The sequence below is a fragment of the Streptomyces marispadix genome (assembly GCF_022524345.1).
In the GTDB taxonomy this organism is placed as follows: Bacteria; Actinomycetota; Actinomycetes; order Streptomycetales; family Streptomycetaceae; genus Streptomyces; species Streptomyces marispadix.
Window position 1 is genome coordinate 229125 of the sequence record NZ_JAKWJU010000002.1, and the last position, 57671, is coordinate 286795.

Below are 57671 nucleotides of genomic sequence, written 5' to 3' on the forward strand. Positions count from 1 at the left end.
TGTGGGCCCTGCGCCATGGGATGGCCCTTGCACGTGAACGCACCGGCGCCGAATTCCTGTTGCTCACCGACGCCGACATCGCGCACTCGCCCGGCTCGCTGCGGGACCTGGTCGCCGCCGCGTCCGGAGCCCGTCTGGACCTTCTGTCGCAGATGGCCAGGCTGCGTGCGGACAGCGCCTGGGAGCGGCTCATCGTCCCCGCGTTCGTCTACTTCTTCGCCCAGCTCTACCCCTTCGGCAGGGTCAACCGGCACTCCTCCCGTACCGCTGCCGCCGCCGGCGGCTGTGTGCTGCTGCGTACCGAGGCGGCGCTGCGTGCCCGCATCCCGGAGAGCATCAGTCGCGCCGTCATCGACGACGTGACGCTCGCCCGCGCGGTCAAGCGCGCGGGCGGACGGATCTGGCTGGGCCTCGCGGACGGGGTGGAGAGCGTGCGGCCCTACGAACGGCTGACGCAGCTCTGGCGGATGGTGGCCCGCAGCGCCTACGCGCAGCTCGGGAACAATCCGCTGGTGCTGCTGGGCACCGTGGCCGGTCTGACCCTGGTGTATCTGGTGCCGCCGCTGACGGCGCTGGCCGGGTCGCCGGTGGGCGCGGCGGCGTGGGCGGTGATGGCACTGACGTATGTGCCGATGCTGCGCTACTACCGTCAGCCGCCGTGGCGGGCGCTCGCGCTGCCCGTCACGGCCGCCCTGTATCTGCTGATGACGCTGCACTCCGCGGTGCGCCACCACCGCGGACGGGGTGCGGCCTGGAAGGGCCGCACCTACGCCTGAGCGCACCCGCACGCGGGCGGACCCGCGCCGGTGCACAGCAGGTCGCGCCGACGGTCTTCAACTCGAAGTGCCTTGAACTGGCCTTGAACTGGCCGTGCCTTGCACCGACCGTGCCCTCGACTGACCGTGACGGGGCGGCAGTTCACTTCCGGCCCGGTGTCCACTTCATCCCCCAGCCGTATGCGCCGTCCACCGTGCGCTGCGGGCTGCTGCCGCGCTGGGTGACCAGATAGCGGGCCTCGCGGCGCACCGTGAGTTCGCCGCCTTCGTTGGTGATGAGCGCGAGCGCGCAGACGTCGGAGGCGACGGTGCACTCGTCGAGCGAGAACTCCACGGGTGCGCCGTGCTGCGGCTGAAGGGTGACGGTGCCGTCGACTCCCTCGAAACTGCGCGCTCCCTGGTAGATCGTGACGAAGACGAGAATCCGCCGCAGTTCGGCGGCGTGGTCGAGATTGACGGTCAGGTTCTCGCCGGAGGCGGCGGCGCCGGTGCGGTCGTCGCCGTCGAGGTGTATGTACGGCGGCTGGTGCAGCGATCCGAAGGCGTTGCCGAGGGCCTGTACGACGCCCTTGCGTCCGTCGGCGAGTTCGAAGAGGGCGCACAGGTCCAGGTCGAGGCCTGACCCGCCGAGGGTCTTGGCGAGCCTGCTGCTCCAGCCGCCGCGTGAAGGCTGCTGATTCATGCGCCAGTTGAGGTTGACCCGCAGCACTCCCCGGGTGCCGCCCTGCTTGGTGAGGGAGACGGCCGGTGCCTGCTTGGTCAGCGTGACCTTGGTCAGTCGTACGGGCGGGGGCGATGCTGCGGGTGCCGTCGGCGCGGACGGCGCGGGGGCGGCGGCCGGCTGGGCCGGCGCGGCAGCCGGAGGTGCGGCGGCCTGACCCGTCGGCGGCGCCGGGGTCCGACCGGTCGACGGCGCGGCGCCGCCCGCCGGTTCGTCGACGCTGATCCCGAAGTCCGTCGCCAGACCGGCCAGTCCGCTCCCGTAGCCCTGGCCGACCGCGCGGAACTTCCAGCCGCCCTGCCTGCGGTACAGCTCACCGAGCACGAACGCGGTCTCCACCGTCGCGTCCGCGCTGTCGAAGCGTGCGATCTCCGTACCGTCCGAGGCGTCCACGAGCCGTACGTACAGGCCCTCGACCTGGCCGAAGGTGCCGCCGTCGGCGGACGCGACGAGGACGATCCGGTCGACGGCCGCCTCGGTGCGGGCGAGGTCGGCGCTCAACTCGTCGACGGCGACGGCCCCTTCGGAGCGCCGGCCTTGATGCGTGACGGCCCCGGAGGGGTGCCGCGGCTGGTTGTAGAAGACGAAGTCGTCGTCGGAGCGCACCTTTCCGGACGCCTGAAGCAGCAGCGCGGACGCGTCCACCTCCACCGGGCCCGCTCCGGACCTCCGGCCGATCTCGATACGGACCGCGGCTGCCCCGACCGCCACGTTGGCGCCCTTGCGCATCGTCATCGCGCTCCACTCCCCCTCGTCGTTCTCGTAGTCCGGTCCCGCGGCAAGCCCGCGGCCCGGTCTCGCAGTAAGGTCCCGCAGTCCCGCCGCATCGCCGTCCGTGCTCCGGTCCGGGCAGTCAGGCGCCGCCACGAGCCGGGCGCCGCCTGCGAAGTGCCTGTGTCTGACGCGTCCCGTTACAACATCTCGACACGACCGCGCGACCGATTTTCCCTGGTTCGCTGTGATTGGTGATGGGGAGTCACGGCAAGCACGAGAAACCGCTCCTTGACCGGGGTCCCCAACGGCCACAATTTGGGCTTACCTTATGGGCATGACCTCCCCCCGCTACTCCCCTGGCGGCTACTACGCTGGCCCTTCCTACCCCGACACACCGATCTACGACATGCTCGTCAACGAGCGTGGCACACCGCAGATCGCTCCCATCCGGGTCCCGTCGGCGTATGAACCCCTGCCTTCGCTCGCCGCACTGCCACCCGCTCTTCCGGCGCTGCCCGCAGGACCGAGCCACCAGCAGCCCGCTCCTCCGCAGGGCTACCCGGGCACGATGGGCAATCAGCCCCCGCCGCCCGGCATGGCGCAGCCCGCGCCCCTCCAGTCGGCTCCGCTTCAGCAGACGCCGCCGCCGCACATTCCTCAGCAGGGGCCGCCGCAGCGGGGGTTCCCCGATCCGCGTCAGCAGCCACAGCCCCAACAGCCCCAGCAGCAGCCGCAGATGAGGCCGGTGGCTCCGCCGCGTCCCGCGGCGCCCCGACCGGCCGCACCGCGTCCGGCGGCGCCCCGGCAGATGCCGAACCAGTACGACGACCCGTACGGCGGCCACCAGTACCCGGGCCGGGGCTACTGACCTCGGGCCGTCCCGCCGCCCGGTCCGGTGGCAGGATGGCGGTATGACGTCCGCGACGCTGGCCTCGCTCCATCTCTATCCGGTGAAGTCGCTGGCGGGGATCGCCTGTGGGGAGTTGACGGTCGAGCCGTGGGGCCCGGCCGCGGACAGACGCTGGATGCTGACGACCCCCGACGGCGACCAGCTCACTCAGCGCGAGCATCCACGCCTCGCGCTGGCGCGTGCGGAGCCGCTGCCCGAGGGCTGCCTGGACGGAGGCGCGGGGAGCCGGGGAGTGCGGGTGACGGCTCCGGGGAGGGAGCCGCTGGAGGTCCCGGTACCGCCGAAGAGCATGGCCACGGTGCCGGTGCGGCTGTTCGGGAAGAAGCTCGAAGTGGCCCCGGCGGACGCGGAGTCGAGCGAGTGGTTCTCGGCGTATCTCGGCACGCGGGTGCGCCTCGTGCATCTGGACGCGCCTGAGCGTCGGCGGCGTATCGACCCCGGCTTCGCCTTCGACGGGGAGACGGTCTCACTCGCGGACGGTTTTCCCCTGCTGGCCACGGCGGTCTCCTCACTGGACGCGCTCAACTCGCTCATCGCGCAAGGCGATCACGCCGGCGAGGGCCCGCTTCCGATGGACCGCTTCAGGCCGAACCTGGTGGTCGCGGGAAGCGACCCGTGGGCCGAGGACGGATGGCGGCGGCTCCGCATCGGCGACGTGGTCTTCCGTGTGGCGAAGCCGTGCGGCCGGTGCGTGGTGACCACCACCGACCAGGCGAGCGGCCTGCGCGGTAAGGAGCCGTTGCGCACCCTGGCCCGCCACCGTCGCTTCGGTGACCGGCTCGTCTTCGGTCAGAACCTGGTCCCGGAGCAAACGGGCAGGGTGCGCAACGGCGACTCGGTGGAGGTGCTCGCCTAGGCGACGCCCGGGTGCGGGCCCCTGGGGCGTCCAGGAGGTGCCTCGGCGAGCGCCCCCCTACGGCGGCCGGTCAGCCGCCGTCGTCCATCAGCCGTGAACGGATCAGGAAACGGACGCCTTCCGGGGCCTCAAGCGAGAATCCGCTGCCGCGTCCCGGCACCACGTCCACCGTGAGATGGGTGTGGCTCCAGTACGCGAACTGGCTGGCCGACATCCAGAACGGCACCGGCTCGTCCACGCCGTCCACCTCCAGCCGTCCGAGCAGTACGTCGGAGTCGCCGGTGCGCAGCTCCCCGAGCTGATAGCACATCGGTGAACTGCCGTCGCAGCAGCCGCCGGACTGGTGGAACATCAGCGGGCCGTGCTGCTCCGTCAGCCGCCGGACCACCGCCTCGGCCTCGGCGGTGAGTGCGACGCGCTCCGGCGCGTCCGTGGCCTCGGAAGGCTTCGAGGTCTGCTGTGGTGCCGCGTCCATCAGAACAGTCCGAGCTTCTTCGGCGAGTAGCTCACCAGCAGGTTCTTGGTCTGCTGGTAGTGGTCGAGCATCATCCGGTGGTTCTCCCGTCCGATGCCGGACTGCTTGTACCCGCCGAAGGCCGCGTGCGCCGGGTAGGCGTGGTAGCAGTTCGTCCACACCCGGCCCGCCTGAATGGTGCGTCCCGCGCGGTAGGCGGTGTTGCCGTCCCGGGTCCATACGCCCGCGCCGAGGCCGTAGAGGGTGTCGTTGGCCGTGGACATGGCGTCGTCGAAGTCGGTGAAGCCGGTGACCGCGACGACCGGGCCGAAGATCTCCTCCTGGAAGACGCGCATGCTGTTGTCGCCTTCGAGGACGGTGGGCCGCACATAGAAGCCGCCCTCCAGCTCCCCGCCCAGCTCGGCGCGCGTGCCGCCGGTCAGTGCCCTGGCGCCTTCCTGCTTGCCGATGTCGAGGTAGGAGAGGATCTTCTCCAACTGGTCGTTGGACGCCTGAGCGCCCACCATGGTGTCGGTGTCCAGCGGGTGCCCCTGGACGATCTTCTCGGTACGGGCGACGCCCGCGTCCAGGAAGTCCCGGTAGTGGCCGCGCTGGATGAGGGCGCGCGACGGGCACGTGCAGACCTCGCCCTGGTTGAGGGCGAACATCGTGAAGCCTTCCATCGCCTTGTCGTAGAAGTCGTCGTCGGCGGTGGAGACGTCGTCGAAGAAGATGTTGGGGCTCTTGCCGCCGAGTTCGAGGGTGACGGGCTTCAGGTTGTCGGAGGCGTACTGCATGATCAGGCGGCCCGTGGTGGTCTCGCCGGTGAACGCCACCTTGGCCACGCGGGCGCTGGAGGCCAGCGGCCTGCCCGCCTCCGCCCCGAAGCCGTTGACGATGTTGACGACGCCGGGCGGCAGCAGGTCGGCGACCAGGCTCATCCAGAAGTGGATGGAGGCGGGGGTCTGTTCGGCCGGTTTGAGGACCACCGCGTTGCCTGCCGCGAGCGCGGGCGCCAGCTTCCAGGCGGCCATCAGGATCGGGAAGTTCCACGGGATGATCTGCGCGACGACGCCGAGCGGTTCGTGGAAGTGGTAGGCGACGGTGTCCTCGTCGATCTCCGACAGCGACCCCTCCTGCGCGCGTATGGCGCCGGCGAAGTAGCGGAAGTGGTCGACGGCGAGGGGAATGTCGGCGGCCAGCGCCTCCCGGATCGGCTTGCCGTTCTCCCAGCTCTCGGCGACCGCGAGTTCTTCGAGATGGTCCTCCATGCGCTGCGCGATCGCGTTGAGCACGGCGGCACGTTCGGCGGCGGGCCTGCGTGCCCACGCGGGGGCGGCGGCGTGTGCCGCGTCGAGGGCGCGCTCGACGTCGTCGGCCGTGCCGCGGGCGATCTCGGTGAAGGACTGCCCGGTGACCGGGGTGGGGTTCTCGAAGTAGCCGCCCTTCGCGGGGGCGGCGTAGGCGCCGCCGATCCAGTGGTCGTAGCGCGACTGGTAGTTCATGACGGCCCCGTCGGACCCGGGCGCGGCGTAGCGGCTCATCTCTGCCTCCCCCTTTGTACGGGTGACCCGCCTCGCTGACGGCGGGCTCGTTCTGCGGCAGAGACTAGGGACGGGAACGTTGCCGATACGTTGCGTGCCGCTTCCTGTCCGCTGCGTATTCCCGGGGCTCACGCCGGGCGGTCCCTGCGTATCGCCAGGGTCCGTCCCTTCACGGGAGCGGCTCGCAGCGCCGGCGGTGTCAGTGCTCCGCGGGCGTCTCCAGGCCGTAGGCGCGCCGCAGTTCGCGCACCCGCCCGGCGAGGGCGGTCGCACCCGCGGTGCCGCCGGGACGGCGCGAGAGCAGCACCTCCCAGACCTCCAGGTCGTCCTCGCCCCAGGGCGTGCGCACCCACTCCTCCAGCAGCGCCGGTTCGCGGGAGGCCAGCAGGGCGCGGCGCAGCCGGTCCTCCAGCAGCCTGCGCATCCGTACGACGCCGGGCGCCTCGGAAAGGGGCAGCAGCGGACCGCGGTACGCCGCCAGCGCTCCGGGGAGGTCGCCCGCGGCCAGCGCCTCGCCGACGGCGTCGTGGTCGGTGTGCGGGACGGTGCGCAGCCGGTACGGGCGCGATTCGAGCAGGGGGCCCAACAGGCCGCGCAGCCGGGAGAGTTCGGCGCGCAGCGTGACGGGCGTGACCGACCGCTCGCCGTACAGCTCCAGGGCGAGCCGTTCGCCGGTGAGGCCCTCGGGGTGCGCGGCGAGCAGCACCGCGATCTCGCTGTGGCGGCGGCCGAGCCGCAGGGGGGCGCCGCCTCCGGTGTCGAGCAGCGCCTCGTCGCAGCCGAGGGCGTTGAGTACGGGTGTGCCCGCGGATGTGCCGTCGGCGGCGTGCAGTTCGGCGAGGTACGCCTCCGCGGCGCGTGCCGTCGCCTGTACGAGGGCCAGGCTCTGCGGGGCCGCGAGATGGTCGCCGCCGGTGATGTCGACGGCGCCGATGAGGCGGTGGGTGCGCGGGTCGTGCACGGGTGCGGCGGCGCACGTCCATGCCTGCACGGGGCGGCAGTAGTGCTCGGCGGTGAAGATCTGCACCGCGTGGTCGACGGCGAGTGCGGTGCCCGGGGCGTTGGTGCCGATGTAGCGCTCGGACCAGCGGGCCCCGGGGACGAAGTTCATCCGCTCTGCGTGGCGCTGGACTTGGGAGTGGCCCTCGACCCACAGCATGCGGCCGTTCTCGTCGCACACCGACAGCAGATGGGCTCCGTCGTCGGCGATCGTGCCGAGCAACTCCCGGAAGAGCGGCATGACGCGGGCCAGGGGGTGCGAGGAACGGTAGGCGTCGAGATCGGCGTCGGCGAGGTCGATCCCGGCCACGCTCTCCGGCTCGACGGAGGCACCGGCGCAGCGCTGCCAGGACTCGGCCACCACGTCCCGAACGTGCGAGCCGATGGCGCCCCGGGTCACGAACTGCTCGTGCGCACGGCGTACCTGGCCGGTCCGTTCGGCCGCGTCGGCCCCTGTCTCCAGCGCCAGCCATGGATTAAGCACACCGTCATCGTGCCGCGCGTCACAGCGCCAGGCAACGCCGTGGACCGGACCGGGACAATCCGCCACACAATCCGCCACCTTCGGGAACACTTCCCGGGCTTCCCCGGAATTTCCGGAGTCCGTGCACAAGGCGGGAACAGTCCGCGCACGGGGCGGGGCCGGGGGGCCCTTCGGCGGCGGGACCATGGGCGCTACGGGTTCCGTGGTCAGGTCCCGTAGACGGGGCCCGTAGGCGACAGGCGTGGACGGGGCGGGATCGGGCGGTGTCAGCGGGCGCGCTCCCTGGTACCCGGCCGCCATGGAACTCCCGGCCACGCTCTCCGACGCGGAGACCGCACAGCTCGACGCCCACTGGCGTGCGCTGAACTACCTCTCCGCCTGCCAGCTCTATCTGCGGGACAACCCGCTGCTACGCGAGCCGCTGCGCGCGGAGCACATCAAACCGAGGCTGCTGGGGCACTGGGGGTCGGCCCCGGGGCTCGGACTGATCTACACCCATCTCAACAGGGCCGTACGCCGGCACGATCTGGAGGCCATGTGCGTATGGGGCCCGGGCCACGGCGCGCCCGCGGTGCTCGCGGGCGCGTGGCTGGAGGGCACGTACGGGGAGCTGGAGCCCGGCCGCAGCCGTGACGCGGAGGGCATGCTCGGGCTGTTCCGCGACTTCTCCCAGCCGGGCGGGCTGCCCAGCCATACGGCACCCGATGTGCCGGGCTCCATCCAGGAGGGCGGCGAGCTGGGCTATTCGCTGGCGCACGCCTACGGGGCTGCCTTCGACAATCCGCGCCTGCTGGTGTGCGCCGTCGTCGGCGACGGCGAGGCCGAGACGGGGCCGCTGGCGGCGGCCTGGCACTCCGGCAAGTTCCTCGACCCGGCGCACGACGGCGCGGTGCTGCCCGTGCTCCATCTCAACGGCTACAAGATCGCCAACCCGACGCTGCTCGCCCGGGTTCCGGAGGACGAACTGGACGCCCTGCTGCGGGGATACGGCTACGACCCGCTGCACGTCACCGCACGCCCGGACACCCCGCACGAGGAGACCCACCGTGCGCTGGCCGCGGCGTTCGACGTGGCGGTGGAGCGCATCCGGCGTGCGCAGCGGGAGGCGCGGGCCCGTACCACGGAGCCCGGCCCCTCAGGGGCCCGGCCCGGAGCGGCCCCGGAGACGGACCCGGAAGCGGACCCGTACGCGGAGCCGGGACCGGCCCATCGCCCGCGCTGGCCGCTGCTCGTGCTGCGTACTCCCAAGGGCTGGACGGGCCCCGCCCAGGTGGACGGCGTGCCCGTCGAGAACACCTGGCGCTCCCACCAGGTCCCGCTCTCCGGCGTACGCGAAGACCCGGAACATCTGCGGCAGTTGGAGGAGTGGCTGCGCTCGTACCGCCCGGACGAACTCTTCGACGCCGAAGGCAGGCCCACCGGGCAGGCGCTGGCGTGCGTCCCCGAGGGCGGACGCAGGCTCGGCGCGGTGCCGCACGCCAACGGCGGCCGTCTGCTGCGCGAACTGCCGCTCCCCGAGCTGGAACCGCACGCCGTGAAGACCGACGGACACGGCCAGACCATGCACGAACCCACTCGGGTTCTCGGGGAGATGCTGACCGAGCTGTTCCGGGCGACCCGACGGCGGCGCGACTTCCGCCTCTTCGGGCCGGACGAGACGGCGTCCAACCATCTCGACGGCACGTTCGACGCCACGCCGCGCGGCTGGCAGGCCCACATCCTGGACACCGACGAGCATCTCGGCCGCCACGGCCGGGTCCTGGAAGTGCTCTCGGAGCACATGTGCCAGGGCTGGCTGGAGGGCTACGTCCTCACGGGACGGCACGGGCTCTTCGCCTCGTACGAGGCGTTCGCGCACATCGTGGCCAGCATGGCCGGACAGCATGTGAAGTGGCTCCAGAGTTCCCGCGAGGTGGCGTGGCGCAGGCCGCTGGCCTCCCTCAACTACCTGCTCACATCGCACGCCTGGCGGCAGGACCACAACGGTTTCTCCCACCAGGACCCGGGCTTCATCGACCACATCATGAACAAGAGCCCGCAGGTCGTACGGGTCTATCTGCCGCCGGACGCCAACACGCTGCTGTGCGTGGCGGATCACGCGCTGCGCACCAGGGACACCGTCAACGTGGTCGTGGCGGGCAAGCAGCCCTGCTTCGACTGGCTCTCGCTCGACGAGGCGCGCGGCCACTGCGCTCGCGGCCTGGGCGTCTGGGAGTGGGCGGGCACCGAGGAGCGCGGCGGCGAACCGGACGTGGTGCTCGCGTGCGCGGGCGACGTGCCCACGCAGGAGACGCTGGCGGCGGCGGCGCTGCTGCGTGAGCATCTGCCGGGGCTGGCGGTCCGTGTGGTCAACGTGGTCGACATCGCACGGCTCATGCCGCGCTCGGAGCATCCGCACGGGCTGCCGGACGCGGAGTTCGACGCGGTCTTCACCCGCGACAAGCCGGTGATCTTCGCCTACCACGGCTATCCCTGGCTGGTTCACCGGCTGACGTACCGGCGGGCGGTGCACGGCTCGCTCCATGTGCGCGGCTACAAGGAGATGGGCTCGACGACGACGCCGTTCGACATGGTGGTGCGCAACGACATGGACCGCTACCGGCTCGTCATGGACGTCATCGACCGCACCCCCGGGCTGTCGGTACGGGCCACGGGTGTGCGTCAGGCGATGGAGGACGTCCGCACGCGGCACCACTCTTGGGTACGCGAGCACGGCACCGACCTGCCGGAGGTCGCCGAGTGGAGCTGGTCGGCCACTTCGCGTTGAGATCCGTCCATGTCCCGATCCGGTCGAAGTGGCACCGGGTGCAGCCCATTTTCGGCACCCCGCCCCGTGTGATCCATGTGCTGGGAGTAAGGTCTGAGTTCCACGAGGGGGTGGGTCACGGGGTCCGGAATCTTGACCATGTTCCGGTGATTTGAGTCTCTTTGGGCCGCTTCCGCGCATGTATCTCCTGCCATGAGGTACTCACGCACGTGGAGAAGGGGGTGAGAAGTTATGCGCGCGATCGTCGGTCTGTGGCGCTGGCGCGGCAATCCGCTGTGCCGCCGCAGCGACCGCCGTGAAGCATGGCTGGCACTAGGTGCCATGATCCTTGTGGTGGTCTTGGCACCGCTCGCCGGGTGGCTCGGAGCCTCCGCGGCACATCAGGCGCTCATGAAGAACGTCGAGGAGCAGAAGCGGGTCCGTCACCAGGTCTGGGCGGTGGCGGAGTCGGTGCAGGACCGGGCTCCGCTGGACAGCGACCCCGAGTCGGCCGCGCAGCAGCCCGACCGCCGTCATGTGGTCGCCCACTGGGCCGGGCCCGACGGCAGCAGCCACAAGAACACCGTGACCACGCGGCACGGAGTCCAGCCCGGAGAGCGCTTCCGTATCTGGACCGACGACGACGGCATGGTCATGCCCCGTCCGATGAGCCCGCAGACCGCGTCCTCGTACGCCGCTCTCGCCGGACTGGCCATCGGGGCGGGCGCCGCAGGCGCCATGGAGGCCGGACGGCGCCTGACGATGCGGCAGTTGCTGCGCCGCCGGTACGCGGTGTGGGACGCGGAGTGGGCCCGCATCGGCCCCGACTGGGGACGTACCGGCTCCAACAACTGAACGGCGGGGCACGGCACTTGGGCCTTCCCCAACGGGCGGTGACGCGGTCTCCGCCGTGCCCGGAGGCGACCGCTGCCTACCCGTTCTCTGACAGCCGCCGTGCCCGCTTGTGCCCACCTTCGGCAGGCGGTTCCGCACACCTGTGCCAACTCCCGCCCGCTGGACGCGCGTAGCAGCGTACGGAGCGTGTCCGTAGTGCGCCCGAAGTGCGGACACGTGGCCGGACCGATCCCGGCGCACGCTACGGTGGTGCGACTCGGCGCATGTATCAACGCGCCACAGGAACTTCGAGGTTGGGGCACGTCTGTCCATGGCACAGGGCTCGGTGCAGGTGACGCAGGCCGGTACGTCGCGCTGGCGGCGCCGCACAGGAGATTACGGCTCGCTCTCGGCCGCCCTGGAGGCCGCCACCGACGGCGACGTGATCACCGTCTCGCCCGGCACGTACCGCGAGAACCTCGTGCTGGAGCGCACCGTCACCCTGCGCGGCCCCGAGCGTGCCGCCGCGGGCTCCGTACGCATCGCCCCCACCGAGGGCGTGGCCCTCACCGTGCGGTCCTCCGCCGTCGTACAGCATCTCCAGATCGAGGCACAGGACGCGGCGTCGCCCGCCGTGCTCGTCGAGGACGGCGCGGCGGAACTCAACGGGCTGCGGGTGATGGCCCGTTCGGCCTCGGGCATCGAGGTGCGCGGCGGCGCACGGCCCACGGTCCGCCGCTGCACCGTCGACAATCCGGCCGGCACGGGCGTCACCGTCACCGGGGGCGCGGGCGGCGTCTACGAGGAGTGCGAGGTCGTCTCGGCGGGCCAGTCGGGCGTATCGGTGCGCGACGGCGCCCATCCGCGGCTGGAGCGCTGCACCGTGCACCACGCCACCGGCGCCGGTCTCTCCCTGCACGGCGAGGGCAGCGCTGCGGAGGCGGTCGGCTGCGAGGTGTACGAGATCAAGGGCAGCGGCGTGCAGGTCGTCTCGCGTGCCACGGGCCATCTCACCGACTGCCGTGTGCACCGCACCTCCGCCGACGGTGTCACCCTGGACACCGACGCCGTGCTCACGCTCGCCGACTGCGACATCCACGACGTACCCGAGAACGCCCTCGATCTGCGCTCCCGTTCGGTGCTGACGCTGACCCGGTCCACGGTGCGGCGCTTCGGCCGCAACGGACTGTCGGTGTGGGACCCGGGCACCCGCGTCGACGCCAACTCCTGCGAGATCCACGAGAGTACGGGCGACTATCCGGCGGTGTGGATCAGCGACGGGGCGAGCGCCGTGCTCGACTCGTGCCGCGTGCACACGGTGCCGGACGCCCTGTTCATCCTCGACCGCGGTTCGCGTGCCGACGTCATCGACAGCGATCTCTCCCAGGTCCGCGGTACGGCCGTGTCGGTCAGCGACGGTGCCACGGTGGCGCTGGACGACTGCCGCATCAGGGACGCCGCGACGGGCGCCTGGTTCCGTGACCACGGCAGCGGGGGCACCCTCGCCAACTGCACGGTCGACGGCGCCGCGACGGGCTTCATCGTCACCAAGGGAGCCGACCCGGAGATCGACAGGTGCACCGTCACCTCCCCCAGCGAGGCCGGTTTCTACGTCTCGGCGGAGGGCCGCGGCACCTTCCACGGCTGCCGGGTGAGCGGGTCCCAGGGCTATGGATTCCATGTGATCGACGGCTGCCGTACGACGCTGCGGCGCTGCCGTACCGAGCGATGCACCCGCGGCGGCTTCGAGTTCGCCGAGAAGGGCCCGGTGGTCGAGGACTGCCGCAGCGACGACACCGCCACCGTCGCGGCGCCGGGCGACTCGGCGGTCACGAAGGACGCGGCGGCCGACTCGCAGGCGGGGCAGGGCACTTCGGACGGCAAGGGCACGCCCGGCGCGCTGCTGCCCGCGAAGGCGCCCGCCGCGCAGAAGACCGCCAAGGCCAAGCAGACCCCGGCGGACGGCGACGGCGGCGCCCAGCCCCCGGCCGAACCGGCACGTCCCGCCAAGGAGGTCCTCGGCGAACTCGACGCGCTGGTCGGCCTGGAGAGCGTGAAGCGCGAGGTGCGGGCGCTCACCGACATGATCGAGGTGGGGCGCCGCAGGCAGCAGGCGGGGCTCAAGGCGGCGTCGGTGCGGCGGCATCTCGTCTTCACCGGCTCGCCGGGCACGGGCAAGACCACCGTGGCGCGACTGTACGGCGAGATCCTCCATTCCCTGGGGGTCCTGGAACGCGGCCACCTGGTGGAGGTCTCCCGCGTCGACCTCGTGGGCGAGCACATCGGCTCGACGGCGATCCGTACGCAGGAGGCCTTCGACCGGGCGCGCGGCGGTGTGCTCTTCATCGACGAGGCGTACGCCCTCTCCCCCGAGGACGGCGGGCGCGACTTCGGACGTGAGGCCATCGACACGCTGGTGAAGCTCATGGAGGACCACCGCGAGGAGGTCGTGGTGATCGCCGCCGGCTACACCACGGAGATGCAGCGCTTCCTCGCCGTCAACCCCGGTGTGGCGTCCCGCTTTTCACGCACCATCACCTTCGGCGACTACTCGCCGCGCGAACTGCTGCGGATCGTGGAGCAGCAGGCCGAGGAGCACGAGTACCAGCTCGGCGAGGAGGCGACGGAGGCGCTGCTGAAGCACTTCACCGAGCTGCCCAAGGGGCCCTCGTTCGGCAACGGCCGTACTGCGCGGCAGACGTTCGAGTCCATGGTCGAGCGGCACGCGGGCCGGGTGGCGCAGCTTCCCGAGCCGAGCACCGAGGACCTCACCCTCCTCTACGCGGACGACCTGCCGGGGCCCGTCTAGCCCGGACCGGTCTCGGGCCGTCCAGTCCAGACCGGTCTCGGGCCCTCCAGCCCGGACCGGGTGCGTCAAGCCAAGACCGATCTCGGGTCCGTCAGGTCTCCGCGCCCTCGTCGGCGGCGTCCGAAGTCCTCGCGGAGTCCCCGGAGTCGGCGGTGTTCGCGGCACCTTCTTCGCCGCCCGCACTCTCGCCCGCCGCCTGCGGAGGGACGACCGGCCGCGGGCCGGGCCGCAGCTCCAAGTCGGCGTCCGCGGACGCGGATGCGCCCGGTGAGTCGTCCCGTGCGGTGCCCTCCTCCGGTGGCGTGCCGTCCCCAGTGCCGCCCGTCCCCGGCTCCCGCCGCGGCGGCGCAGCCTGATCAGCAGCCGGTCCCGCTCCTCGTCGAAGACGGGGTCGGCCTGGTACTCGCCGTGCCCCAGAATCGGCGCGGGCAGGGGGTGTCGGAGGGTGCGGCCGTATTCGAGGGGGTCGATCAGCGGTCCCCGGTCGACGTCGGTGCCGCAGTCGATGCGCACCGGCCCGCCGATGGGATCGGTCAGACGCCACAGATTGCGCCAGCAGTCCACCTGACGGTGGAGGTCGTGGAGCTGGCGAGGGCCGAAGTAGGCGGGGAACCAGCGCCCGTAGAGGCGTTCCAGCGGAGAGCCGTACGTCAGCAGCGCGACCTGTCCGCGGGTGCGGCGGTCGAGGTGCCATACGGCCGCGGCGGCCAGCACACTGCCCTGGGAGTGCCCGGAGATCACCAGGCGCCCATGGGTCTGCTCGGTCCAAGTGGCCATCCGCCAGGCCAGATCGGGCACCGCGCGTTCCGCGTAGCAGGGCGGGGAGAAGGGGTGTGCGGCGCGGGGCCAGAAGGTGCCGACGTCCCAGAGAATCCCTATGGTGCGCCGAGCCGACGGGTCGCGGTAGGCACGTCGTCCCCATGTGATGAACAGGACGAACGCGAGGCCCACCAGCCAGGAGCCCAGCACCTGGACGGTGTCCGCGAAACCGTCGACCACGGCGGGCTGTCCGTCGGCGGCACGCCCCGGCACCTCGCCCGTGAGCCATGTGCCCACCAGCACGGCTCCGCCGAGGAGGAGCGTTATCGCGGCGACGGCGCCCACCAGCCACGGCGCGGCGTCGGTGAGGGCGGCACGCCCTATGACGCCGGCGATGCGGCGCGAGCGCGACGGATCGGGAAGGGCCCCGGGGTAGCCGCGTTCCACGTCGTCCGTCAACGACCGGCTGCGGCGGGAGACTTGGAGCAGGAACCAGGCCGTCAGCGCCAGCAGCGTCCCCAGCAGTACGGGTACGGCCGAGGACTGCCAGGTCAGCAGCGTCGGCGGGCCCTTGATCAGCCCGTTGCCCATGCCGGGTGTGCCGGGACCGTCGAGCCAGTCGCCGACGCGCTGCGTCACACCGCCGGACATCACGCCGCCCAGCGCGCACGCCAGCATCGCCACCGACGCCGAGCCCAGGCCCTTGAGCGCCGTACGGGCCGCGGGCCGCCGTCGGTGGAGGACGGTGCCCACCATGCCCATCGCCGCCACCAGCACGCCCTGCCCGACGGCGAGCACACCGAACGTCTCGTCACCTGGCAGCTCGCCGCCGTGGGAGACCCAGCCGGGGCGCGACCAGGCGGCGTGCACGACGGCCAGCAGCAGCACGCCGACGGAGACGCCTGGCAGCGCGCGCACCGTGAACTCGTCGACCACGTCGTCCGGTTCGCGCTCCTTGCGGCCCCGGCGGCACACCACGTAGAGCACCCACACCGCACACGCCACGAGCGCGATCTCGGTCGCCCAGCCCACGGCGTCGAGCACCGCGCTGCCGCCGGGCTTGCGGTCGTAGCGGGTGGTGGCGGCGGCCACGGCGGCCGCGACGGTGAGAAACCCGGCGGCGGTGTGGGCGGCACGCAGCCGTGCCACGAGCCGCTTGCCGTACCAGAAGCCCGGCAGGCACAGCGCCGGGCGATTGCGCGCCTCGCGGTCGTACTCGTCGACGGGGCGCCGCAGCGGCGGCTGTGACTCATACGCCGCCCATGTGCGGTGTGAGAGCCACCACAGCAGCAGCGTCAGCGCGGCGGGCACCACCGCGGCGAGCGCCAGCCTCCGGCCGGGCTGGCTCCACCAGCCGCCCCCGCCGGAGGGGCCCTGGGCCATGAACGACAGCCACGAGTGCTCGGCGGCGCAGCCCGCCGATCCGGCGCACTGCCAGGCCACGAGGTCCAGGGCGACCTCGCATGCGGCGGCGACCAGCAGCACCGTGAGGCTGAGCGCGACGAGACGCACCAGCACGCCGTGCAGGCGGGCCGACATCAGCCGGGGCCCGTGGTCGGCGGGACGCATCCAGTGCGCGAGGTTGGCGACCATGAACGGCAGCAGGATCAGCCACAGCGCGCGGGCGCCGTTGCCGGAGGTCAGGTTGGACCAGGAGTACGCCTCGGCGACCGGCTTGTCGGTGTAGTCCTGCGGCCGTGCCTCGGCGTCGACGTCCTCGGTGCGCCGGTAGACGGCGGCGGTGTCGTCGCCGGTGACGCGTTCGATGCGCGGATCGCCCAGCATCTCCTGCGGTGTCGTGCCGCCGACGCCGTGCACGAGGAGTTCGAGATTGAGACCTGGCGGGGGCTCAACTCCCGACTCGCCCGGGGTCGTTCGGGCGACCTCCAGCGCCTCGGCCCCGTCCGTTCCCTGCTGCCCCGCGCCGTACTCGGCCTTCTGCAATTCTCCGCTCCCCCGAAGTGTTGCGTGCTTCTGCCGCCGTTGCCGCCGTCCATCCAGCATCCTGCCCGCGGGCGGCGGGCACAGCCCGTCCACACACAAGCCACGCGAAATCGTGACGTGCGCTGCCACCCTTTACGGATGGGAGGATGAACCGACAATGAGGCGGCGACGCGCTTGCGCGGCCGGCGCAGGCCGAAGCAGTACGGGCCGAGGACGTACGGGCCGAAGCGCGCACGGCGCGGTCATACGCACGGGACGAAAGGACGGCGGCCACGGTGAACATGCCGGGCGACAACCAGAATCTGCTCGCGGAGCAGCGCCGGGCGCTCATCCTGGAGGAGCTGCGCGAACGCGGCGGTGTCCGCGTCAACGAACTGACGCGCAAGCTCCTCGTCTCCGATATGACGGTGCGCCGCGATCTCGACGTGCTGTCCCGCCGGGGCGCCCTGGAGAAGGTCCACGGCGGTGCGGTGCCCCTCGCGGACGCCAGCACTCACGAACCGGGTTTCGAGGCGAAGTCGTCGCTGGAGCGGTCCGCGAAGGAGGAGATCGCCCGTGCCGCGGCCGCGATGGCGAAGCCGGGCAGCGCCATCGCGCTGTCGGGCGGTACGACGACCTACGCGCTGGCCCAGCATCTCACCGAGGTGCCGGACCTCACGGTGGTCACCAACTCGGTGCGGGTCGCCGACGTCTTCCACGCCGCGAGCCGCCGCGCGGGCAACGGCACGCACGCCGGGACGGCGACCGTCGTCCTCACCGGCGGCGTCCGCACACCGTCGGACTCGCTGGTCGGCCCCGTCGCCGACGCGGCGATCCGCACGCTCCACTTCGACGTGCTCTTCCTCGGCGTACACGGCATATCGACGGAGGCGGGGCTCTCGACGCCCAACCTGGCGGAAGCGGAGACGAACCGGCACTTCGTCGGCTCCGCGCGGCGCGTGGTCGTCGTCGCGGACCACACCAAGTGGGGGACGGTCGGGCTCAGTTCGTTCGCGTCGCTGGAGGACGTCGGCACGCTCGTCACCGACGGCGGACTCCCGCAGGGCGCCCGCGAGCGGATCCGCGAGCACATCAGGGAGCTGGTGGTCGCGGGCGGGCCGGAGGAGGCGGCCCCCGACGGAAGGGCCGCGGACGGCGCCTAGGCCGCCGGGGCGGAGGCCGGGGCCGGACGGGAGCCCGGTCGGCCCGGTCAGCCCGTCCAGTCGCCCGTCGCGAGGAACGTGCTCAGGGTCAGGCTGTACGGCTCGATGTCCAGGCCCTGCGCGGCGAGCCAGTCGTCGGAGTAGTACTTGTCCAGATAGCGCTCGCCCGGGTCGCACAGCAGCGTGACCACGCTGCCCGTACGCCCCTGTGCGTACATCTCGGAGACGATCTTCATCGCGCTCCACAGCCCGGTCCCGGTGGAGCCGCCCGCGCGCCGCCCGGTGGCACGCTCCAGCGCCCGCACCGCGGCGACCGCGGCGGCGTCGGGGACCTTCATCATCCGGTCCACGGCCGACGGCAGGAAGCTGGGCTCCATGCGGGGGCGGCCGATGCCCTCGATGCGTGAACTGCCGTCGCTGGAGGCGTCGTTGTCGCCGCTGAGCCAGCCGTCGAAGAAACAGGAGTTCTCGGGGTCGGGCACGCATACGCGGGTGTCGTACTGCATGTAGTGCACGTAGCGGGCGATGGTCGCGGAGGTGCCGCCGGTGCCCGCGGTGGCCACGATCCACGCCGGTTCCGGGAAGCGTTCGAGCCTCATCTGCTCGTAGACGGACTCGGCGATGTTGTTGTTGCCGCGCCAGTCGGTCGCGCGCTCTGCGTAGGTGAACTGGTCCATGTAGTGGCCCCCGGACTCGGCCGCGAGTGCGGCCGAGACCTCGTACACCGTGCGCGGATCGTCGACGAGATGGCACCGGCCGCCGTGGAACTCGATGAGCCTGGTCTTCTCCCGGCTCGTCGTGCGCGGCATCACCGCGATGAAGGGCACCCCGATCAGCTTTGCGAAGTACGCCTCGCTCACGGCGGTGGAACCGGAGGACGCCTCGATGACGGGCTTGCCGGGGCGGACCCAGCCGTTGCACAGACCGTAGAGGAACAGCGAGCGGGCGAGGCGGTGCTTGAGGCTGCCCGTGGGGTGCGTGGACTCGTCCTTGAGATACAGGTCGACGCCCCACTGCTCGGGCAGCGGAAACGACAGCAGATGGGTGTCGGCGCTCCGGTTGCTATCGGCCTGCACCTTGCGTACGGCTTCCTTCAGCCACGCCCGGTATTCCGGATCGCTGCGGTCGACGTCGAGGGTGGCCGTGCCGTGCGGCGGGGCGGCAAGGGGGGTGCCGGCGACGGCGCCGCCCGGGGGCTCCTGGGCCGGTTGTCCGGTTGTGCTCACACGACCGATCATAAAAGGGCCCTCTGGTGGAGCCCGCGGGTTGCGGGCACACTTCCAAGAGGGTATGGGGCGGCCGGCCCGGGGGCACCCGGGGCCGCGAGGACTGGTGGGAGGCAATCGTGGCGGAGCCGGAGTACGACGCGGGCGGGGTCCGAATACGGCGGATGCTCCGTTCACTCACACGTGCGGGTCATGTCCTTGTGCGGGACGGGCAGTTGGTGCTGATGACCAGCTACGGCAGCGAGATCGACAGCGCTCCGGTCGACAAGGTCCGCATCAGCGGCTACGGCATGCCGGACAGCGCGCTGGCGACCCTCGGCGGTACGCGCTATGTGCTCCAGTTCGGCCTGGGCCGCCGTGCGGGCCTGCTGAACGCGGTACGCACGGCGCGTGCCAAGGCCGCCGCCGAGCGGGGAGTGCTCGGCACCTGAGGGCCGGTGGCCGGGCGACGGCCGGTCGCGCGTACCTGCTCGCGTTGCGGGACATCAGGCACCGTTTCATCCTGAGCGTGTGTCTTTCCTCACATATGTCTCGCAGGTTGCGCAGGTACCGGTCCGCTCCCTGATCGCACGAGCCGGGGAGCCGCTGCCATGACCGCCCGTACCACGGGGAGGTCGCGCACCCACTGCGCGGTCGAGTTCCAGGCGCTGCCCTCACGGATCGGGCAGGTGCGCCGGATCGTCGCCGCGCAGCTGCGCTACTGGCGGCTGGAGCCGCTCATCGACGCGGCCGCGCTCGGTGTGACCGAGCTGCTCACCAACGTCCACAGGCACACCGGCTCCGACAAGCACTGCACCGTGGAGATCGTCTTCCGCAGGGACCATCTGACGGTGTCCGTACGGGATCACGACCCGCGTCTGCCACGGGTGCGCTCCGCCGAGCCGTCCGCGACCAACGGGCGCGGGCTCGCGCTCATCGCAGCCGTCAGCGCGAGCTGGGGCATGCGGGCGCAGAACGACGGCTCCGGGAAGGTCGTCTGGTTCACGCTGCCCGTCGCGCTGGGCACGCCCCCGCCGCGTGCGGGGGGAGGTGCGTCGGCGGCGTCCGGCGAGGCCGGGGTGCCCGCGCTCGCGGGCGCGGCCGGTACGGCGACGAGCGCGGGCACGGGCACGAGCGCGGGCACGGGTACGGGCTCTGGTCCCGGGTCTGGTCCCGGGGCTGGTCCCGGCGGCGGCGCGATGGACTTCACGGCCGAAGGGGTGCCCGGCACGGTGTCCCAGGGCCAGGTCGTCACAGGGCCGGGTGTGGCCGGGCCAGGCATGACCGGACCCGGCATCACGGGTCTGGCGTAACGGGTCTGGCATCACGGGTCTGGCGTAGCGGGTCTGGCGTAACGGGGCCGCGCTCTCGCCGATGCCGGGTCCATGCCGCCGAGCCCACTCGGCCGCAGCGAACTCGCCCCGTCCGCCTGCGAGTTGGAGAGCGGACGGCCCAGGACGTGCGAGGACGGCGCACGGGCGGCTGCCGTACCCGCCCACGCACGGCAGCCCGCTCACACGCCGTCCCCACCGCCTCGCACGGACCGCGCTCACTCGGAGGCCACGGCACGCAGCACATTCAGCCGTGCCGCCCGCCGCGCGGGCCGCAGCCCCGCGACCAGTCCGGCCGCGACACCCACGAGGGCCACCAACGCCAGCCGCCCCGGCGGCAGTTCGAACGCGGCCGTCCCGGCGCTGTCGGCGGCACGCACCAGCGCCCAGCCGAGGAAGCCGCCCAGCAGCAGTCCGCCGAGGGTGCCGAACGCCGCCGTCAGCAGCGACTCCCAGCGCACCATGGCCCGCAGTTGCGCCCGTGTCTGCCCGACGGCACGCAACAGGCCCAGTTCACGGGTGCGTTCGTGCAGCGCCAGGGTGAGGGTGTTGGCGATGCCCAGCAGCGCGATGAGGACCGCCAGGGCGAGAAGGGCGTAGACGAGCGTGAGCATCATGTCGATGCCGGCCGCCGAACTCTCCGCGTACTCCTCGCGTGTCTGCACCGAGGGCCCGCCGTAGGGACGTACCGCCTCGCTCACCGCCGCCTTGCCGTCCTCCGGAGCGACCCCGTCGGCGAAGACGACCGCCAGCAGCGTGTCGGAGTCCTGTGTGCGGTGCGGCTGCCAGGCGTGGCGCCCGATGACGTAGTCGCCCGCCAGTTCGTTGCGGTCGAAGACGGCTCTCACGGTGAAGCGTTCGCGGTCGCCGTCGGTGAAGGCCAGCTCCACGGCCGAGCCGGTGTGCCAGCCGTGCTTGTCCGCCTCGTCGGCGGAGACGGCGAGGCCGTCCGTGCCGAGGGAGCCGAACGAGCCGTGTACGCCGGTCAGTTGGAGGACGTCGCGGAGACGGGCCGGGTCGGCGACGGTCAGCTCCTTGCCGCCGCCCTCGACGCGTGCGACGCCCTTGCCGAGGCCCAGAGCGGTGGACACCTCGGGCAGTGCCTCGACGCGTGAGGCGAGCTTGGGGCTGAGCCCGCTGCCTCCGGCGCCGAACGCGGGTGCGCTGACGGCGACGTCGCCCGCGAAGGAGCGGGAGACGGCAGCGTCCATCGTCGCCTTCGTGGACGAGGCGAAGACGGTGAACAGCGACACCACCGCCACCCCCGTCATCAGCGCGGTCGCCGTGGCGGCGGTGCGCTTCGGGCTGCGCAGCGCGTTGCGCTGGGCGAGCGCCCCCGTGACGCCCCGCAGCCGGGCCACGGGCCTTCCCAGCACCCGTACGGCGGCCGAGGCCGCGGCCGGACCCAGCACCAGGAACGCGGCGAACACCGCGACCGCTCCCGCACCCGCCAGCCACACCGAACGCGGGTCGCCCGCCGCGCCCAGCACCGTCGTCCCAGCGCCCGCCGCCGCGAGCAGCGCACCGGCGAGGGTACGGACGCGGGGCACACGCGTCCTCTCCGCGGACGTCTCACGCAGCGCCGCCAGTGGTGCGGTGCGTGACGCCCGTACGGCGGGCAGCAGCGCCGAGCTCACGCACACCAGCACGCCGACGGCCGGAGGCAGCGCCATGGAGAGCGCGCTGACGACCAGTGAGCCTTCGGGGAACGGGAAGCCGACAGCGGGGAAGAGCGCCTGCAACCCGGCCGCGATGCCGATTCCCCCGGCGAGCCCGGCCGCCGACGCGACCAGCCCCACGACGACGGCCTCGGTGAGGGTGGCGCCGAGCACCTGGCGGCGTGAGGCGCCGAGTGCCCGCAACAGGGCGTTCTCCCGGGTGCGTTGGGCGATGACGATGGCGAAGGTGTTGTGGATCGAGAAGACCGCGACGAGCAGTGCGATGCCGGAGAAGACCAGCAGCAGCGACGTGAAGAGCGTGAGGAACTGACCGGAGATCATCTCCTGGTCCTCCTCGGCGACCCGCTGCCCCGTGACGGCCTCTGCCGACTTCGGCAGGACGGGCTTCAGCGCGTTGACCAGCTCCTGCTGACCGGTTCCCTCCGAGGCCCGCACCTGGATCGACGCGGCGCGGTCCTTCCCCGGCATCAGATACCGCTCGGCGTCGCCGAGGGTCAGGCCCGCGAAGGTGACCTGGCCCATGCCGTCCTGGCCTCCGAAGGACGCCAGTCCGACGATCTTCACCCGTACCGGGTCGGGCGTGCGCAGCGTGGTGGTGTCGCCGATGTGCAGTCCGCCTCGCCGGGCGGCGCCCTTGTTCAGTACGGCCTCGCCGGAACGGGCCGGTGCCCGCCCCTGGGCCAGGGTGTACGGATTCAGCTCGGGGTCGTCGATCCAGTTCCCGGCGAGGGTGGGCGGGCCCTGGCCGCCGACGGGCTTGCCGTCGGCGCCGATGATCTGGCCCATGCCCTCGACCGACGGCTCGGCGGCCGCGACGCCCGGCACCTCGCGGATGCGCCCCAGCACGCCGGTGTCGATCGGCTGCCGGGTGCCCTGGGCGTTGCCCGCCGTGGTGATGACGCTGTCGCTGCGTACGACGGCGTCGGTGCCTGCCGCCGCGTTGCCGAACATGGTGTCGAAGCTGGCGCGCAGGGTGTCGCCCATGACGAGCGTCCCTGCGACGAAGGAGACGCCTAGCAGCACGGCGGCGAAGGTGCCGGTGAAGCGCCGCTTGTGGGTGCGCAGCGAGGCCAGGCTGAGGCGCAGCGCGGCGAGCGCTCCCGCGCGGCGGGTGCGCGCACGCCCGTACGGGCCCGGGGACGCCGGGTGCCCGTGGCCTTCCGGGGCGGGGCCGCCGGGCGCACGGCTGCCCTGTCCCGGGCCGTGGTCGGTGACGGTGGTCATGCCGTCACCCCCGCCGTGTCGAAGTCCTTGAGCCTGTCGAGGACCCGCTGCGCGGTGGGCGCGTCCATGCGGTCCACGAGCCGCCCGTCGGCGAGGAAGACCACCTCGTCGGCGTGTGCGGCGGCCACGGGGTCGTGGGTGACCATGACGACCGTGCGGCTGGTCTGCCGTACCGCGTCGCCGAGCAGCCGCAGCACCTCCTCGCCGGAGCGGGAGTCGAGATTGCCGGTGGGCTCGTCGGCGAAGACCACGTCGGGCCTGCCCGCGAACGCCCTTGCTACGGCGACTCGTTGCTGCTGGCCTCCGGAGAGTTCGCCCGGCCTGTGGTGCAGCCTGTCGCGCAGCCCTACGACGTCGATGAGCGCGTCGGTCCACTCCGTGTCCGTACGGCGTCCCGCGAGGTCGCGGGGCAGGCTGATGTTCTCCGCGACGGTAAGCGTCGGCACCAGGTTGAAGGACTGGAAGACGAAGCCGACGCGTTCGCGGCGCAGCAGCGTCAGCCGCCTGTCGCTGAGGGCACCGAGTTCGGTGCCGCCGATGTGGGCGGTCCCCGAGGTGAGGGTGTCCAGCCCCGCGGCACAGTGCATCAGCGTCGACTTGCCGGACCCTGAGGGCCCCATGATGGCGGTGAACCGGCCGGCGGTGAAGCCGAGGGAGACGCCGTCCAGCGCCCGCACCGCGGCCTCACCGCTGCCGTAGATCTTCACCGCGTCGGTGACGTGTGCGGCGAGATCGCTCATGCCGGGCCGTCCTTCGGCCTGGCGCCCTCCTCCAGTACGGACAGCCGCCGCCAGTACTCGTCCTCGTCGATCTCGCCCTTGGCGAAGCGCCGTGCGAGCAGGTCGACGGGTGAGTCCTCGCCGCGGGGGCCTCCGGCCGGTACGGGGCCGTGTCCGCGACCGGGACCGTACCCAGGTCCGCTCCAGGGGCCGCTCCATGGGCCGCGTCCGCGCCAGACGGTGCGCCGCAGCAGGACGACCACCCCGGCGATCACCGCCGCCCAGACCAGCGGGAAGAACAGGATCCACGGGCCGGGGCCCGCTCCGTGCCACTGTGCGAGGTCGAACATCACTCTCAACTCCTCGGTCGCGAAGGGCTTCTGCCTCTTCCTTCGCTACCGAGAGTCGCCCGGTGAGGGGGCAGCCGTCGTCGTACGGCCAGCGGCTCCTCGCCTGCTCCCCGTGGAGTACCGGGAGGCGCGAGCGCTGCTGCGGGAGGGGACGCCGCCGGGCGTGCCCGCCTCCCTTGGTGCGGATAGCCGGTGGCGGCGCCGGGAACGCCGACGGCCGGTGTCAGAAGGTGACGGCGATCCCGATGTGGGGGCGCCGGCCGAGCCTCAGCAGGGCCCCGCCGGTGTCGGTGACGCGGAACTGCCAGCCGTACTTGCGGCCCATCGCCTTGCGTAACCGGTCCAGCCCGCCCGGCTCCGTCATCAGCCGTGCGCTGCCCTCGGCGCTCTCCGCGTCCTGTGCCGTACGGCCGCGGGCGTCGCACGGGGTGACCGTGACGCGGGCTCCGTTGCGCACCCGCTTGACCTTGCCGCTGTCGGCGCGGGTCCATACGAGGAGTTCACCGGCGTCCTCGACCGCCCAGACGGGGGTGGCGACGGCGGTCCCGTCGCGCTTGAACGTCGTGAGGCTGACGTAGCGGCTTGCGGCGATCTGCGGTGGCGTCACGCCACGAGGCTACGCCCGGGGCCCGGCCGCCAGTGCGGCGGACGGGGAAGGCGATCGCGGGTCGCCCAGGCGCCGCGTCAACTCCCGGTCCTAAGCGGCGAGTTCGCGCCGCATGCAGACCCTGGGCCAGCGGTCCAGGCCCACATGGGCCTCCTCGGCGCGGATGCGGCGCAGCCCCGGCGTCAGCTCGTCCCCGGCGAGCACGCGGAAGCCGCAGCGCTTGTAGTAGGGCGCGTTCCACGGCACCCGCTCGAAGGTGCACAGCGTCAGGGCGGGGACGCCGGCGGCCGCCGCCCGCGCGGCGACGTGGTCGATCAGGGCGCGGCCGATGCCCTTGCGGGAGCTGCCGGGATCGACGGACACCTGCTCGATGTGGACGTTGCCGTCGAGGGGTTCGGCCAGTACGTACGCCACCGGGCGCTCGGCGGCCGTCTCGTACGGGCCGTGCTCCTCGGCGACCCACAGCCCGCCGTTGTGAACGTAGCGCCGCAGCACGGGAATCGGCGGCGGCGAGTCGTCCGCGACCCGGTCCATGCCGAGTTCGCGGAAGAGGCCGCCCGCCGCTCGCTCGATCTCCTGGACCCGCCGCAGATCCCTCTCGGCCCCTGCCCTGATGTGCACCGTCGTCATCTCGTCGTTCATCCCGTCAGCGTCCCGTCAGCGTCCCGAGCGGGTCGTCCAGTACGGGCTGCCAGGCGAGTTCGGCGGCGCCGACGAGACTGTTGTGCGCGAGCGAACTGGGCAGGACCGGCACGCTGCCGCTCCTCCCCCACAGGCTGCGGTCGGCGATCACCGCGCGCAGCCGTTCGCCGTCGGTCTCCAGCAGCGCGCGGTGCAGACCGCCGAGGATGACCCGGTCGGGGTTGAGGATGTTGACGAGCCCGGCGATGCCCAGTCCGAGCCGGTCGATCAGGGTCTCCACCGCCGTGCGCACGGCCGGATCGGTGTCGTACTCCTCGCGGATCAGCTCCTGGGCGCGCTTGAGGAGCGAGATCTCCGGCCCGGGTTCGCGACCGGCGGCCTCCAGGAAGGCGAGCGGGTCGGTCTCCACGTCCAGGCAGCCCCGGCTGCCGCAGTGGCAGGGCCGCCCGCCGGGATCGACGGTGAGGTGTCCCACCTCCAGCGCGAGGCCGGAACTCCCGGTGTGCAGGCGCCCGTCGAGTACGAGCGCGCCGCCGACGCCGCGGTGCCCGGTCCCCACGACGAGCAGATGGCGGGCGCCGCGGCCCGCGCCGTGGCGGTGCTCGGCGAGGGCGGCGAGGTTGATGTCGTTGGCGGCGTAGCCGGTCGCCGTCGCCTCCCCGGAGGGTCCGCTGACGCGGGCCTCGGCCAGCGCGCGGGTGAAGATCTCCCGTACGGGGGCGCCCACTTCCCACGCCAGATGCAGGGGGTTGATCGCGGTGCCCTCGGGTTCGGCGACGGCCGAGGGCACGGCGAGACCCGCGCCCACACAGCGGCGTCCGGTGGTCTTCAGCAGCTCCGCGCCGGAGGCGACGACCTCGCGGAGGATCTCCGCCGGATCGGCCGCGGCCGTGCCGGAGCCCGGTGCGGTGGCGACGATGTGACCGCCGAGACCGACCAGTGCGGCGCGGTAGCCGTCGGCGTGGACCTGTGCGGCGAGCACGACGGGGCCTTCGGCTTTCACGGAGAGCCGGTGCGAGGGCCGGCCCTGGGTTCCGGAGGCGGCGCCGGGCCGGGAGTCGACCGTGATCAGGCCGAGCGACTCCAGCTCGGCGGCGACGGCGCCCGCGGTCGCCCTCGTCACGCCGAGTTCGGCGGTGAGCGCGGCCCGGGTGGGCGCCCTGCCGGTGTGTACGAGTTCCAGCGCCGGGCCGAGAGCGCCGCGGCCTCGCTCCAATTTGCTTGTACGCGTCGGGGTCACCCCTCTATTCTCGCTTTGTGTCGACACTGAACAAAATACGGTCGGCGCTCGCCGGGGCAAAGGGGCTCCGCAGTCGCGGAGACGACGCCTCCCCGCCGCCCGGCCTGCGCCGTCTCCGTATCGCGACGACGGTCTTCTTCGCGCTCGACGGCTTCCTCTTCGCCGGCTGGGTGGTACGCATCCCGGCGGTCAAGGAGCAGACGGGGGCCTCCCCCAGCGCACTCGGGCTGGCGCTGCTCGGGGTGTCCGCGGGCGGCGTCGTCACGATGATGCTCACCGGGCGGCTCTGCCGCCGGTACGGCAACCACTCCGTGACCGTCGTCGCGGCAGCGCTGCTCTCGCTCGGTGTCGCGCTGCCGCCGCTGACGCACTCCGCCGTGTCCCTCGGTCTCGTACTGCTGGTGTTCGGAGCAGCCTACGGCGGTCTGAACGTGGCGATGAACGCCGCGGCCGTCGATCTGATCGCCGCCCTGGGGCGGCCCGTGATGCCGGGATTCCACGCCGCGTTCAGCCTGGGCGGCATGGCGGGGGCGGGCCTGGGCGGTCTGGTCGCGGGGCAGTTGAGCGCGACGCGGCATCTGCTGCTGCTGACCGCGGCCGGGCTGATCCTCACGGCGCTCGCCGGGCGCGTCCTGCTCTCGCACCCTGTCCCGGCTCCCGCACGGTTCGCAGAAGGGGCGCGGCCCGTATCCCCGTCCGCGCCTTCGGGAGACTCACCGGCCGCCGAGCAGGCCCCGCAGGCTCCGAAGTCCGCGCGCCGCGCCCGTCGCCTCGTCCTCGTGCTGGGCCTGGTCGCGCTGTGCACCGCATACGGCGAGGGCGCACTCGCCGACTGGAGCGCCCTGCATCTCACCGAGGATCTGCACGCGGGCCCGGGGACCGCCGCCGCGGGCTACTCGCTCTTCGCACTCGCCATGACCGCCGGGCGCCTGTGCGGCACGGCACTGCTCGAACGCCTAGGGCAGAGCCGCCTGTTGACCACCGGCGGCCTCACCGCGGGGGCGGGCATGCTGCTGGCGTCGGTGGCGCCCGAGATCTGGCTGGTCCTCGTCGGATTCGTGATCACCGGGCTCGGACTGGCCAACCTCTTCCCCGTCGCCGTCGCACGTGCCGGTGCGCTCACCGGCCCCGGCGGCGTGGCCGCGGCCTCCACCCTCGGCTATGGCGGAATGCTCGTCGGGCCCGTCGCCATCGGCTTCCTCGCCGAGTGGTTCTCGCTGACGGCGGCGCTGACCACCGTGGCGTTGCTCGCCTTCGTCGCCGCGGCAGTGGGCCGTCTGGTGCGCGGCGCGCTCGCCGACGGCGGCTGAACAGCCGAACAGCCGCACGGGGAACGGCGGTTCGCCTGCCGATCGTCGGTTGATCGCCTGCGGAGGACAGGGCCGGGACGGGGCGGCGCCCCGCTCCCCCGGTGCGCCCCGCCGTCAGGTGAGAGTGAGCTTCGTGTGCAGCTCCGCCTCCGAGCTGCCGCCCGCGTAGACCGTGAACTCCCCTGCCTCCACGAGGAGTTCGCCTGACGGGTCGTTGGTGTGGAAGCCGAGGTCGTCGGCGCCGAGTTCGAAGGAGACCGTGCGGCTCTCGCCCGGTTCGAGTGCGACCCGCTCGAAGCCGCGAAGCCTGCGTACCGGCTGGGCGATGCTGGCGACCTTGTCGCGGATGTAGAGCTGCACCACCTCGTCACCCTTGCGGCGGCCGGTGTTCTCCACCCGCACGGTCACCCCGACCTTCGCGTGTCCGTCGCGTACGGCCTTCGCGCTCACGCTCTCGTCGCTCAGTTCGAGCCGCGAGTACCCGAAGGTGGTGTAACTCAGGCCGTGCCCGAAGGGGAAGAGCGGACCGTGCGCCAGATCGAGGTATTTGGAGGTGTACTTGTTGTCCGGGTCGTACGGGCGGCCGGTGTTCTCGTGCGCGTAGTACTCGGCGAGCTGCCCGACCGCACGCGGGAGGGTCACGGGCAGCTTGCCGCCCGGGTTCACCTCGCCGAAGAGGACGTCCGCGACGGCGTTGCCGCCCTCCAGCCCGGGGTGCCAGCCCGCGAGTACGGCCGGAGCCTGCTCCACGATCCCGGAGAGCACCAGCGGGCGGCCCGCGAGGACCACGACCGCGAACGGCTTGCCGGTCCTCGCGATCCGGCGGATCAACTCCTCCTGCACGCCCGGGAGCCGGATGTCGCTGCGCGACGCGGCCTCCCCGCTGTGGCTCGCCTTCTCGCCGACGACGACGACCGCCGCGTCGGCGGCCCGTACCACGGCCTCTGCCTTCTCGAAGCCGCCGGTGTCGTCGCCCGTGACCGCGCAGCCCCGGGCGAACGTCACCTTCGCGTCCGGTACGGCCTTCTTCACGCCTTCCAGTACGGACACGGCGGGGAACATGCGCGATCCGGGACCCGCCCAAGTGCCGTGCAGCTCCTGGGTGTCGTCACCGAGCGGGCCGACGACGGCGAGCGAGGCGGTGTCCTTGCCGAAGGGGAGCGTGCGCTCGTCGTTCTTCAGCAGCACGGCGCAGCGGGCGGCGGCCTCACGGGCGCGCCTGCGCGCGGTCCGCGTGGGCTTGGCGATCTCGCCGTCCTCGTCGGTGTACGGGTTCTCGAAGAGCCCGAGGCGTGCCTTGACGCGCAGCACGCGGGTGACGGCGTCGTCGAGGCGCTCCATGTCGAGACGGCCGGACTCCAGCAGCTCCTTGCCGTGGTCGGCGTAGGTGGTGCTGACCATCTCCATGTCGACTCCGGCGCCGAGCGCCAGGGCCGCGGCGTCCGAGCCGTCGGCGGCGACGCCGTGCGGGATCAGTTCCTGGACGCCGTTGTAGTCGCCGACGACGAAGCCGTCGAAGCCGAACTCCTCGTGCAGGATGCCGGTGAGAGTGTGCGGATTGGCGTGCGCGGGGACGCCGTTGACGGTGTTGAAGGACGCCATGACGGTGGCCACGCCCGCGTCCACGGCCGCCTTGAACGGCGGCAGCGCGACGTCCCTCAGCCGTCTCTCGGAGATGTCCACGGTGTTGTAGTCACGGCCGCCCTCGGGAAAGCCGTAGCCGACGAAGTGCTTGGCGCAGGCGGCGATCCTGCCCTCTTCCGAGTAGTCGTCGCCCTGGTATCCGCGTACCTTCGCGGCCGTCAACTCCGCCGTGAGATACGGGTCTTCGCCGCTGCCTTCGGCGATGCGCCCCCAGCGGGGCTCGCGGCTTACGTCGGCCATCGGCGCGAACGTCCAGTGCACGCCCCACGACGCGGCCTCACGTGCGCTGACCTCGGCGTCGGCGGCGACCACCGCGGGGTCGAAGGAGGCGCCCTGGGCGAGCGGCACCGGAAAGGTCGTCAGAAAGCCGTGGATGACGTCGAGTCCGAAGACCAGCGGGATGCCGAGACGTGACTCCTCGACGGCGAAGCGCTGGAGGTCGTTGCACTCCTTGGCGCCGGTGATGTTCAGGACGGAGCCCAGCCGCCCCTTGGCCGCGGCCTCCCGTGCCTTCTCGTTCTGGCCCTCGCCCGGCCCGGTGTCGGGGTTCCAGGTGAGCTGCTGTAGCTGTCCGAGCTTCTCCTCCACGGTCATACCTGCCAGCAGCTTCCGCACCCGTCGCTCCGTCCTCGCGTCAACTCGGCTGCGTGCGGCGGAGGTCGCGCGGCGCGCGGCCCGTACGGAGGCGGTACCGGACGCAGTGCCGGCGGGCGTGGCCGCGGCGGCCGGATCGGCCGTGAGCCCCGCGATCGACGCCGAGGAGGCGAGCACCGCCGCCCCCGCGGATGCCCTGAACACACTGCGGCGGCTGGGTTCTCCGGTCACTCGGATCTCCTTCGGCGGCGTCCCGGCCAGTGTCGTACGGATCTTGCCGGAGGGAAGTCAATCCGCCTGGGCAGGGCCGGTCAAGGGACGAAAGGGAAAGCGGCCGGAATTATTGGAAGCGCATACATGTAGCCGCCCGGTTTTCGCGTTCCGCGCTCGTCGATACGTACAGCGGCGGTGTGCGGAGGCTCGCCGCGGCGGCAGGTTTCGGCGGCCGGGCAGGGCGGCCGGTGGCGGCGCTCCGCGCGGGCCGGGTCGGGCCGTCAGCCGAGCCAGCCGGGCCGTACGAGCCCCGACTCGTAGGCGAGGACGACGAGTTGGGCCCGGTCGCGCACGCCGAGCTTGACCATCGCACGGCTCACATGTGTCTTGGCGGTGAGCGGCGAGACCACGAGACGCCCTGCGATCTCCTCGTTGGACAGGCCGATGCCCACGAGCGCCATCACTTCCCGTTCGCGCTCGGTGAGTTGGGACAGCGACTCGGCCTCCGCGGGCTCCTTGGACCTCGCCGCGAACTCCTCGATCAGCCGCCGGGTGACGCTGGGCGACAGCAGCGCGTCCCCGTCGACGACGGCACGTGCGGCCCGTACCAGCTCCTCCGGTTCGGTGTCCTTGACGAGGAAACCGGAGGCCCCGGAGCGGATCGCCTCGAAGACGTACTCGTCCAGCTCGAAGGTCGTCAGCATGACCACCTTCACGTCCGCCAGTTCAGGGTCCTCGGTGATACGGCGCGTGGCCGCCAGCCCGTCGAGCACGGGCATCCTGATGTCCATCAGCACCAGATCCGGACGCAGTTCGCGCACCAGCCGCAGGGCTTCCTCCCCGTCGGCGGCCTCCCCCGCCACCTCGATCCCGGGCTGGGCGTCGAGCAGCGCGCGGAATCCCGCACGTACCAGCGACTGGTCGTCGGCGAGCAGGACTCGGATCACGTTGACTCCTCGGCCGGGGGCGCCGACACGCTACCGCCCGGGCCGACGGGCAGACGTGCGGTGACACGGAATCCGCCGTCGGGTCGCGGGCCCGCCTCGGCGCTGCCGCCGAGCGCCGCGGCCCGTTCGCGCATCCCGAGGATGCCGTTGCCGCCGCCGGTACGGCCGGGAGCGCTGCCGCCGCCGGACGCGGGGCCCTCGTCGTCGATGTCGAGCCGCAGTTCGCGGGGCCCGTAGCTCATCCGTACACGGGCCGTACGGGATTCGGAGTGCCGTACGACGTTGGTCAGGGCCTCCTGGACGATACGGAACGCGGCCAGGTCGGCGCCCGGCGGCAGCGCCCTCTCCTCGCCCTCGGTCTCGGTGGTGACCCGCAGTCCCGCGTCCGCGGCCTGCGCGGTCAGCTCCGGCAGCCGGGCCAGGCCGGGAGCGGGTGCGCGCGGGGCGTCGCCGGAGGAGCGCAGCGTGTCCAGCACCTGCCGGACCTCCCCCAGGGCCTCCTTGCTGGCGCTCTTGATGGTCGTCAGAGCGCTGCGGGCCTGTTCGGGATCGGAGTCCAGCAGCGCCAGACCCATGCCTGCCTGGACGTTGATGACGGAGATGCTGTGCGCCAGCACATCGTGCAGCTCACGCGCGATGCGCAGCCGCTCCTCGTCCACGCGGCGGCGCTCGGCCGCCTCCTCCTCGGCTCGGCGGCGGGCCCACTCCTCGCGGCGGGTACGGGCGAGTTCGGCGGCCGCGAGGACGGCCGCGATCCAGGCGGCCACGAGGAGTTCGGACTGCCAGCCCGGCGGCTGGTCGCCCTCGGGCGGCAGCCAGTCCCGCAGCACATAGCCGATGAGCAGATGGCCCGCCCACACCAGCGCCAGCGCACCCCATGCCGCATAGCGTCGGCCGCCGACGACGGCGGCGAAGGCGGCCACGGCGACGCTGACGAAGACCGGCCCGTACGGATATCCGGCGGCGAGATACACCACGGTGGCCGCCGCGCAGCCGAAGACGGCGGTGCGGGGAAGGCGGTAGCGCACCAGCAGCAGCAGCGGACCCACCGCCAGCAGCAGCCGCGCGTAGACGTCGAGCGAGGTCCGCAGGCCCTCCTGGTTGGCAGCCGCGCCCTGGGAGCCCGCCTGCTGGATCACGAGCACGGCCAGAGACGTCAGCCAGGGCACATGGCGGCCGGCGGACTCCTGCCCCGCGGCGCGCGGGCCGCGCCGCATGGGCGAGCCACGCCACCTGGGCGGGCCCCAGGGAGGCGGACCGGAGGGAGGCTGGACCAGGGCGCGAAGACCCGGGCCGCCTGGCCGGTGCGGGCGGGGGTTCATGTCGGCAACGCTAGCCGCGAGCGGGGGGCCGCGTAGTCAGCCTGCGGCGGACATCGGGGCTACTCCTGCGGGAGTAGGCAGGGGCGGGGACCTACGGGAGCAGGCGGGAGTCCTCGATCCAGGTGCGGGCTTGGGCGTAGGTGCGGGGCGGGGGTGCGCGCGGGGCGGGCGTACGCGTGGGCGTGGGCAGGCGCCGGGATCGGTGGGGTGGCCGGGCATCGGTGGGGATGGCCAGGGCGTGGGGGAGCCCCGGGCGGGGGTCCGGAGGTACGGGAGACGCGAGGCGCGGGAGACGCGAGGCGCGGGAGCCGCGAGGCGCGGGAGACGCGTAGCGCGGGAGACGCGTAGCGCGGGAGCGTATGGGCTACGGCGAGGTGCTGAGCACGGTGGCTGGCCGCGAGGCACGGAGCGTACGCGCTGACGCGGGGCCACAAGACGCGGGCGAACTGGCGCCCCCGAGGCGCGAGATGAGCTGCCGCCACGAGGCGACGCGGGCGAACGGGCCGCCGGTCGACATCGCAACGGCGGGCGCTCACGAGGCGCTGGGCCGGGTGCTCACGAGGCGGCAGGCACTGGCGCCGAGAGATGCGCGGACGCGAATCCGGTCAGGCCAGGCCCACGTTGTGGGCGAGCGAAGCCACTGCGTGGTCGAAGAACTTCTCCCTCGCTGCCACGACGCGTTCGAAGTGCCCGAAGAGTTCGAAGCTCACCAGCCCCGCCAACTGCGCCCAGGCGGCGATCAGTTCGGCGACCACCGGCGCGGGCAGCCGTACCTCCAGACGCTCGGCCAGCTCACGGGCGTCGTCGAGCACGGCAGCGGGCGCTGCCGGGACTCCGGCCGCCGTGGGGTCCGGACCGCCGCTGCCCCTGTCCGTGCCGGGCACCCGCAGTGCACCGGCGGCATACGCGTCGGACGCCACGGCGACCAGAGCCGCCGCGGCACGGGTGGCGGAGACCGTCGTGGACGCCGGTGCCGCATATCCGGGGACCGGCGAACCGTAGACGAGCGCGTACTCGTGCGGGTGGCCCAGCGCCCACTCGCGATGCGCCCGGCAAACGGCCTGCCAGCGCGCGATGTGCGAGTCGCCCTGCGCTGCGGAAGCCTCGTGGGCGGCCTCGGTGGCGGCCCCCAGCGCGTCGTACGAGTCGGTGATCAGGGCGGTCAACAGGTCGTCCCGGCCGGGGAAGTAGCGGTAGAGCGCCGAGGAGACCATGCCGAGGCTGCGGGCGACGGCACGTAGGGAGAGCTTGGCCGCGCCCTCTGCGGCGAGCTGTCTGCGGGCCTCCTCCTTGATGGCGACGACGATCTCGTCACGTGCCCGCTCCCGGGCGCCCTGGATCCTGACCATGGGCGAAGTCTGCCAGCTTCGCGGAAGCACTGCACACGTTCGAGAGCACTGCTCTGGATTTAGTGCACTGCTCGTGCAACACTGCTCCAAAGAGAGAGCACTGCTCTCGCAATCGGTTCGGAGCGCTGGCAACGCTTGAGAGCGCTGCTCTTGCGCGCACCGCTCCGGTCCGAGAGCGCCGCTCTCGCCGCATTGATCCGGGATCGAGAGCACTGCTCTCGCCTCCGACCACCGCTCACGCACCCACGCACCCACGCACCCAGGAGGATTCCGCCATGACCGCAGCACATGTCATCAGACCGGACTGGCTCACCCGCCGCGTAATCAATCCCGCTGTCGCCTGGCTCGCCCGGCACGGCATCGCCGTAGCCGGGTCACGGGAACTCGCCGTGCGCGGCCGGAAGAGCGGCGAGTGGCGCCGTACGCCCGTCAATCCGCTCGCGTACCGGGGTGAGCGTTATCTCGTGGCGCCGCGCGGCCATGTCCAGTGGACGCACAACATGCGTGCCGCGGGCGGCGGGGAGCTGCACAAGGGAGGCCACGTAGAGCGGTTCACGGCATCCGAACTGCGCGACGACGAGAAGCCGGAGATCCTGCGGGCCTATCTGAAGAAGTGGAGTTGGGAGGTGGGGGCGTTCTTCAAGGGGCTCAGCGCGAAGTCGACCGACGCCGAACTGCTCGCCGCCGCCCACAAGTACCCGGTCTTCCGGATCACCGCGCTCCCGCCCGCCGACGAGGGCGCGTACCGGTCGAGTACGTCCGAGGGCTGAAGAGGAACCCGCCCGAGGCCACGGCCCCGGCCACGGTCACGCCGCGCACAGCACAGCACAGCACACCGCACCGCACCGCACCGCACCGCACCGACACGAGCGCTATCGGCTACGGCGCCGACTCCCCCGCGAACACCGGCACTTGGGCTCCGCGGTCCGCTCCGGTCCGCGCCCCGCGCCCGGCGGCGCCCCGCTCCCCGCGTGCCGCACACCCAGCGCCGCGCGCCCCACGCGAAGCCCCGTGAACCCACCCGGCTACCGGTCCAGCGCGTCCAGTGCGCGGCGCGCGATCGGGCTCGTCCTGATGACCTCGGGCAGCGATGTGGCGCCGCGCGTGAACTCCGCGAAGACGTTCCAGGCGGGCCGGAACCCGGTGAGCGCGGCGTGCAGCATCCCCGGGCGGCGCGAGAAGACGTTGAACATGCGCCGCCCCACACCCATTTCCACGCCCAGACCGGCCTTGACGGCGAAGGCGTAGTTGAGCGCCTGCCGGCGGGCGTCCACCGCGTCGTGTGCCTCGGCGACCCTTACGGCCCACTCCCCCGCGAGCCGTCCGGAGCGCAGGGCGAAGGAGATTCCCTCCCGGGTCCATGGTTCGAGGAGCCCTGCGGCGTCCCCGCACACCAGGACCCGGCCCCGGGAGAGCGGCGAGTCCTCGGCGCGGCAGCGGGTCAAGTGGCCCGAGGAGACGCTGGGTTCGAAGCCGGCCAGGCCGAGCCTGCCGACGAAGTCCTCCAAGTAGCGCTTGGTCGCGGCGCCTTCGCCGCGGGCCGAGATCACACCGACGGTGAGGGTGTCACCCTTCGGGAAGACCCAGCCGTAACTCCCGGGCAGCGGGCCCCAGTCGACGAGCACCCGGCCCGCCCAGTCCTCGGCAACGCTCGACGGCACCGGGATCTCCGCCTCCAGCCCCAGATCGACCTGGTCCATCTTCACGCCGACGTGGGCGCCTATCCGGCTCGCGCTGCCGTCCGCGCCGACGACCGCGCGGGCGAGTACGGGCCGTTCCTCACCGGAGACGACGACGGCGACGGTACGGCGGTCGGGCACGGAGGCGCCGTGCTGTTCGACGCGGGTGACGGTGACGCCCGTACGTACGCGGGCGCCCGCCTTGACCGCGTGCTCGACGAGCGACTGGTCGAGTTCGGAGCGGTTGACCAGGCCGAAGAGCATCTGACGTGAGCGGCGGGTACGGGAGAGCCTGCCGTTGAGGGAGAAGGTCACGGCGTGTACGCGGTCGCGCAGCGGAAGGTCGAAACCCGGGGGCAGGGCGTCGCGCGAGGGTCCGATGATGCCGCCGCCGCAGGTCTTGTAGCGCGGCAGTTCGGCCTTCTCCAGCAGCAGCACCCGGCGTCCCGCGACGGCCGCCGCATACGCCGCCGACGCTCCCGCCGGGCCCGCGCCGACCACGACCACGTCCCACACCGGGTCCTCGGCCTCCGCGCTCGCGACATCGTCGGGTGCGAAGGCGGGCGCGGGCCCGGAGTCGGCGTCCGTGCCGGAGTCGGTGTCCGTACCTGGGTCGGACCCGGATGCGTACTCGGCGTCCGCGTCGGAGCCGCCCTCTCCGTCATCGGAGCCACCGTCGGCCTCACCGGAGGCGTTCTCAGCGAGGACGTCCCCGGCCGAGGCATCCCCGGCCGAGGCGTTCCCGGTCGAGACAGCCCCCGTCGGGTCATCCCCGGGCGAGACTTCCTCAACCGAACCGGCACCGCCCGCAGGGAGCCTCGAACTGCCCTTGCTCTCCGGCCCGTTCGGCTCCCCGCTCCAGGTCTCCTCGGTGCCCGCGGCGACCGCGCCCCCGGCGTCGCCCCGCCCCTCTGCCCCGGTTGCGTCCTCGCTGTTCACGATGTGCTTCCGCTCCGCTCGACCTCGGCTTGGTGTGGCCGATCGCATCCTACGGCGCCGCCCGTGCCGCTCCCCCTGTGGGAGGATCATCGCCGACTTCACACCACGTTCCCTGCACCTGGACCGCACAACGGCCACGCGGGGAGACGTCCCGAACACCGCGCCCACAAGGAGCGTTCACATGACTCTCAGCCCGGCCCGTGGAGACGACGGAAAGGCCGGAGAGAACGGACAGGCGGGAGCTGCCGACCGGACCGGAGCTCAGGCCGTGGACCACGCGCCCGGGGCCGGTGCCGCCGCCGGTGATGCCGCCATCGCCTCCGCCGTGGCCTCCCTGATGCCCCGCGCCCGTACGGAACTTGCGGAACTGGTCGCCTTCCGCTCGGTGGCCGACCCCGCGCAGTTCCCGAGGAGCGAGTGCGAGGGCGCGGCCCGCTGGGTCGCGGACGCGCTGCGTGCCGACGGCTTCCAGGAGGTGGACGTCTTCGTCACGCCCGACGGCACCGAGTCCGTCTACGGAACGCTGCCCGGCCCGCCGGACGCCCCGACGGTGCTGCTCTACGCCCACTACGACGTGCAGCCGCCGCTGGACGAAGACGCCTGGCACACACCGCCGTTCGCACTCACCGAACGCGACGGACGCTGGTACGGGCGCGGCGCGGCCGACTGCAAGGGCGGAATCGTCATGCATCTGCTGGCACTTCGGGCTCTGCGTTCCGAGACCGGCGGGCTTCCGGTGACGGTCAAGTTCATCGCGGAGGGCTCGGAGGAGCAGGGCACGGGCGGCCTCCAGCGCTACGCGGAGGCGCACCCCGAACTGCTGTCGGCCGACACGATCGTCATCGGGGACTCCGGCAACTTCCGTGCCGGACTGCCGACCGTGACCGCCTCGCTGCGCGGCATGGCGGGACTGCGGGTCACGGTCGAGACCCTGGAGGGCAATCTCCACTCCGGTCAGTTCGGGGGTGCCGCCCCCGACGCGCTCGCGGCGCTCATGCGCATGCTCGACTCCCTGCGCGACGCCGACGGCGGGACCGTCATCGACGGCGTGGAGCCCTGCCAGCGCTGGGACGGCATGGAGTACCCGGAGGAGGACTTCCGCCGCGACGCACGCGTGCTCGACGGAGTAGCCCTCACCGGTGGGGGAAGCGTCGCCGACCGCATCTGGGCGCAGCCGTCCGTCACGGTGCTGGGCATCGACTGCCCGCCGGTCGTGGGGGCCACGCCGTCCGTGCATGCGAGGGCGCGCGCCTCGGTCAGTCTGCGCGTACCGCCGGGTGCGGACGCCGAGAACATGACGCGGCTGCTGATCGCGCACCTTCAGTCACACGCCCCGTGGGGTGCGCGCGTGAGCGTCGAACGGACCGGCGAGGGGCGTCCGTTCAGCGCGGACACGACCAGTCCCGCGTACCAGGCGATGGCCGATGCGCTGAGCGCGGCCTACGACGGGCAGGAGATGCAGATCGCGGGGCAGGGAGGCTCGATCCCGCTGTGCGACACCCTGGCCACGCTCTATCCGCGGGCGGAGATCCTGCTGATCGGCCTCAGCGAGCCCGCCGCCCAGATCCACGCGGTCAACGAGAGCGTCTCGCCTGAGGAGTTGGAGCGGCTGTCGGTCGCGGAGGCGCTGTTCCTGCGGGAGTACGCAGAGCGCGCCTGACGGCGGCACGCGCCGTGCGACGGCGTTCCGAACCGCCCCGGGAACTCAGTCGCCGAACTCACTCCTCGTACTACGTGAGGCTCCGCGTCACGGCGCCGGGACTCCGCTCGACGTCGCCTCGTGCGCCGATTCGTGCAACCGCCTCGTGCTCCGGCTCGTGCGCCGATTCGTTCCGTGTCCGATCCTTCTGCGCCGAGCGGTCGCTACGCAGCCCTACGCCGCGTCGCGTCCGTCCAGTCCGCCGATGGGAACACCGGCCTCCAGATAGAGGGGCCGCCCCGCCTCGCGTGCCCTCAGCGCACCGCGCAGCCTCTCCAGCCTTACGGGAGGCAGGAGTTCGGCGGCCTCGGCCTCGGTGACGAAGCGCCAGCCGCGCAGTTCGGCACCGGGCAGCAGCACCCGTTCCGCCTCCTCGGCGGGGAGTAGGCCGCCGTCGAAGAGGAGGCGTATGCCGCCGTAGCCGGGGGGCCGTGGCGGTTCCCAGTCGGTGACGAGCAGCCGGGGGTCGCCCTTCAGCCGCAGGCCGAGTTCCTCGGCGACCTCGCGCACTCCCGCGTGCGCGGGCGCCTCTCCGGGTTCGACGACGCCGCCGGGGAACTCCCAGCCCGGCTTGTAGGTCGGGTCGACGAGCAGCACCCTGTCCTGCTCGTCGAAGAGCAGGACACCGGCCGCCAGGGTCTCGGCGGTCGGTTCCGGCGTCTGCACGATCTCCAGGCTTCCCGCTCCCGCGCGCAGCGCCCCCGCGACCTCCTCCGCGGTCTGCCGCGGAGTGAGCCCGGAGGTCTCCACGGTGTGCGCGTCCTCGGTGAGCCAGCCGAGGGCCGCACGGTATTCGGGAAGCTGGCGGCGGCACCAACTGCGGTCCGGGCGGCTGTCGTTGTCACCTGCCTGTTCGATGCGCATCCGAAGGATCGTTTCGTCCGCGTGAAGCAGTACGTGGCGGACGGGAATCCGGCGGGCGGCCAGCGCACCGAAGATCTCGTCCCGGTACTCCTGCCGCAGCAGCGTCATGGGAACGATCAGCGGCCCCGGCACCTCCGTGAGCAGGGCCGCCGCCGTGTCGGCCACGAGCCGCCGCCAGGAAGGGAGTTGCTGGTAGTCGTCGACCTGGGCGAGGCGTTCCTTGGGGAGCATGCATCTCAGTCCCGTACCGATCAGGGCCGGGTCGCACAGGGTGCTCCCCGGGATCAGCTCCACGAGTTCCTGCGCCGCGGTGGTCTTGCCCGTACCGAAGGCGCCGTTGAGCCACACGATCACGGTCGGTCCCCCTCTGCCGTCGCCCCCCGTTTCACGCTGCCCGCTCAACCCTGCCACGGAAACGCGCGGGGGCGGCGCCGTCGCAAAACCCTGGCGCGCGAGGCGCGTTTCACCACGGCACGGCCGGTACGGAGGTGCACGCGCCGAATTCTCGGAGCGACGGGCGGGGGGTCGGGCGGGGACCGTGGGCCGGGGAACGGGCCGTAGAGCCGCCGTCAGTGCTTCACCGCGGGCCGCCAGCCGGGGTCGCGCCCGCTGAGAGCCAGGAGTTCGTCGAAGGGAGAGGCGCCCTCCGGCACCGGGAAGGGCTCGCCGAAGACGCCCATCTTCCGCCCGGTGGGGGCGAGTTGGCGCCAGCCCTCCACCAGCGTCGGGAGGCTCGGCTCATACGGGGTGAAGTCCTGGCCGGTGGCGCGGGCGAGGTCCCACGCGTGCACCGTGAGGTCGCCGAGCACCATGCCTCCGACGGTGGTCTGCGGAAGGCCCATGCCCTGCGAGGTGCCCTCCAGCGCACCGGGCGCGGACCAGGCGGTCACCAGCCGTTCTGTCTCGTCGTCGAAGAGGGCGCGCCAGTCGCTGCTCTCGCCCACCCGGTCCGGTGTGGTGGCGAAGTCCGCGGTGCCCTTCGCGGCGAGGGCCTGGAAGCTCACCACGACATGGAGGAGATGGTTGAGCAGGGCCTTTACGTCGTACTCACTGCACGGGGTGGGGTCGGAGAGCTGGTCCTCCCGTACGCCGTGTACGACGGGGCGGGCCTCACGGGCGGCGCCTACCAGCAGTCCGGAGATCTCGTTCGTCATGTCCGGAAAGCTACGTCGCCCGTGCGGGCTCGGGCTTGAAGAAACGCGACATCGTGCCCGGCATAGGATCGGCGGCATGGCAGGTGGGAGCCGGGACGGCGCGGACGGCGGGGAGGACGGGCGGCACAGCCTGCGCGGCCCGGCCGCCCCCGGCGACGACGCCGGCTTCGGCTCCGGTGCGCCCCGGCGGGACACCCGGGGCATCGTCGACGCCGAGGGACTCCTCTCCCGGGTGCGTTTCCGCAGGCGGGCGGCGGCCCAGCCGCTGCACCCGTATGTGGAGCACTACTGGCTGATCGACTGGGACCTGGAACAGCCCTTCCTCTCCCAGGTCGTGCCGCACCCCTCGGTGAACGTGGTCTTCCAGCGCTACGGGGCTCTGCCGCCGGTGGCCGAGGTGGCGGGCGTCGGGCTGGGCCTGTTCTCCATCAGCCTGGAGGGCAGGGGGCAGGTGTGCGGCGTCCAGTTCCGGCCCGGCGGCTTCCGGCCGTTCCTCGCCCGTAGCGGCAGGGGGACCGTGGCGGCGCTCACGGGGCGGCGCGACCCGCTCACGGAGGTCTTCCCCGCCGAAGGCGGCGCCCCCGTGCAGGTGCTCACGCCCGGCGAGGAGGACGCCAGGGTCGAGGCGCTGGACGAGTTCCTGCTGCGGCTCGGACCGGAGGAGGACGCAGCCGCGGAGCGTGCGATGCGCCTCGTCCACCGCGTGCGCACCGACCGCCGCCTCACCCGCGTCGGTCAACTCGCCCGCGGTGAAGGGGTGTCGGTGCGTTCGCTGCAACGGCTCTTCGCCGACTGCGTGGGCGTGGGCCCCAAGTGGGTCATCCTGCGCTACCGCATCCACGAGGCGCTGGAGCAGGCGGCGGGACGCCCGGACGTCGACTGGGCGCGGCTGGCGGGCGAACTCGGATACAGCGATCAGGCCCATCTCGTAAGGGACTTCACCGACACGGTCGGGCTGCCGCCGACGGAGTATGCGCGCGCGCCGCGCTGCGCTCGCAGCCCATGCGAGCCTGACGCCGCGCATCCCTCTCGGGCCTGAAGTCGCGCCGGGACCGCCGGAGTTCAGGCCGCACGGGTCCGGCACCCCGAGTTCACGCCGCTCGGTCCGGCCGTCCGGGTCGCCGAGCCGGCGTCGACCGCCCGACTGCCCCGCGTTCAGCGGCAGTCCAGCCCCCGGCAGGCCGCCGCCGCCCCGATGAGCCCGGCGTCGGTGCCCATCTGCGCGGGCGCCACCTCCAGCCCCCTCACGAACGACAGCGTCGCGTACTCGGTCAGCGCCCGGCGCAGCGGCGCGAAGAGGACCTCCCCCGCCTTCGCCACTCCACCGCCGAGTACGGCTATCTCCACCTCGACGAGCGTGGCCGTGGCGGCGATGCCCGCCGCGAGCGCACGGGCCGCGCGCTCGAACGAGGCCACGGCCGCCGGGTGCCCCTCGGCCGCCGCCGAGGCGACCGCCGCCGCCGAGGCGTCGCCGTCGGGCCCGGGGCGCCAGCCCAGATCCAGGGCGCGTCGGGCGATGTTGGGGCCGGACGCGATGCGTTCCACGCAGCCGCGTCCTCCGCAGGGGCAACTGTCCCCGTCGAGGTCGACGCTGATGTGGCCGATGTGACCGGCGTTGCCGCTGGGGCCGGGGTGCAGTTCGCCGCCGAGTACGAGCCCGCCGCCGACGCCCGTGGAGACCACCATGCACAGGGCACCGGTGCGGCCGCGTGCCGCGCCCTGCCAGTGCTCGGCGGCGGCCATCGCCACACCGTCGCCGACGAGGGTCGCTGCCAGCCCGCCCGTGCGCTCCTGTACGCCCCGCACGAGCGGGAAGTCGCGCCAGCCGGGGATGTTCACGGGAGAGACCGTGCCCGCCTTGGCGTCCACCGGACCGGCGCTGCCGATGCCCACGGCCCGTACGCCCGGCCACAGCGGCGACGCGGCGAGTTCGTCCAGGACCTCGTGGAGGGCGGCCATGACCTGCTCTCCGCTCCCCTGGGGCGGCGTGGGACGCTGTGCCCGCACGAGCAGTCCGCCGTCGCTGTCCACCAGTGCGCCAGCGATCTTCGTACCGCCGATGTCGAGGGCCGCGACGAGGTCCGTGTGCATGGGTGATGTACTCCCGGGGAGGGGCCGGAGACCCGCCCCCGGACGGGAACGGACGAGGCTCAAGTCTGGCGCTTTGTGACAACGTTGTCCAGACTGCTGTGCAAGGCCGCTATGCTGCTCGCTGCCGCTTCACCGCTTCGAGGGGGACCCGAACGCCGTGCCCGAGACCGTACGTTCCGCCGCCGCCCGCGCCTCCGGGGGCCGCTACGGCAACCGTCCGACGATGAAGGACGTCGCCGCCCGCGCCGGGGTCGGCCTCAAGACCGTCTCCAGAGTGGTCAACGGCGAGGCAGGGGTCTCCCCCGACACCGAGCGCCGGGTGCAGGAGTCGATCACCGCTCTCGGCTTCCGCCGCAACGACAGCGCCCGCATCCTCCGTAAGGGCCGCACCGCCAGCATCGGGCTCGTGCTGGAGGACCTCGCCGACCCCTTCTACGCACCGCTGAGCCGCGCCGTGGAGGAAGTCGCCCGCGCGCACGGGGCGTTGCTGATCAACGGCTCCAGCGCCGAAGACCCGGGCCGCGAACAGGAGTTGGTCCTCGCGCTGTGCGCACGGCGGGTGGACGGTCTCGTCATCGTCCCCGCCAGCGACGACCACCGCTATCTGGAGCCTGAGATAGCCGCCGGTGTCGCCACCGTCTTCGTGGACCGCCCGCCGGGGAGGATCGAGGCCGACCAGGTGCTCGTCGACAGCTTCGCCGGCGCCCGCGAAGGCGTCGCGCATCTCGTCGCGCACGGGCACCGCCGCATCGGCTTCATCGGCGACCTCCCGCGCATCCACACCGCGCACGAACGTGTCAGGGGCTATGAGGCGGCCATGTCCGAGGCAGGACTGCCGGTGCATGCGAGCTGGCTGGCGCCGGGCGTCACCGATCCCAAGCGGGTACGGGCCGACGCCGAGCGCATGCTCGGCGGCCCCGAGCCGGTCACGGCGATCTTCGCGGGCAACAACCGGGTCACGGTCACGCTGGTGCGGGTGCTCGCCGAACTGGACCGGCCCGTTGCGCTCGTCGGGTTCGACGACTTCGAACTCGCCGACCTGCTCTCGCCGCCCGTCACCGTCGTAGCGCAGGACCCGGCCCAACTCGGGCGCACAGCCGCCGACTTGCTCTTCCGTCGCCTTGAGGGCGCACACGACCCGCCGCAGCTCATGACGCATCCTACGAAGCTGATCGCGCGGGGATCGGGCGAACTGCCGCCTGGCTGAGGGCGGTTGGCGCTCGGCCGGGTCTGCTGAGGAGCGCGGGCTCGGCGCCGGTCGGCGGACCGGAGCCCGTTGGTGAACGCACGGTACGCCGCCGCGAGTTCAGCCGGGCAGTACGGAGTCGAAGAGCGCCCGTGCCTCCTCCACGGCCGCGGCAAGCGCCTCGGGACTTGAGCCCGCCTCCGCGGTCACTTCGTCGATTTCGCGCAGCCCCGCACGGTCCAGCAGCGTCTTCTCGTTGGTCACCCACTCCCCGCGCGCCGCGAGCACCGCATGGGCCTGCTGCATGGCGGCCACCGCGATCGCGCCCACGACTTCCGTACGGCCGCCGCGCGGAGCGCCGGCGGACTCGGCGTAGGAGAGAGTGAGACAGGCGGTCTCGCGCCACTGCGCGGACGCCGACGTACGCAGCGCCGAAGGGTAGGCGGGCCGTGGCAGACGCCCGGACAGCACACGGTTCAGGGCGAGTTCGGCGACGACGAGATAGCTGGGGATGCCCGCGAGGTGGAACATGAGCTGCTCACGGTGGAAGCGTCCCTGCTCGGCCTCCGCCAGTTCGTGTTCCACGACGTCCAGATCGCGGTAGTGGACATCGGTGCGGCGTCCGTCGACGGTCAGCCACGCCCCTCCGTTGAAGACGCCGCCGCCCCACGCTCCGATCTCGCTGACCTCGCCGGGCCAGCCGAGTGCGCGCAGATCGGCGGGGTCGAACGCGCCGCGGTAGTAGAGGGCGAAGTCCCAGTCGCTGCCGGGCCGTTGGGTCCCCTGTGCGCGGGAGCCGCCCAGCGCCACGGCCTCGACGGCGGGCAGCGCGGCGAGGGCCCCGGCGACATGCTCGGTGAACTCACCATCGGTGAACGCCCGTTCGGCGGAGTCCCGTTCCGTTGCCTGTTCCGGCGCTTGGAGTCCCGCTGATTCCCGCTCGTCCATCTCACTCGCCCCTACGCCCGCTGCCCCTCCGGTGCGCGTCCTCGGCCGCGGGCGCCGACGCGAGCGTCAGCAACGGGGAAGTCCGGGCACCGGCTCGTTGTTGTCCCCGCCCTTGATGTAGACGTCGGACACGAACACGTTCTTGTTGCCCTTGTCGTCGTCGGTCTTCGCCCACCAGACGTTCGTCCAGCGTCCCGAGGTCTCGCGGTGCGCCGGAAGCTTCTTCTGGCAGTAGAAGTAGTTGATTCCCGCGTTGAGTTGGCCGACGGGCTTGTGCTCCGCGTTGTAGGACGTCGCCGCCTTCCAGACCGTGCAGTCGAACTTGTTCCCGCCACTGGGGTGGCACGCCTTCGGCTGCGTCGCGCCGCCGCCTCCGCTGCCGCCCGTGCTCCCGCCGCCCACGGTGGCCCCCGGAACGCCGCCGGTGGTACCGCCGTCACCTCCGCCGGAGCCGCCCGCGCCTTTCCGGCCGCCCTTGCCGTCGCCGCCCGAGGCGCCCGGCCTGCCGTCGCCCTTCTGGCGTCCGTCGGGCGAACGCCCGTCCCTCTCGGGCACGCTGCCGCCGCTCCGGTCCGCTTCCTGGTCGCCGCCGCCGGGGACGACGCGCTTCCCGGCCGCTCCCCCCGCTCGGTCGCCGCCGTCACCGGAGATCGCCGCGTAGGCGGCGCCCGCGCCCGTCACCACGACCGCGGCGACCGCTGCGGCGATCAGCGCGCGGCGGCGGCCCTTCGCCCGCTCGGCACGGGTACGTACGGTGTGCCGGTCGGTGTCCTCGTCACCGCTCATGCCGCGGCCCGAACCGGACGGCACGGGCCCATGAGGTACACCCGGCCCGTGCGCTGCGGGAACCGGCGCCCCGGGCCCACCCCCGCCGTATCCGCCCGCACTGACGTTACCGCCACCCCCGGATGCGGCCCCCGCCGCGCCCTGCGGGCCGAACTGCCCCTGCGCGCCCGCGCCTTGACCGCCGGCGGACCCGGACGACAGGCCGCCGCCCTGCTCCGCCTTGCCCAGACGCATCGTCGAGGAGGGGTCCGCCGGGGGCCGGACACCCTGTGCGACGGCCTCCAGCAGCGCCGTGGCACGCTCCGCACCGGCCCGCTTCTGCGGGTCCTTGTCCATCAGTTCGGCCAGTACGGGCGCGAGGGGCCCTGCGTTCCGGGGCTCCGGCAGCGGTTCGACGACGATCGCGTTGAGCGTGGACCACGTCGAGGTGCGGCGGAAGGGCGCGGCTCCCTCGACGGCAGCGTAGAGAGTGGCCCCGAGCGCCCATACGTCGCATGCCTCGCGGGGGGCTTCGCCGCGCGCCCGCTCCGGCGCCAAGTAGTCGAGAGAGCCGACGAGTTCGCCGCTGCCCGTCAGTTGCGTACCGGCGCCGTCGTCCGGGTCCTCCACCGCCGCGATCCCGAAGTCGGTGAGTACGACGCGGTCGGAGCCGCTCTCCAGCAGCACGTTGCCGGGCTTGACGTCGCGGTGCAGCACGCCCGCGCGGTGGGCGGCCGCCAGGGCGCCCATCACCTTGGCCCCGATCGCGGCGGCCTCCCGTGGCTCGACGGTGCCCCGTTCCCGCAGCACGTCGTCGAGGGAGGGCCCCTCGATCAGTTCCATCACGATGACGGGGCGGCCCTCGTGCTGTGCGACGTCGTGTACTGAGACGACGCCCGCGTGCCGCACCCTGGCCGCGGCCCGCGCCTCGCGCTGCATCCGGGTGCGCAGCTCCTCCAGTTCGGAAGGGGCGGCGTCGGCGAACGTCCGCAGCTCCTTGACGGCGACCTCACGGCCGAGCACTTCGTCGACGGCGCGCCAGACCACGCCCATGCCGCCGCGGCCGAGCCGGCCCGTCACCCGGTAGCGTCCCGCGAGAACCCTGCCCGGCTCCGCGGGCCCCGTGCCCGGGCCCGGACTGCCGCCGCCCGGGGCCGAGTTGGCACCCGCCGGCCCCGATTCGCCGCTTCCGCCGCCCGCCGGCGGCTGCTCCCCCGGTGTCCGCACTGCCCGTCCCCTTTGCCGCGTACGAAATCCGCCACGTACGAGTCGCGCACACTCGTCACCGTGCACCGGCCATCGTGCCCGGTCGCCGCACACGGTCGCAGCGCACCGAATTGTGGCGTACCGAACCGTCGAGCACGAATCATCGTGTGGCGAAGGGCCCAGACTACGGGGCCGATTCGTCCCGCGCCTCTTCGGTGCGTCCTGCCAGGCGGCCGAGGTCCGCCCGCGTGAGACCGGAGTGCGCGGCGACCTCGCCGGGCGAGAGCGCCCCGCAATCGAGGCCCCGCAGCAGGTAGTTGCCGAGCGCGCGGGCCGTGGCGGGCTCGTCCATGACGGCGGCGTCGGCGCCCGCGCTGCCGGTGTAGGCGGCGAGCCGGGCCGCGGCACGTTCCATGCCCTCGCGGTAGAAGCCGTAGACGGCGGCGTAGCGCGTCGGCAGATGGCCGGGGTGCATGTCCCATCCCTGGTAGTACGCGCGTGCCAACGACCGCTGTACGAGGCGGTGATGGAGCCGCCAGGCGTCGTGGACCTGCTCCCCGGGGCCGGTGGGGACGATGTTCGTGGAACCGTCGGAGAGGCGAACTCCCGTGCCCGCCGCGGCAGTCTGCATCACGGCCTTGGCGTGGTCGGCAACGGGGTGGTCCATCGCCTGGTGTGCGGCGCTCACTCCGCAGGCCGCGCTGTAGTCGAAGGTGCCGTAGTGCAGGGAGGTGGCGCGCCCGCCGGCGGCGTCGATCATGAGGGCGACGGTGGCGCGCCCGTCGGGGCCGAGGATGGACTGGGTGGTCTCGATCTGGATCTCGAACCCGAGGCGCCCCGCGGGCAGTCGGCGCGCGGACTCGAACTCGGCGCACAACTCGGCCATGGCCGCGACCTGTTCGGGGTGGCTGACCTTGGGCAGCGTCAGCACCAGGCCCGCGGGCAGTTCCCCGGCGTCCATCAGGCCGGTGAGGAAGATGTCGAGGGTGCGGATGCCGCGCTCGCGCACGTCGGCTTCCATGCACTTCATGCGGATGCCCACGTAGGGCGGCACGCTGCCGTCCTCGCAGGCGGCGCACACCAGTCGTGCGGCGCGTGCCGCCGCGGCGTCCTCCTCCGCGTCGGGCCGACGGCCGTATCCGTCCTCGAAGTCGATACGCAGGTCCTCCACCGGCTCGCGTTCCAGCTTCGCCCGTACCCGGTCGTGCACCGGCTCGGCGAGCTGCGGCGGCAGCGCCAGCACGGAGGCGAACGAGGCGGCGTCCGGGGCGTGTTCGTCGAGCAGCGCCAGGGCCTGCTCGCCCCAGGAGCGCACGGTGCGGGCGGAGAAGGCGTCCGCCGGTACGTAGACGGTGTGCACGGGCTGCCGCGAGGCGGGCTCCCCGGGATAGCGGCGGGCGAGTTCGGCGTCCACGGGGGCGAGCCGGGCGGCGAGGTCCTCGCTCACGCTCTTCGTCAGGCTCGTCGGCGCAGTGCCGTCGCGGTGCTCGGCCACACCGGCCTCCTTTTCCGCTTAGCGGAATCAACAATTCGTAGAACGAAGGCCGAAGCTATCCACCGCCTTCGAGCAGGTCAACCACGCCGGGCAGCGCCGGGCACACGCGCACGCACGTCCGCCCCCGCACGCCGGTGGCGTACGGGGGCGGGCGGGGCGGCTGCGAGCCGCAGGAGCTGAGCCCTTCGAGGGGCCGACGCGGCCGGCCTCGGCCGGAGTTCAGCCCTTGCGGGTCTTGACCTCCTCGGTCAGAGCCGGGACGACGTCGAAGAGGTCGCCGACGACGCCGTAGTCGACGAGGTCGAAGATCGGCGCCTCGGCGTCCTTGTTGATCGCGACGATGGTCTTCGAGGTCTGCATGCCCGCACGGTGCTGGATCGCACCGGAGATGCCGGTCGCGACGTAGAGCTGCGGAGAGACGGTCTTGCCGGTCTGCCCGACCTGGTTGGAGTGCGGGTACCAGCCGGCGTCGACGGCGGCACGCGAGGCGCCGACGGCCGCGCCGAGGGAGTCGGCCAGCGCCTCGATGATGTGGAAGTTCTCGGCGCCGTTGACGCCGCGGCCGCCCGAGACCACGATCGCCGCCTCCGTCAGCTCCGGACGGCCGCTCGACTCACGCGGCGTACGGGAGACGATCTTCGTGCCGGTCGACTTCTCACCGAAGGACACCGAAAGCTGCTCGACCGTACCGGCGGCCGGAGCGGCCTCCGGCGCGGTGGAGTTGGGCTTGACCGTGATGACCGGAGTGCCCTTGCTGACACGGGACTTGGTGGTGAAGGCCGCGGCGAACACCGACTGAGTGGCCACCGGCCCTTCGTCCCCGGCCTCCAGGTCGACGGCGTCGGTGATGATGCCGGAGCCGATGCGCACCGCGAGGCGCGCGGCGATCTCCTTGCCCTCCGCGGAGGACGGCACCAGCACGGCGGCCGGGGAGACGGCGTCGTAGGCGGCCTGGAGAGCGTCGACCTTGGGCACGACGAGGTAGTCGGCGAACTCGGCGCTGTCGGCGGCCAGTACCTTCACCGCACCGTACTCGCCGAGGGTCTTGGCCGCCTCGTCGGCGCCCGCACCGAGGTGCACGGCCACCGGGTCGCCGAGGCGGCGGGCCAGGGTGAGCAGTTCGAGGGTCGGCTTGCGGACGGCACCGTCCACGTGGTCGACGTAGACAAGGACTTCAGCCATGGGGTTGCTCCTGCGGAAAGTGTGGCGGTCGAGCGGAGGGGGTCTTCGGGTGCGGCGTCGGACGGGCTTCCGGCCCGCCGGGCGGCGCTATACGAACTTGCGCTCCGCGAGGAATTCGGCGAGCTGCTTGCCGCCTTCGCCCTCGTCCTTGACGACGGTGCCGGCGGTGCGCGCCGGGCGCGGCGTCGCGTCGTCGACCTTCGTCCAGGCGCCGTCGAGCCCGACCTCGTCCGCCTCGATGTCCAGGTCGTCCAGGTCGAGGGACTCCACGGGCTTCTTCTTCGCCGCCATGATCCCCTTGAACGACGGGTAACGGGCCTCGCCGGACTGGTCGGTCACGGAGACGACGGCAGGCAGCGAAGCCTCCAGCTGCTCGGTCGCGGTGTCGCCGTCGCGGCGCCCGTTGACCTTGCCGTCGGTGACGGAGACCTCCGACAGCAGCGTCACCTGCGGCACGCCCAGGCGCTCGGCCAGCAGCGCCGGGAGCACGCCCATCGTGCCGTCGGTGGAGGCCATGCCGCAGACGACCAGGTCGTAGCCGGTCTTCTCGATCGCCTTGGCCAGCACCGCCGAGGTGCCGATGACGTCCGTGCCGTGCAGGTCGTCGTCCTCGACGTGCACCGCCTTGTCCGCACCCATCGAAAGCGCCTTGCGCAGCGCGTCCTTGGCGTCGTCGGGGCCGACGGTGAGCACGGTGATCTCCGCGTCGTCGGCGTCCTCGGAGATCTGGAGGGCCTGCTCCACCGCGTACTCGTCCAGCTCCGAGAGCAGGCCGTCCACGGACTCGCGGTCGGTGGTCAGGTCCTCGGCGAAGTGCCGGTCGCCGGTGGCGTCGGGCACGTACTTCACACAGACAACGATCCTCAAGCTCACGCCGGCTCTCCTACTGCTTGTCCTACGGTTCCGGTCCGTCGCTGAACCGGCACCCCGTCGCTCTATATTACTCGTCAGTACACACAGCGCGTACCCGGTTCTCAAGGCCGGGAACTGTGACCTTGCATACCCCCGGGCCCGCCGGAGCACGGGCTCAACTCAATCACGGCGGCCGCACCGCGACGCCGTCGGCGACCGCGCTGTCACGGTGCCCAGGTGGCGGGTGGGGGTCAAGGAACAAGCGCCCGGATGCGACGACAATCACGGGAGCGCAGACAGCTAACCGCACGCCCCGCCACTCGCCTACCGGGTCCCCTCCTCCACCGCCGCGCCCAGCGCCGCGATGACATCGGCCTTGCGCGGCTGCCCGTACGCGCGGCTCACCTCACGCCCGCGGGCGTCCAGGACGAGCACCGCCGGGGTGCGCGCGATGCCCAACTCCCTTACGACGGGCAGATGTTGCTCGGCGTCGATCTCCGCGTGCGCCACGCCGGGCACCATCGCGCTCACCTCGCCGAGTATCCGCCTCGTCGCCCGGCACGGCTGGCAGAAGGCGCTGGAGAACTGCACCAGCGTCGCGCGCCGCCCCAAGGCCGGGAGGCCGAGCGTCTCCGCGTCCAGGTGTGCGCTCATGTCCTCGCCGCCGGTCGGCCGCCGCACTCCGCTCTCTCCCTCGTTCCGCTCGCACCGTTCGCCCCATTCACCCCGTTCACCCCGTTCGTTCCGTCGTTGCCGGGGCCCCGCACCCCCGGAGTGTGCAGCACTCGCCGCATGTACGGGCATTCCCGCACGGCCCGGGACAGGCGGCGGACGTGCGGACCCCCCGGGTATGGCCATCGGCAGGCCCATGAGGAACCATCGGCGGCGGACCGAAGTTACGCATCCGTAGGTACGGCTGCGCACCTGGCGGGAGCCACCCTCTCCCAGGGCCGACAGGAAGGGCTCCCCATGGCAGAACTCGTCTACCCGCCTGTGATCGCCACGGCACGCGCCTGGTTCAAGGCGCTCGACCTGCGATTCGACATCCAGGGCACCGAGCACATTCCACGGCGGGGCGGCGCCGTGCTGGTGAGCAACCACATCAGCTATCTCGACTTCGTCTTCACCGGTCTCGCGGCGCTGCCCGCCAAGCGGCTCGTACGTTTCATGGCGAAGGAGTCGGTGTTCCGGCACAAGGTCTCGGGGCCGCTGATGCGGGCGATGAAGCACATCCCCGTCGACCGCTCACAGGGGGAGGGCGCCTACAGGCACGCGCTGAGGGCGCTGGACTCGGGCGAGGTCATAGGCGTCTTCCCGGAGGCGACCATCTCGCGCTCCTTCACGCTCAAGGACTTCAAGTCCGGTGCGGCCCGGCTGGCGCAGGAGGCGCGGGTGCCGCTCGTACCGGTGGCGCTGTGGGGCACGCAGAGACTGTGGACCAAGGGCCGCAAGCGCGACTTCGGGCGCAACCACTTCCCGGTCGGCATCCGCGTCGGCGAGCCGCTGCACAGCGCGGAGGGCGAGGAGACCGCCGGCCTGACCGCCCGACTGCGCGGGCGCGTACAGGAGTTGCTGGAGGCGGCGCAGCGCGCCTACCCCTCCGCCCCGGAGGGACCGCACGACTCCTGGTGGCTCCCGGCCCACATGGGCGGTACGGCGCCGACGCCGGCGGAGGCCAAGGCGATGTAGCGCGAGCTGCGGGCCGACGGCGGCCCCGCAAGGCCGGGCGGCCCGCACCGAGTCGGTGCGGGCCGAGGCGTACAGGCCCAGGCGGTGCGGGCCGTGGGTTCGGGACGAGACGTACGGGCGGGGGCCGGGCCGGGCCGTTGCGTCAGCGGCCCATCTCCTCGCGCAGGGCGGCGACGAATCCGTCGACGTCCTCCGGGGTGGTGTCGAAGGAGCACATCCAGCGCACGTCGCCGGCGGCCTCGTCCCAGAAGTAGAAGCGGTAGCGCTTCTGGAGTCGTTCGCTGACCTCGTTGGGCAGCCGCGCGAAGACCGCGTTCGCCTGGACCGGCTGAAGGATCTCGACGCCGTCGACGTCCTTCACGCCCTCGGCGAGGCGGCGGGCCATCGCGTTGGAGTGCCTGGCGTTGCGCAGCCACAGGTCGCCCGAGAGCAGCGCGTCCCACTGCGCGGATATGAACCGCATCTTGGAGGCGAGCTGCATCGACAGCTTGCGCAGATGCTTCATCGCGCGGACCGCGCCGGGATCGAGCACGACGACGGCCTCGCCGAAGAGCATGCCGTTCTTCGTGCCGCCCAGGGAGACGACGTCGACGCCCGCTGCGTTGGTGAAGGCCCGCATGGGGCGGTCGAGCGCCGCCGCGGCGTTGGCGATGCGGGCGCCGTCGAGGTGGACCCTCATCCCGCGCTCATGGGCGTGGTCGCAGATGGCCCGGATCTCCTCGACCGTGTAGACGGTGCCCAGTTCGGTGCTCTGGGTGATGGAGACGACCTGCGGCATCGCACGGTGCTCGTCGTCCCAGCCGTACGCCTCCCGGTCGATCAGCTCGGGCGTGAGCTTGCCGTCGTCGGTGGGGACGGTCAGCAGCTTCAGGCCGCCGACGCGCTCCGGTGCTCCGCACTCGTCGACGTGGATGTGCGCGCTGTCCGCGCAGATCACGGCGCCCCAGCGGTCGGTGAGGGCCTGGAGCGAGATCACGTTGGCGCCCGTGCCGTTGAAGACCGGGTACGCCTCGGCGCGGGAGCCGAAGTGGCTGCGCACGGTCTGCTGGAGGTGCGCGGTGTACTGGTCGGCTCCGTACGCGGGCTGGTGCCCGCCGTTGGCGAGGGCGAGCGCCGCCAGGACCTCGGGGTGGGCGCCCGCGTAGTTGTCGCTGGCGAATCCGCGGGTCCCGGGGTCGTGGCGGCGCTTGGCGTCGGTCGCGTCCGTACTCACGGCTTCGGGGTCAGCCACAGGCGTTGTCCGTTCACTTCCTCGGTGGGCTTGCTCCACGTGCCGGCGATGGCGCCGGCCAGGTCCTTGACGTCGGTGAAGCCCGCGAACTTGGCCTTGGGGCGGTCGGCCCGCATCTGGTCGTTCACCAGCGCCTTGACGACCAGGATGGCAGCAGCCGCGGGCGGGCCCTGCTCGCCCCCCGCCTTGCGGAAGGAGTCGCCCAGCGCCAGAGTCCACGCCTCGGCCGCCGCCTTCGACGCGGAGTAGGCGGCGTTGCCCGCGGTGGGGCTGCTCGCTCCGGCGGCGCTGACCAGCAGATAACGGCCGTTGCCGCTGCGCGCCAGCGGGCCTTCGAAGGCCAGCGAGGTGTGCTGCACGGTGCGGATCAGCAGATCGTGCAGCGTGTCCCAGTGGCCGAGGTCGGTCTCGGCGAACGTCGCCGAGCCCCGCCAGCCGCCCACGAGGTGCACCAGCCCGTGCACCTTCCCGAACTCCTTCTCCGTACGGGCGGCCCACTCACGCGTGGCCGACAGATCGAGCAGGTCGACGGTCTCCCCGGTGACGCTCGCACCGCCGTGGGCGAAACGGGCGGCGTCGACGGCCTCGGCGAGGCGGCCGACGTCGGAGTCGGCACCGACGACCGTGGCGCCCTCCTCGGCGAGACGGAGCAGGGCCGCCGCCCCGGCCGGGCCCGCCGCTCCCGCGACGGCGATGACGGACCCCTCCAGGCTCCCCTTTCCGTCTCCGCGGTATCCACGTGCCGTCGTGTTGGTCATGCGTGTGCCTCCTGGTCCTCGACGCCCTGCCGCTCCGCCGCCCTCCGTGCCGCGGGCGTGCTCAGGCCGCGGCCTGCGCGGGGGCCTGAGCGGTGATGCCCTTGGTCGATGCGATCACGGAACGGAGCTTCTTCGCGAGGGCCTCGTAGAACATGCTCAGCGGAAACTCGTCCGGAAGCACGTCGTCGACGAGCTTGCGGGGCGGCAGGGTCAGGTCGAGCGCGTCGGGTCCCTTGGCCCATGTGGAGCCGGGGTGCGGTGCCAGGTACGACGAGACCAGCTCGTACGCCTTGAACCAGTGGACGATCTTGGGGCGGTCGATGCCCGCGCGGTAGAGCGTCTCGATCTCCTCGCGCAGCCGCGCCGTCACCTGCCGGGCCTGGTCCCAGTCGATGGCCAGCTTGTTGTCGGTCCAGCGCAGCGCGCCGTGCTGGTGGAGGTAGGCGAAGAGCAACTGGCCGCCCAGACCGTCGTAGTTGCGGTTGCGCTCCCCGGTGACGGGGAAGCGGAAGAGCCGGTCCAGCAGGACCGCGAACTGCACGTCCCGGCCCTGCTGATAGCCCTCCGCCGCGAGGCGTCCGCCCTCGTGGAAGGCGGTCAGGTCGCAGCGCAGCTCCTCCAGTCCGTACATCCAGAACGGCTGCCGCTGCTTGATCATGAACGGGTCGAAGGGCAGGTCGCCGTGGCTGTGGGTGCGGTCGTGGATCATGTCCCACAGCACGAACGTCTGCTGGCAGCGAGCCTGGTCGTCGACGAGTCCCCTGGCGTCCTCGGGGAGCTGGAGGCTGGTGACGTCGCAGGCGGCGTCGACGACGCGGCGGAAGCGTGCCGCCTCACGGTCGCAGAAGATGCCGCCCCAGGAGAAGCGGGAGGGCGCCTCGCGCACGGCGACGGTCTCCGGGAAGAGCACCGCGGAGTTGGTGTCGTAGCCGGAGGTGAAGTCCTCGAAGGTGATGCCGCAGAAGAGCGGGTTGTCGTAGCGCGTGCGCTCCAGCTCGGCCAGCCAGTCGGGCCAGACCATGCGCAGCACCACGGCCTCGAGGTTGCGGTCGGGGTTGCCGTTCTGGGTGTACATGGGGAAGACGACCAGGTGCTGGAGGCCGTCCTGGCGGTTCTGCGCGGGCTGGAAGGCGAGCAGCGAGTCGAGGAAGTCGGGCACGCCGAAGCCGCCCGCGGCCCAGCGGCGCAGGTCGTCGACGAGCGCCTCGTGGTAGGCGGAGTCGTGCGGCAGCAGCGCGGTCAGGTCGCGCACGGCGTTGCAGATCTGCTCCAGGTCGGCTTCTACGGCCGCACGTGACGGTGCGCCCTCCGCCTCGAAGTCGATCGACCCGTCCTTCGACTGCGCGGGACGGATGGCTTCGACGGCGTCCTTGAGCACTGCCCATGCCGGGTGTTCGACCACGCGCTCGGCGGACGTATTCGCAGTCCCCACGGTCTTGGACGAAAGCATTTCCGTCATGACTACCCCTCCACACAAGAACCTGGCGTCAACAGCACGGTAGCCCGCCATGGAGACCCCCTCAAGTGGAGGGACAGGAAATCATCCGCCAAACCCCCCGTCGCAACCGTCGATCTTCCTGTCAGATGCCGTCGAGGCAATGACTTTGCCCAGTCCTGCCATGGCCTCCACCGCGTCCGGCAGCAGCTCCCCGACACCGAGGAAGCCGTGGAACATCCCCGGGAAGTGCGCCTCGCTGACCGGCACTCCGCACTCGCGCAGCTTCGCGGCGTACGCCCGTCCCTCGTCGCACAGCGGATCGCAGCCCGCGGTGATCACATGCGCGGGCGGCAGCCCGGAGAGGTCCGCGCGCAGCGGCGCCGCGTAGTGGTGGGTGAGATCGCCGTCGGGCCCGAAGTACTGGGCACCGAACCAGCGCATCGCGGTCTCGGTGAGGAAGTAGCCCTCTGCGTTGACACGACGGGACTCCGTCTCGCCCCCCGGGTCGGTGGACGGGTAGATCAGCAACTGGTACGCGACGGACGGGCCGCCGCGCTCACGGGCCATCAGCGTGCACACCGCGGCGAGGTTCCCGCCGGCGCTGTCGCCCGCGACCAGCAGGGCGTCCGGGTCGCCGCCCAGCTCGTCGACGTGCCCAGCCGCCCAGCACGCGGCCGCGTACGCGTCGTCGGCGGGCTCGGGAAAGCGTGCCTCCGGCGCGAGCCGGTAGCCGACGGAGACGATCACGGCACCGGAGGCACGGCACATCGCGCGCACCGTCGAATCGTGTGAGTCGATGCTGCCCAGCACCCAGCCGCCGCCGTGGAGGAAGACCACCGTGGGCGCCCTGCCGGGGGCGGGCTTCTCCTCGTAGGGGCGGTAGATACGCACCGGCACGTCGGGCGCACCCTCGGGGCCCGGTATCAGCCGGTCCGACACCGCGCCCACCTCGGGGCGGCGCGACGGCTCCGGCATCATCAGCGCCAGCATGCGGCGTGCCTCGGCCGCGTCGTGGACGGTGGCTCCCACGTCGGGGAAGACGGCCGCCATGGCCTGCATCAGCTCGCGGGCTCCGGGGGCGAGGCGCTCGGGTCCTTGGGACGCGGTGCTGCCGCTCACTTCACTGCTCCTTCTGTCGGGGGTGTGTGTGTCACGTGGGTGCGGCCGGGGCGGGCCCAACCGGCGCCGCCGGGCGGCGAGTCGGGATGCCGTGCGTGTGGCGGTACCTGCCGCGCCAGGTGCCGGCGTGCTCATGGCCGTTCGTACGTCACGCGGTGCGGACGGCGAACAACGGGGGCAGGGGAAGGTCCGGACGGGAAAGCTAGTGTGTGCGCCGCGTACGTCACCGCGTGCGCCGGACCACAGGGAAGAGAGGGTGCCGTGTCGCTGCTCACCGTCGGCCACCGCGGGGTCATGGGCGTGGAGCCCGAGAACACCCTGCGCTCCTTCGTACGTGCCGAGCGCGAGGGGTTCGACGTCATCGAACTCGATCTGCATCTGAGCAAGGACGGCGCCCTGGTGGTGATGCACGACGCCGACGTCTCGCGCACGACGGACGGTTCGGGCGCCATCGGCGACTTCACCCTGGCGGAACTGCGCGAGTTCGACGCGGGCGAGGGCGAGCGCATCCCCGTCTTCCAGGAGGTCGTCGAGGCCGTGCGCTCTCCGTTGCAGGCCGAGATCAAGGACCGTGCGGCGGCCCGGGTGCTGGCCGGTGCCATCACCGAACTCGGGCTGCACGACCGCGTCACCGTGATCTCCTTCCACGACGAGGCGCTGCGCGAGACCCGTACGCACCTTCCCGACATGCCGCTCGTGCTGGTCACGGGCCGCTCCACGCCCACCGCTCCCGAACGGGCCCGCGAACTGGGCGCGTTCATGGTCTCGTGCGAGCTGCGGTGGCTGGAGGCGGAGACCGTGGAACGCTGCCACGCCGACGGGATCAAGGTCATCACCTGGACCGTCAACACCGACGAGGAACTGGCCCGGGTGCGGGAGCTGGGCCTCGACGGAATCGTGACCGATATGCCGGAGATCAAGAGGGCCGCACGCCGAGCTTCTTGACCAGCAGCTCGAAAGCGAGGTCGTCGCGCTGCGGAATCCCGAACCGCTCGTCGCCGTAGGGGAAGGGCGTGAACTCGCCGGTGCGCTTGTAGCCGCGGCGCTCGTACCAGGCGATCAGGTCCTCGCGCTGACGGATCACCGTCATCTGCATCTCGCGGGAGCCCCACTCGGCGGAGGCCGTGCGCTCGGCCTCCGCCAGTACGGCCTTGCCCAGCCCGTCGCCCTGAAGTTCGGGGCGTACGGCGAACATCCCGAAGTAGGCGACGTCGCCGCGCCGTTCGAGCTGGCAGCAGGCCACCAGCGTCCCGTCCCGCTCGACGGCGAGCATCATGCTGCCGGGGGCGGCGAGGACGGCGCGGACTC

The 57671-nt window shown here is 72.4% G+C and carries 45 protein-coding genes and 2 pseudogenes (2 of these 47 cut by a window edge); 16 read left to right on the plus strand and 31 right to left on the minus strand.

Annotated features, from left to right (window positions below):
• Positions 1-776, plus strand: the 3' portion of a protein-coding gene (locus tag MMA15_RS01040) for a glycosyltransferase (protein ID WP_241057049.1). 409 nt of this gene lie to the left of the window's left edge; 776 of the gene's 1185 nt are visible here — the last part of the coding sequence; its start codon lies off the left edge, out of view; it ends in the stop codon at positions 774-776.
• 142 nt (positions 777-918) lie between these two features.
• Here the strand turns inward: MMA15_RS01040 and MMA15_RS01045 are convergent, their stop codons facing one another.
• On the minus strand, positions 919-2232 hold the full coding sequence (locus MMA15_RS01045) for a TerD family protein (protein ID WP_241057050.1): 1314 nt from the start codon (positions 2230-2232) through the stop codon (positions 919-921).
• Positions 2233-2545: 313 nt separating this feature from the next.
• Between MMA15_RS01045 and MMA15_RS01050 the strand changes: the two genes are divergently transcribed.
• Complete coding sequence (locus MMA15_RS01050; RefSeq protein WP_241057051.1) at positions 2546-3079, plus strand: DUF6643 family protein; 534 nt, start codon at positions 2546-2548, stop codon at positions 3077-3079.
• A 43-nt stretch (positions 3080-3122) separates the two neighbouring features.
• Entirely contained in the window at positions 3123-3977 is an 855-nt protein-coding gene (locus tag MMA15_RS01055) for an MOSC domain-containing protein (protein WP_241057052.1), read from the plus strand.
• A 70-nt stretch (positions 3978-4047) separates the two neighbouring features.
• On the opposite strand, the gene MMA15_RS01060 is transcribed toward MMA15_RS01055, so the two are convergent.
• The 3 genes from MMA15_RS01060 to MMA15_RS01070 form a co-directional block, all read right to left on the minus strand.
• Entirely contained in the window at positions 4048-4452 is a 405-nt protein-coding gene (locus MMA15_RS01060; RefSeq protein ID WP_241057053.1) for a DUF779 domain-containing protein, read from the minus strand.
• Positions 4452-5975, minus strand: a complete 1524-nt coding sequence (gene exaC / locus MMA15_RS01065) for an acetaldehyde dehydrogenase ExaC (RefSeq protein ID WP_241057054.1) — start codon at positions 5973-5975, stop codon at positions 4452-4454. Before exaC ends, MMA15_RS01060 begins: the two co-directional genes overlap by 1 nt.
• A 199-nt stretch (positions 5976-6174) precedes the next feature.
• Complete coding sequence (locus tag MMA15_RS01070) at positions 6175-7458, minus strand: sigma-54-dependent transcriptional regulator family protein (protein ID WP_241057055.1); 1284 nt, start codon at positions 7456-7458, stop codon at positions 6175-6177.
• Between the two features lie 298 nt (positions 7459-7756).
• On the opposite strand from MMA15_RS01070, the gene MMA15_RS01075 reads away from it, so the two are divergent.
• The 3 genes from MMA15_RS01075 (at position 7757) to MMA15_RS01085 (ending at position 13847) form a co-directional block, all read left to right on the plus strand.
• The gene (locus tag MMA15_RS01075) at positions 7757-10225 is read left to right on the plus strand and encodes a phosphoketolase family protein (protein ID WP_241057056.1); all 2469 of its coding nucleotides are present in this window, start codon (positions 7757-7759) and stop codon (positions 10223-10225) included.
• Positions 10226-10456: 231 nt separating this feature from the next.
• Positions 10457-11059: an Rv1733c family protein gene (locus MMA15_RS01080; protein ID WP_241057057.1), complete on the plus strand. Its 603-nt coding sequence runs from the start codon at positions 10457-10459 to the stop codon at positions 11057-11059.
• Between the two features lie 310 nt (positions 11060-11369).
• Positions 11370-13847: a right-handed parallel beta-helix repeat-containing protein gene (locus MMA15_RS01085; protein ID WP_241057058.1), complete on the plus strand. Its 2478-nt coding sequence runs from the start codon at positions 11370-11372 to the stop codon at positions 13845-13847.
• Between the two features lie 303 nt (positions 13848-14150).
• Here MMA15_RS01085 and MMA15_RS01090 read toward each other — a convergent pair.
• Positions 14151-16550 (minus strand): annotated as a pseudogene (locus MMA15_RS01090) (hypothetical protein); the annotation flags it as partial.
• A 281-nt stretch (positions 16551-16831) separates the two neighbouring features.
• On the opposite strand from MMA15_RS01090, the gene MMA15_RS01095 reads away from it, so the two are divergent.
• Positions 16832-17692: a DeoR/GlpR family DNA-binding transcription regulator gene (locus MMA15_RS01095; RefSeq protein WP_241062905.1), complete on the plus strand. Its 861-nt coding sequence runs from the start codon at positions 16832-16834 to the stop codon at positions 17690-17692.
• 47 nt (positions 17693-17739) lie between these two features.
• Here MMA15_RS01095 and MMA15_RS01100 read toward each other — a convergent pair whose 3' ends face one another.
• Positions 17740-18789: a PLP-dependent cysteine synthase family protein gene (locus MMA15_RS01100; protein ID WP_241062906.1), complete on the minus strand. Its 1050-nt coding sequence runs from the start codon at positions 18787-18789 to the stop codon at positions 17740-17742.
• Between the two features lie 248 nt (positions 18790-19037).
• Here MMA15_RS01100 and MMA15_RS01105 point away from each other — a divergent pair, with 248 nt between their 5' ends.
• The gene (locus MMA15_RS01105; protein WP_241057059.1) at positions 19038-19349 is read left to right on the plus strand and encodes a hypothetical protein; all 312 of its coding nucleotides are present in this window, start codon (positions 19038-19040) and stop codon (positions 19347-19349) included.
• 159 nt (positions 19350-19508) lie between these two features.
• A pseudogene (locus MMA15_RS01110) lies at positions 19509-19952 on the plus strand (ATP-binding protein); the annotation flags it as partial.
• 494 nt (positions 19953-20446) lie between these two features.
• Here MMA15_RS01110 and MMA15_RS01115 read toward each other — a convergent pair.
• The 6 genes from MMA15_RS01115 to MMA15_RS01140 all read right to left on the minus strand — a co-directional run bounded on the left by MMA15_RS01115 (position 20447) and on the right by MMA15_RS01140 (position 26689).
• Positions 20447-23131, minus strand: coding sequence for an ABC transporter permease (locus MMA15_RS01115; RefSeq protein ID WP_241057060.1), 2685 nt, complete (start codon positions 23129-23131; stop codon positions 20447-20449).
• Positions 23128-23871 (minus strand): ABC transporter ATP-binding protein, encoded by a 744-nt coding sequence (locus MMA15_RS01120; RefSeq protein ID WP_241057061.1) that lies wholly within the window; start codon positions 23869-23871, stop codon positions 23128-23130. The genes MMA15_RS01115 and MMA15_RS01120 overlap by 4 nt, the downstream gene beginning before the upstream one ends.
• Positions 23868-24200 (minus strand): SHOCT domain-containing protein, encoded by a 333-nt coding sequence (locus tag MMA15_RS01125; RefSeq protein ID WP_241057062.1) that lies wholly within the window; start codon positions 24198-24200, stop codon positions 23868-23870. Before MMA15_RS01125 ends, MMA15_RS01120 begins: the two co-directional genes overlap by 4 nt.
• A gap of 223 nt (positions 24201-24423) precedes the next feature.
• The gene (locus tag MMA15_RS01130; RefSeq protein WP_241057063.1) at positions 24424-24807 is read right to left on the minus strand and encodes a PPOX class F420-dependent oxidoreductase; all 384 of its coding nucleotides are present in this window, start codon (positions 24805-24807) and stop codon (positions 24424-24426) included.
• A 90-nt stretch (positions 24808-24897) separates the two neighbouring features.
• A complete protein-coding gene (locus tag MMA15_RS01135; RefSeq protein ID WP_308290486.1) occupies positions 24898-25449 on the minus strand; it encodes a GNAT family N-acetyltransferase in 552 nt (183 codons plus the stop codon).
• Between the two features lie 4 nt (positions 25450-25453).
• Positions 25454-26689 carry an ROK family protein gene (locus tag MMA15_RS01140; protein WP_241057064.1) on the minus strand — a complete coding sequence of 412 codons (1236 nt, stop codon included), beginning with the start codon at positions 26687-26689 and terminating at the stop codon, positions 25454-25456.
• A gap of 17 nt (positions 26690-26706) precedes the next feature.
• On the opposite strand from MMA15_RS01140, the gene MMA15_RS01145 reads away from it, so the two are divergent.
• Positions 26707-27999 (plus strand): MFS transporter, encoded by a 1293-nt coding sequence (locus tag MMA15_RS01145; RefSeq protein WP_241057065.1) that lies wholly within the window; start codon positions 26707-26709, stop codon positions 27997-27999.
• A gap of 114 nt (positions 28000-28113) precedes the next feature.
• On the opposite strand, the gene MMA15_RS01150 is transcribed toward MMA15_RS01145, so the two are convergent.
• The 4 genes from MMA15_RS01150 to MMA15_RS01165 form a co-directional block, all read right to left on the minus strand.
• Complete coding sequence (locus tag MMA15_RS01150) at positions 28114-30237, minus strand: glycoside hydrolase family 3 N-terminal domain-containing protein (protein ID WP_241062908.1); 2124 nt, start codon at positions 30235-30237, stop codon at positions 28114-28116.
• A 494-nt stretch (positions 30238-30731) separates the two neighbouring features.
• Positions 30732-31397 (minus strand): response regulator transcription factor, encoded by a 666-nt coding sequence (locus MMA15_RS01155; RefSeq protein WP_241057066.1) that lies wholly within the window; start codon positions 31395-31397, stop codon positions 30732-30734.
• On the minus strand, positions 31394-32614 hold the full coding sequence (locus MMA15_RS01160) for a sensor histidine kinase (RefSeq protein ID WP_241057067.1): 1221 nt from the start codon (positions 32612-32614) through the stop codon (positions 31394-31396). The genes MMA15_RS01155 and MMA15_RS01160 overlap by 4 nt, the downstream gene beginning before the upstream one ends.
• Positions 32615-33324: 710 nt before the next feature.
• Positions 33325-34068 carry a TetR/AcrR family transcriptional regulator gene (locus tag MMA15_RS01165; protein ID WP_241057068.1) on the minus strand — a complete coding sequence of 248 codons (744 nt, stop codon included), beginning with the start codon at positions 34066-34068 and terminating at the stop codon, positions 33325-33327.
• 275 nt (positions 34069-34343) lie between these two features.
• Here MMA15_RS01165 and MMA15_RS01170 point away from each other — a divergent pair, with 275 nt between their 5' ends.
• Complete coding sequence (locus MMA15_RS01170) at positions 34344-34838, plus strand: nitroreductase family deazaflavin-dependent oxidoreductase (RefSeq protein ID WP_241057069.1); 495 nt, start codon at positions 34344-34346, stop codon at positions 34836-34838.
• Between the two features lie 255 nt (positions 34839-35093).
• On the opposite strand, the gene MMA15_RS01175 is transcribed toward MMA15_RS01170, so the two are convergent.
• Entirely contained in the window at positions 35094-36263 is a 1170-nt protein-coding gene (locus tag MMA15_RS01175) for a geranylgeranyl reductase family protein (RefSeq protein ID WP_241062909.1), read from the minus strand.
• Positions 36264-36867: 604 nt separating this feature from the next.
• Here MMA15_RS01175 and MMA15_RS01180 point away from each other — a divergent pair.
• On the plus strand, positions 36868-38346 hold the full coding sequence (locus MMA15_RS01180) for a dipeptidase (RefSeq protein ID WP_277399984.1): 1479 nt from the start codon (positions 36868-36870) through the stop codon (positions 38344-38346).
• A gap of 213 nt (positions 38347-38559) precedes the next feature.
• Here the strand turns inward: MMA15_RS01180 and MMA15_RS01185 are convergent, their stop codons facing one another.
• A complete protein-coding gene (locus MMA15_RS01185; protein ID WP_241057070.1) occupies positions 38560-39603 on the minus strand; it encodes an NUDIX hydrolase in 1044 nt (347 codons plus the stop codon).
• A gap of 215 nt (positions 39604-39818) precedes the next feature.
• On the minus strand, positions 39819-40403 hold the full coding sequence (locus MMA15_RS01190) for a TIGR03086 family metal-binding protein (RefSeq protein ID WP_241057071.1): 585 nt from the start codon (positions 40401-40403) through the stop codon (positions 39819-39821).
• 76 nt (positions 40404-40479) lie between these two features.
• Between MMA15_RS01190 and MMA15_RS01195 the strand changes: the two genes are divergently transcribed.
• The gene (locus MMA15_RS01195; RefSeq protein WP_241057072.1) at positions 40480-41442 is read left to right on the plus strand and encodes a helix-turn-helix domain-containing protein; all 963 of its coding nucleotides are present in this window, start codon (positions 40480-40482) and stop codon (positions 41440-41442) included.
• Between the two features lie 116 nt (positions 41443-41558).
• Here MMA15_RS01195 and MMA15_RS01200 read toward each other — a convergent pair whose 3' ends face one another.
• Positions 41559-42494 carry an ROK family protein gene (locus tag MMA15_RS01200; protein WP_241057073.1) on the minus strand — a complete coding sequence of 312 codons (936 nt, stop codon included), beginning with the start codon at positions 42492-42494 and terminating at the stop codon, positions 41559-41561.
• A 223-nt stretch (positions 42495-42717) separates the two neighbouring features.
• Here MMA15_RS01200 and MMA15_RS01205 point away from each other — a divergent pair, with 223 nt between their 5' ends.
• Positions 42718-43701 carry a LacI family DNA-binding transcriptional regulator gene (locus MMA15_RS01205; protein WP_241062911.1) on the plus strand — a complete coding sequence of 328 codons (984 nt, stop codon included), beginning with the start codon at positions 42718-42720 and terminating at the stop codon, positions 43699-43701.
• Between the two features lie 99 nt (positions 43702-43800).
• Here MMA15_RS01205 and MMA15_RS01210 read toward each other — a convergent pair whose 3' ends face one another.
• The 6 genes from MMA15_RS01210 to MMA15_RS01235 all read right to left on the minus strand — a co-directional run bounded on the left by MMA15_RS01210 (position 43801) and on the right by MMA15_RS01235 (position 50782).
• Positions 43801-44628 (minus strand): nucleotidyltransferase domain-containing protein, encoded by an 828-nt coding sequence (locus MMA15_RS01210; RefSeq protein ID WP_241057074.1) that lies wholly within the window; start codon positions 44626-44628, stop codon positions 43801-43803.
• 66 nt (positions 44629-44694) lie between these two features.
• Positions 44695-46620 (minus strand): serine/threonine-protein kinase, encoded by a 1926-nt coding sequence (locus MMA15_RS01215; RefSeq protein ID WP_308290487.1) that lies wholly within the window; start codon positions 46618-46620, stop codon positions 44695-44697.
• Positions 46621-46783: 163 nt separating this feature from the next.
• Positions 46784-48094, minus strand: a complete 1311-nt coding sequence (locus tag MMA15_RS01220) for a DUF6986 family protein (protein WP_241057075.1) — start codon at positions 48092-48094, stop codon at positions 46784-46786.
• Positions 48095-48313: 219 nt separating this feature from the next.
• Complete coding sequence (locus tag MMA15_RS01225; protein ID WP_241057076.1) at positions 48314-49276, minus strand: electron transfer flavoprotein subunit alpha/FixB family protein; 963 nt, start codon at positions 49274-49276, stop codon at positions 48314-48316.
• An 87-nt stretch (positions 49277-49363) separates the two neighbouring features.
• On the minus strand, positions 49364-50149 hold the full coding sequence (locus MMA15_RS01230; RefSeq protein WP_241057077.1) for an electron transfer flavoprotein subunit beta/FixA family protein: 786 nt from the start codon (positions 50147-50149) through the stop codon (positions 49364-49366).
• A gap of 303 nt (positions 50150-50452) precedes the next feature.
• Complete coding sequence (locus MMA15_RS01235; protein WP_241062913.1) at positions 50453-50782, minus strand: TlpA family protein disulfide reductase; 330 nt, start codon at positions 50780-50782, stop codon at positions 50453-50455.
• Between the two features lie 315 nt (positions 50783-51097).
• Here MMA15_RS01235 and MMA15_RS01240 point away from each other — a divergent pair, with 315 nt between their 5' ends.
• Complete coding sequence (locus MMA15_RS01240) at positions 51098-51817, plus strand: lysophospholipid acyltransferase family protein (protein WP_241057078.1); 720 nt, start codon at positions 51098-51100, stop codon at positions 51815-51817.
• A 142-nt stretch (positions 51818-51959) separates the two neighbouring features.
• Here the strand turns inward: MMA15_RS01240 and MMA15_RS01245 are convergent, their stop codons facing one another.
• From MMA15_RS01245 to lipP1, 4 genes are all read right to left on the minus strand, one after another.
• Entirely contained in the window at positions 51960-53048 is a 1089-nt protein-coding gene (locus MMA15_RS01245; protein WP_372498159.1) for a threonine aldolase family protein, read from the minus strand.
• On the minus strand, positions 53027-53806 hold the full coding sequence (locus tag MMA15_RS01250; protein WP_241057079.1) for an SDR family NAD(P)-dependent oxidoreductase: 780 nt from the start codon (positions 53804-53806) through the stop codon (positions 53027-53029). Before MMA15_RS01250 ends, MMA15_RS01245 begins: the two co-directional genes overlap by 22 nt.
• A gap of 61 nt (positions 53807-53867) precedes the next feature.
• Positions 53868-55265 carry a DUF6421 family protein gene (locus tag MMA15_RS01255; RefSeq protein WP_241057080.1) on the minus strand — a complete coding sequence of 466 codons (1398 nt, stop codon included), beginning with the start codon at positions 55263-55265 and terminating at the stop codon, positions 53868-53870.
• Positions 55266-55346: 81 nt separating this feature from the next.
• Positions 55347-56363, minus strand: a complete 1017-nt coding sequence (gene lipP1 / locus MMA15_RS01260; protein ID WP_241057081.1) for a LipP1 family hormone-sensitive lipase — start codon at positions 56361-56363, stop codon at positions 55347-55349.
• A 261-nt stretch (positions 56364-56624) separates the two neighbouring features.
• Between lipP1 and MMA15_RS01265 the strand changes: the two genes are divergently transcribed.
• Positions 56625-57308, plus strand: coding sequence for a glycerophosphodiester phosphodiesterase (locus MMA15_RS01265; protein ID WP_241057082.1), 684 nt, complete (start codon positions 56625-56627; stop codon positions 57306-57308).
• Here MMA15_RS01265 and MMA15_RS01270 read toward each other — a convergent pair.
• Positions 57280-57671 carry the 3' portion of a GNAT family N-acetyltransferase gene (locus MMA15_RS01270; protein ID WP_241057083.1) on the minus strand. 166 nt of this gene lie beyond the right edge of the window, so only the last 392 of its 558 coding nucleotides appear in the window; its start codon lies beyond the right edge, outside the window; its stop codon occupies positions 57280-57282. The two genes, MMA15_RS01265 and MMA15_RS01270, sit on opposite strands and share 29 nt — an antisense overlap.

Excerpts from the sequence above, each read along its gene's own strand:
- MMA15_RS01045 (WP_241057050.1), bottom strand. The coding sequence starts at position 2,232 with ATGACGATGCGCAAGGGCGCCAACGTGGCGGTCGGGGCAGCCGCGGTC.
- MMA15_RS01050 (WP_241057051.1), top strand. The coding sequence starts at position 2,546 with ATGACCTCCCCCCGCTACTCCCCTGGCGGCTACTACGCTGGCCCTTCC.
- MMA15_RS01055 (WP_241057052.1), top strand. The coding sequence starts at position 3,123 with ATGACGTCCGCGACGCTGGCCTCGCTCCATCTCTATCCGGTGAAGTCG.
- MMA15_RS01060 (WP_241057053.1), bottom strand. The coding sequence starts at position 4,452 with ATGGACGCGGCACCACAGCAGACCTCGAAGCCTTCCGAGGCCACGGAC.
- exaC (WP_241057054.1), bottom strand. The coding sequence starts at position 5,975 with ATGAGCCGCTACGCCGCGCCCGGGTCCGACGGGGCCGTCATGAACTAC.
- MMA15_RS01075 (WP_241057056.1), top strand. The coding sequence starts at position 7,757 with ATGGAACTCCCGGCCACGCTCTCCGACGCGGAGACCGCACAGCTCGAC.
- MMA15_RS01080 (WP_241057057.1), top strand. The coding sequence starts at position 10,457 with ATGCGCGCGATCGTCGGTCTGTGGCGCTGGCGCGGCAATCCGCTGTGC.
- MMA15_RS01085 (WP_241057058.1), top strand. The coding sequence starts at position 11,370 with ATGGCACAGGGCTCGGTGCAGGTGACGCAGGCCGGTACGTCGCGCTGG.
- MMA15_RS01095 (WP_241062905.1), top strand. The coding sequence starts at position 16,832 with ATGCCGGGCGACAACCAGAATCTGCTCGCGGAGCAGCGCCGGGCGCTC.
- MMA15_RS01115 (WP_241057060.1), bottom strand. The coding sequence starts at position 23,131 with ATGACCACCGTCACCGACCACGGCCCGGGACAGGGCAGCCGTGCGCCC.
- MMA15_RS01120 (WP_241057061.1), bottom strand. The coding sequence starts at position 23,871 with ATGAGCGATCTCGCCGCACACGTCACCGACGCGGTGAAGATCTACGGC.
- MMA15_RS01125 (WP_241057062.1), bottom strand. The coding sequence starts at position 24,200 with ATGTTCGACCTCGCACAGTGGCACGGAGCGGGCCCCGGCCCGTGGATC.
- MMA15_RS01135 (WP_308290486.1), bottom strand. The coding sequence starts at position 25,449 with ATGAACGACGAGATGACGACGGTGCACATCAGGGCAGGGGCCGAGAGG.
- MMA15_RS01150 (WP_241062908.1), bottom strand. The coding sequence starts at position 30,237 with ATGACCGTGGAGGAGAAGCTCGGACAGCTACAGCAGCTCACCTGGAAC.
- MMA15_RS01160 (WP_241057067.1), bottom strand. The coding sequence starts at position 32,614 with ATGCGGCGCGGCCCGCGCGCCGCGGGGCAGGAGTCCGCCGGCCGCCAT.
- MMA15_RS01165 (WP_241057068.1), bottom strand. The coding sequence starts at position 34,068 with ATGGTCAGGATCCAGGGCGCCCGGGAGCGGGCACGTGACGAGATCGTC.
- MMA15_RS01170 (WP_241057069.1), top strand. The coding sequence starts at position 34,344 with ATGACCGCAGCACATGTCATCAGACCGGACTGGCTCACCCGCCGCGTA.
- MMA15_RS01180 (WP_277399984.1), top strand. The coding sequence starts at position 36,868 with ATGACTCTCAGCCCGGCCCGTGGAGACGACGGAAAGGCCGGAGAGAAC.
- MMA15_RS01190 (WP_241057071.1), bottom strand. The coding sequence starts at position 40,403 with ATGACGAACGAGATCTCCGGACTGCTGGTAGGCGCCGCCCGTGAGGCC.
- MMA15_RS01195 (WP_241057072.1), top strand. The coding sequence starts at position 40,480 with ATGGCAGGTGGGAGCCGGGACGGCGCGGACGGCGGGGAGGACGGGCGG.
- MMA15_RS01200 (WP_241057073.1), bottom strand. The coding sequence starts at position 42,494 with ATGCACACGGACCTCGTCGCGGCCCTCGACATCGGCGGTACGAAGATC.
- MMA15_RS01205 (WP_241062911.1), top strand. The coding sequence starts at position 42,718 with ATGAAGGACGTCGCCGCCCGCGCCGGGGTCGGCCTCAAGACCGTCTCC.
- MMA15_RS01210 (WP_241057074.1), bottom strand. The coding sequence starts at position 44,628 with ATGGACGAGCGGGAATCAGCGGGACTCCAAGCGCCGGAACAGGCAACG.
- MMA15_RS01225 (WP_241057076.1), bottom strand. The coding sequence starts at position 49,276 with ATGGCTGAAGTCCTTGTCTACGTCGACCACGTGGACGGTGCCGTCCGC.
- MMA15_RS01235 (WP_241062913.1), bottom strand. The coding sequence starts at position 50,782 with ATGAGCGCACACCTGGACGCGGAGACGCTCGGCCTCCCGGCCTTGGGG.
- MMA15_RS01240 (WP_241057078.1), top strand. The coding sequence starts at position 51,098 with ATGGCAGAACTCGTCTACCCGCCTGTGATCGCCACGGCACGCGCCTGG.
- MMA15_RS01250 (WP_241057079.1), bottom strand. The coding sequence starts at position 53,806 with ATGACCAACACGACGGCACGTGGATACCGCGGAGACGGAAAGGGGAGC.
- MMA15_RS01255 (WP_241057080.1), bottom strand. The coding sequence starts at position 55,265 with ATGACGGAAATGCTTTCGTCCAAGACCGTGGGGACTGCGAATACGTCC.